Here is a 57671-nt window from a genome sequence, read left to right on the forward strand (position 1 = left end):
CCAAAAAAGATATTCGGTTGGAAATCTACTTTCGAGGTTTTTAAAGAAAAGTGTTCCAGTTGACTTGTAAATTCAAGCATCAAAAAAAGGCATTGAGAAATAAAATTCTCAATGCCTTTTCAATACTATTTATTATTTAGATCTTCAATAGAATTAATATTCTTCATATACTTAGGAACAGCTAAACCAACTTTAGCACCCTCCAAGTTTGGACCTAGATCCTCAAACTTACCTTTGTAGTCTTTATAGTAAAGACCTGAAGTCTTAGGTAACCAAGCTGAAACTTGTGCATCGGCTGCTTTTGTGGAAACTGATGCCCACATTGGTTGGATCTCCATGGCTTGAATAGTGACTTTATAACCTTGCTGACGTAGAACTTCAGCAACAACGTTAGTTGAAGCAATTTCGGAATCCCAGGCAACATAAGTCATTTTCATGGTGCCACCCTTGACCTTGGGAACACCTTTAGTCCATTCAGAAACCATTTTTGGATTAGCCTTGATCCATTGTTTGGCAGCTTTTTCTGGATCCATACCATTGTTAACATTTAACATAACAGATGACATTTGCTTTGGATTCCAGTGGAAACGATCCAATATCTCATATGCTTCAGGCTTATCAGATTTCAAACCTTTACGAACGATGGTATTGATATGTTCAGCTTTACCATAGACATTTTTAGGATCCTTCAAGAATTTGATTGGAAATTTAGTAAACATCCAATGTGGTTGCCAACCAGTAATTACGATTGGCCGTTTATCCTTAATAGCTTTGTCCAAAGTACTTGTCATAGCAGCAGTTGAACTAGTTTGTAATTGCCAATTGTGCTTAGACAAGTCATATTTTGTAATTGCAGTTTGCGTTGAAGCCATAATACCGGCACCAGCATCGATACCAGTAATAGTGTAGTTAACTTGTGGACCAAGCTTTTCTTTAATGTTATACGGTTTCAATTGCGAACTACATGCAGTGATCAAAGGAACTACCAGTAAAGCAATGAAGAAAAGGCCAATCAATCTGCGTTTTTTCATCGACTTCACCTATCCTTTCGTGTGCTCACGTGTTAGAGATTGTGTTAAACGGTCCAAAATGATTGCTAGGATAACAATTGCTAAACCTGCAGCAAATCCATTACCAGCATCATTACGTCCAACTGCGAAGTAAACTCGAGTTCCTAGACCCATGGCACCAATCATAGATGCAATAACAACCATTGAAAGTGAAAGCATCATACTTTGGTTAACACCGGCCATCAAACTATTCTTAGCAATAGGTAATTCAACTTTGAAAAGCTTTTGCCATTCAGTAGAACCAAATGAGTCGGCAGCTTCAATAAGTTCATCAGGAACATCCCTGATACCCATGTTAGTCATACGAACTGTTGGAGGCATCGCAAAAATAACAGAGGCAACGATACCTGGAACCATACCAATACCAAACAAAGCAACAGCAGGAATCAAATAGACGAAAGCTGGCATTGTCTGCATGAAATCAAGTATTGGTTTCAAAATAACTTCAGCAACATGACTCTTAGCCATCAATATACCAAGTGGAATACCGATAACTAAGGCAATCAGACTTGAAGTAAGTACCAAAGTCAGTGTTTGAGTCATATCACGCCAGAAATCCAAATTCCAGATCAGTAACAATCCTAAGAACTCAAAAATCAATAGACTCCAACGTTGATTTTTCCGATTAACATAGAACGTTAATCCGATAACGATAGCGATAAACAACCAAATAGGAAGTAAATCGAATATCCATTGAAATGCATTGTTGATTGCTCCAATGAAGTTAGTTACTCCATTAAAGAATCCAGTAAATTGAGTCAACCAATTAACGAAACTGTCGATCCAGTCTGCTAAAGGTAATTGTGGAAGATTATTCAACGTCCTTCACCTCATTTCCGGCAAGTGCGCCCAGAACGGCACCACGAACAATGATACCCAACAATTGCTTATCGTCATTTGTGACAGCAATTGGAATACCTGTTTGAGAAATGTCATCCATCAAGTCCGAAATAGGCTTGTCCTCGTGAGTTGTTGGAACACTCGTCTTGATAACAGAACGTAGATCACTACTGTTCTTTCTTATTAAATTGATAACGTCACTGGCATCCACGACACCGATCAACTTACGTCTATTGTCGATAACGTAAGCAGTAGAAACCTCGTTATTTCTCATACGTTTCAAGGTCAAACGTGGACCAGCTTTATCAATATTAATAGTAACTGGACGAATCATAACTTTTCCAGCAGTAAGAACTCTACTACGGTCAACATTTTCGATAAAGTTTTCAACATATCCATTAGCTGGATGCGTCAAAATATCTTCAGGTGTACCAGTTTGAACGACTTCACCATCACGCATGATCATAATACGATCACCGATCTTCAAAGCTTCATTCAAATCATGACTAATGAAGATGATTGTCTTATGCAGACGTTCTTGCAGATCAAGTAATTGATCTTGCATATCACTTCTATTTAATGGATCCAAGGCAGAAAAGGCTTCGTCCATTAGCAGAATTTGTGGGTCATTTGCTAAAGCACGTGCTAGTCCCACTCGTTGTTGCATACCACCGGATAATTGTGATGGATATTCGTCATCATAACCAGTGATACCAACTTGCTCTAAAGCAATACCCGCTTTTTGTTTACGTGTCTCTTTATCGACACCTTGTATCTCTAAACCGTATTCAGCATTTTCCATAACTGTACGGTTTGGTAGTAATCCAAAACTTTGGAAAACCATGCTCATTTTTTTACGTCTAACATCACGTAATTTCTTTTTGTCCATCTTCATGATGTTCTCGCCGTCGATCAATACTTCTCCATCTGTTGGATCAATCAAACGGTTTATCATACGGATCATAGTAGATTTTCCACTACCGGATAACCCCATGATGACGAAAATTTCACCATCATTAATTTCAAAGTTTGCCTGGTCAACACCAACTGTTGCTCCAGTCTCCTTCAATATCTCAGGCTTTGTCTTACCTTGCTTTAATAATTCTTTAGCACGGTTAACATGTCTCCCAAAAATTTTAGTTAAATTTTTAACTTCAACTTTAACAGCCATCGAACCCTCCGTTCTTGGAATAAAAAAATCTATTATTTATGCGCATAAATAATAGCCATCGCTCGTTTAGCTTAACAAAATTTTTGGTACCTAGTCAAATGAAGAAGGGGAATTTATGCCGATATTTCGGCATTTTGCCTTCACAAACGGCTTTAAAGTACCTTGTTGAGTGCTTTCAAAAAATCTTCAGAACTTCCATTAAAACAGTAGTCAGATTGTTTAAAAATTGGTGCATGCTTGTCAGTATTGACCGATACGATTGTATTGGCATTTTCGATACCTGCGGTAAATTGAACGGAACCTGAAACTCCCAGATTGATCAGTAAATCTGGGGCAACAGTTTCACCACTTTGTCCGATCTGCTGTGATTGGTCAAACTCATCCATATCAGTCAATGGACGTGTAACTCCGACAGTAGCATTGATTTTATTTGCTAGCTCGTTAGCGTTATTCAAATCCTGTTTGCCTCCACGACCTAGAGCAACGATTCTATCTGCAGTTGCCAAATTCTCGTCAGTTTTAGCAGGAAGGACATGAGTAGTAATTTGAATATTGGCATCTTTATCCCAATTCAAATCATTTATTTCAACGATTTTTGTAGTATCGTCGAATACCTTTTCTGCTTTGAAAATATTGGGACGAACTGTCGCCATTTGGGGTTTGAAATCTGGAATGACAATTTCACACATAATATTGTCACCATACGAAGGCTTTGTTTGAACTAATAGATCATCCTCAAATGAAAGATCTAGACAGTCTGCTGTCAATCCAGTTAACAGTTTAGCTTGCAATCTTGGAGCGACTGAACGGCCAAATGTTGTTGCAGCAAAGATGAAACTGATCGGTGTTCCGAATTTGTCGATCAAGCCACTTAATGCGCTGGCAACTGAGACATCATCAGCTTTGTCTAATTCATCATCTTTGACCGTTAATATTTTATCAGGTCCATATTGTTTGATTTCATTTTCAAAACTATCAGCTTGGCTTTCGAGTAGAACAACAGTGACCGGTATTTCACTGATGGATTTCATTTTTGTAATCAATTGGAAAGTCGCAGAATTTATCTTATTGATTGATTTCTCAGCAAAAATCCAGTTTTCTCTAATATCTGTCATTAGTCTTCCTCCGCTAATAAGTTTTCTTCATGTAAAATTCCGGCTAATTCTTCAGCTGCTTTTGTAGCATCTGTCGATAACATTTTTCCGGCACGTTCTTTAGGTTCTGGACTCATAATTCTTCTAACAACTGTAGGCGAACCACTTTGTCCCAGTCTATTTGAATCAACTGGCATATCTTTTGATGTCCATGTAGTCAAAGGCTTTTCAAAACTGTTCTTGATTTCAACGACATTAACATATTCTGGCTTTCCAGCATTACCAGTTGTCGTCAACATCAATGGTGTTTTAGCAATAATTTCTTGCTCGATATTATCGTCATAACGTTTGATTCTCAATTCATTATCAGATTTCGGTTGGATCTCATCAGCATACGTAACTTGTGAGATGCCCAACATTTCTGCAACTATTGGTCCCATTTGTCCAGTGTCAGCATCGACAGATTGTTGACCCATGATAACAAGATCAACACCGCCAATTTTTTTGATTGCTTCAGCCAATACGTATCCAGTAGCTAAAGTATCTGCACCACCAAAGGCTCTATCCGAAAGTAAAACAGCTTCGTCAGCTCCTAGTGAGAGTGCTTCTTGAAGTGAAACCGCAAAATCATTTGGTCCCATTGACATTGCGATAACAGTGCCACCAACAACATCTCTAATATCAAGAGCAGTTTGCAAGGCATTACGATCATATTTGTTGATCACACCACTAACACCACGTCGATCGATATTCTTTGTTTTTTCATTAATCTTTACATTAGTAGTTTCTGGAACTTGTTTTAAACCTACAACTATTTTCATAATGGCCTCCTATACTCGACTCTTAGCTTCAATTAAAGCAATTTCTGTTCTCATTTTTTCAACTGATCCTTCAGCAAGTTCCATCGCACGCGCATCCCTGATCAAGTGCTCAACTGGATATTCCAAACTGTATCCATATCCACCTAAAATTTGTAAGGCATCGTCACCAGATTTAACAGCAGCACGACTACCATGTGCTTTGGCCATGGCAGCTTCTTGTTCATAGTCTTGACCCGAATCCTTCATGATTGCTGCTTGTTGGTAAAGTAACTTAGTAGTTTCTTTAGCAATCGTCATATCAGCAACCTTTCTTTGAATAGTTTGTAATTCGATAATTGGTGTATCCATAGCTTTTCTTTGAGTAGCATATTCACTTACGATATCCAATTGATGTTCCATAATTCCAGTTAGGACAGCACCCATCAAAACACGAGCGTCATCATGAGCGCTATTACCGATCTCAGGACCCATCCCAACTTTACCAAGCAAATGATATTCGTCGACTTCGATGTTATCCATCAAGATTTCACCGATAGGACAACCAGTTAAGCCAAGGAATTTTTCTTGCTTACCAAATTCAAATCCGTCCATATCTTGGTCAACAACGAAAAATGAAAGTTCCGTTGGTGCTGTTTTAACCATGGCACAGTATATTTCTGCCAATCCACCATTAGTGATCATAATTTTGTCACCGTTGATGATCCAACTATCACCATGCTTTTCAGCGTGAGAATTGATTCCCATTGGATTTGATCCACCTGTTGGCTCCGTCATTGGAAAAGCAATGATACGGTCAGCTGATTGTGGAAGATATTTGGCCTTCAGTTTGTCGTTACCATACTTAACTATTTGCTCTACTGACTTGTAATGACCTTCGAGTGTTACTGCAATACTGGCATTTCCTTTGGCCAAAATATTAAGTACCTTAGCACTTGTGCGACCATCGAAACCTGCCCCACCATATTCTTCAGGAGTTACTAAACTGTAAAAACCAGCGTCGTGAACTTTCTCCAAAAGATTATTTACGTATGACCTAGTTTGATCGATTTCTGAATCGAAGGGAGCTACCTCATTTTCCGTAAATGATTTCACCATTCTTAATAAAATTTCTTCTCTTGTTTTTAATTGATCCATGTCTTCACCTACTCGTTACTTTCTTCACATTAATGGGTAAAAAAATATAGTTGTTACTGATATCGCTTTCATTGCTTATATTAAGGCATTCACAAAGTTTTGTAAATAACTATTTTATATAGAAAATATTCCTAAATTATATTTACTGGTGTGATAGGTGTTTGTTGATGAGAAAATTATAAAAATATTTTTGAATTTTCGTGAATATTTACAGATTGTGAAGAATTTTATTATTCCACTGGTGGGAATTGGTTACTTAATCATTGTTGGTGTTGGTTCACTTTCATATAGTTGAAACGAGTTACGAAGCACTTCTCTCTACATATAACGCAAAAAAAGCTGACACCCTGCTTCGCAGTGCATCAGCTTTTTCTGTGTTATAACCGAGAGCAACCCGTGCTTCTTCACTCTCTATTTAAACGTGTTTCTACGCTCTCTCTAAAAATCTGTATCGTTTGTCCATGTATCTGTCAGGAAGTAATTATCCATATGATATTGGGTTTGTGATGGATCGGCGTGTTTATCTTTATAGTATGGTTGCAATTTCTTATCTAAAATCAACCAACCTCTCCATCCCATATGTATAGTATCTTCAGCGATGTAGTTTTGGTTCTTAACATGTGTCAGGTCAACTATATTATTGAATCCTTGCGATGTTAATTGATATTTGATCTTCTTGTCAAAGTTGTATAAGGCACTCTTTGGCATACCTGTATATTTGATCCAATTTGGATTAACTGGTTGAATAACGAACATTACTTGTACATGATTTTGTTTGAACATGTATAGCAATGCTTCAAAATCAGCATATTCAGGGGAATGTAGATAATCGGCTTTGGTATGAGAATTTCTGTATTTAGAAATTCTGTGATTGAGTTCTTTCCTATAGAAGGAGTCACCGATTTGAAGATCATTCTCTCTAGAATGGTGTTTTGCCATTTTAACAGCTAGTTTGTCCAGATTCTTATAATTATAATCGTCTGGAAGTTTACTTGTGGCCTTGTCGATTCGACCTTGATGATTATTTAGAAAAGCTGATCCAAACAGATTATCTTGGCTTTGTAAACTCGATCTAGCAATATTCTTTACATAAAATTTTTCAAATGATGTAATTTTTTGTCCAGCAGCAATTCTTCTCAATGCATCATCTTCAATAGGACCTTTGCTAATTCCTAATTGCAAAATTCTCTTAGCAATATATTGATTCAGGTCTTTATTTCCATGATCGGAGTTTTCAATAAATCCAGTCATTTGAAGTGGTGAGAAATAGAATTTGAATGCATCATCTCTGGCACCCTTTTTGGTGAACCATTGAGGTGAAATGATGAAAACTGCTTTTTTATTCTTTAATTTTGTCATACCACTGACATTCATTGCTTGTGTCAATGAGGCGGTACCAGGGTTACCAAGAAGAAATGGTTGGTTCTTCCAATGATACTTTTGAGCCATGGAAGATGGATGGAAGGGATCCATTCTTGAAAGTTCTGAAGATCCAATAATTGGAATGTAATTCTCTTCTTCTGCAGTATTCTTGATATTCTCGCCTTTTAAAACACGTGCATCTAGGGATGTAGCGGCCTGATTGACCTTTTCTGGAGTAACTGTTTTGAAATTTATTGGTGTCCATAGAAGAATCAATAAGGCTGCTACTGCAACAATTACAGGTCCAAAAATCATCCACAGTTTTTTCTTCATAGTTTAGTTTTCCAGCTCTCCTACACGATCAGCAATTTTATTTACACTTGACCATTGACTACGATCAAACTCTGAAACTGGTACTTCTATATCAAACTTATCCTGTAATGTTACGAGTACTTCAACTGTTGCCATTGAATCTAGAATGCCATCAGCAAATAAATCTTCATCGGGATCAGCTCCCACATTATCCAAACCTGTTACATCTTTTAAAATATCGATAATTTCTGTTTTTACGTCCATAATTTTTCTCCTTAGCTAAACCATAGTGTATTTAAGAATCCTGAAAAGATTAAGAAACTGAAGCAAACAACATTGAATGTGATAAATATTGCCAAGCATTTTGTAAATTTGTTGCTTGGAATACTCTGACGATGTTTCTTCTTAAATCTCAACCATGCATCATTTGTTATCATTGCGGTTGCATGGAAAATACCATAAACGATGTAGAACCAAGTTTCACCGTGCCAGAATCCCATTATTAGGAATAATGCAACGTAGCCGATATTGGCCATCGTTATTCTACTTTTGATCAATTTCTTCTTCATCATGAAGAACATCAAACGCATATAGATAAAATCACGGAACCAGAATGATAAGGTCATGTGCCATCTGTTCCAGAAATCTTTTATGTTGACTGACTGGAACGGACGATTGAAGTTCATTGGAGTCTTAACTCCCATAAAATTAGAAATGGCTACCGCGAATAATGAATAGCCCGCGAAATCGAAGAATAGGTACATGCTATAAACATACATGTATGCTAGCAATGCCCAAGAAATTCCTAATGGTGCCTGATCACGATAGGACAAGGCTAGAAGTGAAACTTTTGGTAAGAGTAATGTTCCAAAAACGTAGCCGATGATGAACTTATATAAAAGTCCTAACATCAATTTGTTCGTCCCACTCTTGAGTAACTCGATATATTCATCTCTTGAAGGAACGTTTAGAACATCCTTTTGAAATCTTCTGAATCTATCAATAGGTCCAGATGTGATTGTTGGGAAGAATAGAAGGAATCTAAGAAATTCCCAAGGCTTGATCTCTTTGATCGCACCATCACGAATTTCCATGATCATCTCAACTGACTTGAAAGTCATGTAACTTATTCCCATGAAAGCAAACAAGGAAATTGTTGCATTGTTCATCAATGGGTCAATCTTGACGATAGCTAACGGTATGATTGCAAGTATTACCGCCCAGAAGAAGACCCAGAAATTATTTTTACCATTGGGACTCCGCTTGTACCTTAGATACCCCAATACAATAATCATTTCAACTAGAACATATGCGATAAGTGAGAATCCTTGGCTCATATTTCCACCAAAGAAGGTAATAACTAAAATTACAAGGGTAGCGAATGTTTCGTAAACTCTAAATCTTTTTCCGTAGAACAGACCGATCATGATCGGTAATAGAAATAATAGTAAATAAATGAAATATGTAGGACTAGTGTACGGTGTAATGTTATGCATTTATTTCGCCTATTAACGCCTTTCTATCAATTTTTCCATTCTTACTAATAGGCAATTGTTCTACGAATTTAAACACATTAGGAATCATGTAATCCATTGTATTTTTCTTCAGTTCACTCTTAATTTGTTGGTTTAATTCCTTGTTATCAGAATTCTTGAATTGATCTTCCAAAACAACATGAGCAATAATTTTGTTAACTTGTTTTTTATTGTTGTAAAGAGGAACTGTACAGGATTGTTTAACTTGAGAAAGGTTGGCTAATAACGAATCGACCTCTTCAAGCTCAATACGATATCCATGCATTTTAATTTGGAAATCCGTTCTGCCCTTGTAGAACAATAAGTCATTGTCTTCACTTACCATATCGCCGGTATGGTAAAACACCTTGCCGTCAATGGTTTCAAAAGCTTTTTTAGTTTGAACTGGATTGTTTAAATATCCTTTAGAAACATCAGGTCCACTGACGATAAGTTCGCCTTCTAATTGACCATCTTTATCTTCAACATTGTCTAATTTGTATTCCATATTGGACTTCAAATAACCAATCGGAAGACGGTCATATTTTTCTAGAATTTCAGGTGTTATCTGGATCGATGTTATCGCTACAGTGTTTTCAGTTGGGCCATATGTGTTATACAGTTCAGCATCTGGAAAACGTTGTAGTAATTTCTTGGCTGTTACGTGAGTCAACTCTTCGCCACAGAATATAAATTTCTTTAATTCAGGAAGTTTTTCCGCATTGAAATCTTTGAAGAACATGCACATTTCAAAGAACGAAGGTGTTGAGATCCATGTATTAGCAGTTGTATTCAAAACTGAAGTTTGAAGTTGTGCCAAATTCTTGGCTGTCTCTTTGTCTAGTACATTCAAAGTTGCTCCATTTGTTAGACCTGGGTAGATTGAAAATACTGATAGGTCAAATGAAAACGGTGCTTGAAGTAGGACCTTAGTTTCATTCGTATAATGATATTCATCATTGACCCAATCAACGAAATCCAACAGGTTATTAGTACTGATTTGAACACCTTTTGGAGTACCAGTAGTTCCGGAGGTAAAGATGATATAAAAGTTGTCGTCATCACCTACACTAAGATTATGGTCATAAATGTTACGGTCAGATTGAAGAACAGCTTGAATTTCAGATTTTGGAACGATTGGAGTTTCAATATTGAAACTATCTACATCACTCCAGTTCAATACTAATGAAGGTTTTGCAACTGAATTGATTTGGATAATTCTATCTGAATCTGATGCATCATCAACTGGAATGTAAGCATGTCCCGATTTGATTGCGCCTAAAAACATTACTAACATTTCAAATTGTTGACCACCGAATACGATGATCGGACTTTTCTCTGGCAAAAATTTTTCTTGAATGAAGCTGGCAACTCGGTCAGATTGATCATTCAATTGTTGATAAGTTTTTGTAATATCTCCATTTTTGTAACAGATTTTGTCGGGCATCTTTTGTGCTATTTGAGTGATTCTGTCAATAATAACGTTCATGACGTTTCCCTTCTTTCAACTAAAAGTCGTTGTAGATAAATTTGGCACTTCCGACACCGTTATACCCGTAGATGTATAGGAGAAGTAATAATATTGCGAAGTACGCCACCGATTTCAGAACAAATACTGTGATCGGATTTTTGAAGAAGTTAAAAAGTTTTATTTTCAAATCACTCACCTCGATACGTGAACATCTTTATTGGTATATCGCCTATGGTAGAACTACCTGACAGGATTTTTCATTGGATTTACTTACACTTAACTTACATTTTTGTAAGACGAGCGCTTTCAACAAAAGATTCATTATCCTTATATCTATAACTTATGCCTTATAGATATTCATAGTTTTACTTATAGGAAGCTGCTATTAATCTAACCATTAATGTGTGGTGGTGTCAAATTAGCCAATATATTTTTATGTATTATTGGTTTTTTAATACCTCCATATAAGCATTATAATAAATGGCAACCCCACCTGCGGGTGCCTTTTTCTTAAAAAATATTTTCCTTATTTGGTAAAATGGCTTGACGTCAAATATGGCCACAAAAAAAGAGTTAGCAAATTTGCCAACTCTTTTAAAAATTATTTTATAATGATTAATTCATTAGTCGAATTAGTCAATCTAACTGATTCACCTTTGTCATTAACATACATATCATCCTCAATACGCACGCCAGCTTTACCAGGTAAATAAATACCAGGCTCGACGGTAAACACAATATTGCTCTCTAACTGATCATTATTAGAACGACGAATTGTTGGATAATCGTGACAAACTAGGCCGAGACCATGTCCAGTTCCGTGATTGAAATACTCACCGTATCCAGAATCTTCAATATGACCACGAACGACGCGATCTAAATCTCCAAAAGTTTCTACCATCGGTGCAAACTTCATCCCTGCTTCTTCAGCGCTGAGAACAGCCTCGTATACTTTTTTCATTTCTGAATCAATGCTGCCCATAGCGACAGTTCTAGTTATATCTGAGAAATAGTTCTTGTAGACAAATCCAAAGTCTAAAGTAACGACATCTCCCTCATCGATTTTTTTATCCGTCGCATTTCCATGCGGATATGAAGAACGAATTCCTGAGGCTACAATTGTTTCAAAAGACAACGCTTGAGCACCAAGTTTTTTACCAAAATATTCAATCTCATTGGCAACTTCTTTTTCCGTCATACCGATTTTGATGAATTTAACAATATGGTCATAAACTTTATCAGTAATCTCTGCTGCCTTTTTGATTAATGCAATCTCTTCAGGAGATTTATGCATACGCAATTTTTTGACCAATAAATTGGCTGATTCAATCTTGATCCCTGTATCAACGATAGTCTGATAGTCTGCTGCCAATAAACTGTCAGACTCAATAGCAATACTCTTGTATGAATTTGAAATAAAATCAGCAAGAGGTGTTTGAACGATATTTACTATAGTAGAATTTGGCGATTCTACCTTAATTTGTTCAAAAAATCTTGCATCAGTTACTATATAAATATTTTTACTATCAATAACGACAAACCCGTCATCACCAGTAAAGTTTGCTAGATAATATTGATCCGCTTTATCGCTTACCAGTAAGGCATCTAAGTTGTTGTTTGTTAGGTATTCTCTGACTTTCTCTACTTGTTCCACTTTTTTCGTCCCCTATTGTATTGTTTGAGTTTTATTATAGGACAAATTATTTGAAAACAAAAAGGCAACTGGGGATTTATCCTCGTTGCCTTTTTGTTTTGGACCGGTTTAGTTCTGAATGTTTGAGTTCTAAATGCTTAAGTTCAAAACACTTGAGTTCAAAAACGCTTTGCTGTTTTATAGCCGAAACGCTAAAAGCAAAACTGCTCCCTATACATAGCTACGACAAGTGGCCTCGCCGACTTCGTCGTCAATTCCATTGTCTAGGCTATGACCGGGAGCAAACCGTTTTGCTTTTGGCTCTTTTCTGAAACGCCAACACAAAGGCAGAAGCCTATACATAGCTACGACATGCGGCCTCGTCGACTTCGTCGCCAATTCCATTGTCTAGGCTATGAACGGCTTCTAGCGCCTTTGCTTATGGCTCTTCTCTACCAACTTGCTTTTCTAACTCCTGGTATCTCTCCTGCATGTGCTAATTGTCGGAAGTTCAATCTGGACATTCCAAATTTGCGCATGTATGCATGAGGTCTTCCATCGATCTTGTCTCTGGAATGTAGTCTTGTTGGTGATGAATCTCTTGGTAGCTTGCTTAATGCGTCAAAATCTCCATCGGCTTTTAACTGATGTCTTAATTCTGCATATCTTGCTACTGTGTTTTGTAGTCTTTTTTCTCGTTCTATCTTTGCTTTACGTGCCATCTGGTACCTACCCTCTTCATTTTATTTGAATCTGGGAAGTCATAGATAGTAATAATTACTAAGTCAAAGATTAGATTAACAGGTAACTGATTATATAGCAACAATATTGTTTCGTACAAGCAAATTATTTTATTTTGTATCTCAAAATGGTTTTTAACTTGTCTCTATCAACCCTTCTTGCATCTGATAGATATATTTCTCGATGTATTTTTTCAGCTCTTTCTTTACCGTTTTGATTCACAAAACCATCCATTTTAGCAAAACTAGCTGGTTCATCATCATAATCACCGACGTGAAGAGTTTCTACGGCCTCGATTGGTTTAAAATTTTTAATTTCTATTTCATCAATCAATTCTGGATTCTTCTTTGCTTTTACATTAGCAATCGATGGCTCAATCAAATCATCGGGTACAAAATTAGGAATTTGTATCATGATATCGTAACTGAATTCATTTTTATCCAAATGATCCAGCTTCTGTCCTTCTTCAGTTAATGACCATACACCTTCTAATGGGAAAACTACATAGTCGTCAAACTCGACATCTTTGTCGGCAGAATATTTTCTGTAGGCAGCCTTTAACCCATAAGCCAATGGATAAAGTGTTTCAATTCTTTGCTTGAATTCAGGACCATTAGGATCACCTATCCCAGCTAATGAGATAAATTTCTGTTGTGGAACTTCAACTATTTGCGGTGTTTTCTTTGGTTGGTATAGAATTTTTTCTTGCTTACGCCATTCATATTTCATTAGTATCAATCCTCCAGATACTCCAAGTGATTTAATTTTATACTAGATCAGAAGCCAGTCAATCTGGAAAATATTAATTATAACGTCTTTAAATATATATTTGAGCATATAACACGTTATACGTGATAATAAGAATTATAATAAGTGAACAAACTTTGATTCTATAAGGGGAATAAATTTCAAATTAATTGATAAAACAGCCAATAAAATAATTGTACTGTTATTGTAATATTAAATTGTTAATATATATAACGTAATATTGCTACTATTTGTGATTATATATATAATATTCCAATGATGTTTGAATAACGTTGTAAAAAAATATATATTCGGAGCAATAACAACTATGGACTTAACTAAGAGACAAAAAAGAATCGTTGATTTAACCAGACAACAAAGCCCAATGACGAGCGAACAAATTTCGCAAAGTTTAAAAATTGGCGTGACCACGATTCGCTCTGATTTGAGATTGTTGACTGCTGTTGGAATTCTGAATTCACGTCCAAAAGTTGGATATGAATACGCTGGTCAGCAAGACCCTCAATTAGATTTTGCCAAATTATATGAAACTGAAATCTCACAAATCTTGAAGACTCCTGCCTTTGTCAAACCAAACACCAGTCTGCAAGAGTGCGTCAATATGCTTTTCTTAAAAGATGCCGGATCATTGTATGTTGTCGATGAGACTGATAATCTATTAGGTTTGATTTCTCGAAAAGATTTATTGGCGGTAACTGTGAACAACACCGATACAGACTCAATGGTCGCTAGCATGGTCATGACCCGCATGCCCAACCTCATAACCGTTACACCAGAAATGACAATTCTAGAAGTTGGAATGTTATTGTTGAAGCACGAAGTCGATTCTTTACCAGTCGTGGACAAAAAGAATCCACGTGAAGTTGTTGGAAAAATAACAAAAAACCGAATCTTCCAATATTTTGTTGAAATTGGAAACGAACAAAAATAAACCTCAGCCGATCGGCCAAGGTTTATTTTTTTACTCTATATCATTACTGTCTGTATTAGATCCACGTTGGAAAACTGCGATAACACTGTAAGCTATCTTTTCTCCAAGTAGTGTGATCATTGAACCTATTAAAATTATTACGATACCGATGATAGTTCTTGGCAAAATTGCTTCGCCCAAAATAAAGAAAGCTAAAATCGGTGCTAGTGCTGGTTTTACTAAGAAAATCAGTGAAGCCGGAACAACTCCAACTTCGTCCATCGATAAGAAGTACAAGCCAAACGCAGCACCAGTAACCAAAACTGAAATGTATAAAATCAAAGGTAGAGTTGACCAAGTTATTCCTTGGAAGAACGGAATATTAACAAATTCACTTGCAAATTTTTGGGGAATGAATGAAGCCAATCCTGTGTGACTTAATCCCATTAAAATACCAAGTTCTAAAGCTCCAAACAAGAACGATAAACATGTCATTGAAAGTCCGTTGATACCAATATGATGACTATGAACACGTGACATTACTCCATAAATACCAAAGATTATCGATGATAATAATCCTAATGTTATTCCGACTGGATTGCTCAAGTGAAATGGATCAATGATTACCAAAAGACCGATAAGTGTCAATGCTAAGGCCAATGTAGCTGTTCTGGAAAGCTTTTCATGTAAGAAAAAGAATCCGATGATCAGGCCAAATATTGGATTAGCACTCAACATGATGGCAACAACTGAAGCTTGCGTTAATTGGATGGATAATTGATAAAGCGACATACTCAAGACGACAATTACGAATCCAGTCGTCGCACAACGTAACAAGTCATATCGGTTAAGCAATATACTGTTTTTTCGGCAATATGCCCAAGTGAATGGTAATAATGCTAATCCACCTATCAAAAACCTAACAAAGTTAAGTTGAATAGGATTAAAAGTTCCGCCAGCTATTTTGAGTGCGATTTCCATGGAACTGAATAAAAATGTTGGTATTAAAATATAAAGTAATGATTTTACTTTCAAAACTAAATGACATCCCCAATGCGTTAGTTATACATAATAGTTTACTCCTTTTAAAAGTTTTCTTGGACATATATCAGAATCCAACCAATGAAAACGTTTTTACCTAGTTTCTCAATTTAACTTATATATATTTGATATAATCAGAATATCTTGTAACGCCATAGGGGGAAAATATGCGGTTACAATTACGTCTAACTTTACTACTGCTTTTACCGGGGATATTTTTACTTCTTACAATTACACACCCCGTCTCCGCTGATGATGGCATACCTGTGTCACCTAATACCGGCAAGTATGTCTATCAGGACAAAGAATATATTACTAATGCTCAATACGATACCATCGTCGCTGCTAATAAAAAAATCAGCAAGGGACATAATCCCCAAGTTGATTTCATAATTATTGTCGATCATTTGCCTGCAGATTATCAGCTATTTTCCAGTGATCAGGAGGAATTTGTAAAACATACTGATATCACAAAAAGTTCATATGCCTCTGATTTGAGTGAAATGTGGATACAACATACCGAGAAAAAACATATTGATGATAATTCTGGAAAATATCTTTATCTGGGTGAAAAATATAACTTTTTGATTCTCTCAATTAAAGATAAGAAGATTGGATATACCGGCGTCGCATCTGGTCACTTTACCGATCTGAAAATGGATCTGCTACTGCACAACTACAATAATGGAATACAATCTGACGACACCAATACGCAAGTTGCCACATTCATTAAATTTGTTGATAAATTTTCCACTGAACAAGTGCAAACGGTTAAGGCAGACAATATAGCAGATGCGGACTCGAAAAGTTGGCAAGATATAAAATCGACAATGGAAATGATTTCCGGATGGGTAATTTTTCTTTCCATCTTACTCCTCGCATTCCGCAAATACGGAGAATATGGTGATGATGATGGTGGGAATAATGGGAATTACGATGAAGGATTCTATGACGGGATGCTCTATGATCAGACAAGCAATCACGACAACAATATCTTTTAAAAAATATAGAAAAAACTAGCAAATTTTTACGTTTGCTAGTTTTTTGATTTCTAAGCTTCATGTTCTTTCTTGAAGAACATCATATAAGTAATGAATAATGCGACCAAAATTCCGACAGCAGTGGCAATATCATTTCTAACATTACCTGTTTGTGGATATCTGCCCTTTGAAGGAGTTCTCAATGATTTCTTGATAGTCTTTGAAGGCATTGCAGTTGCAGGATAGTTTGGTGAAAGAATTTCTGAAGTTCCTGGAATACTTGGTTTAACAGGTTCTGTTACACCAGGCTCTGTGATTCCAGGTTCTGTTGTACCAGGTTCTGTTGTACCAGGCTCTGTTGTACCAGGTTCAGTAACACCAGGCTCTGTTACACCAGGTTCAACTGGTGGCTCTGGTGTTGGATTGACAGGTGGTTCAGGTTCCGGTTCAACGACTTTTGCGACATCCTTTGCAGAAACTGCAGTATCTTTGCCAGCAGTCACAATAACTGTAATTGGAGTTGTATCAAGATCGTAGCCTTCTGGTGCTGTTTTTTCGATCAAAGTATAAGTTCCAGCAACTAAATCAGGAATAGTAATTTGACCATTTGCATCTGTTGTCAAATCATCTTTAACAATCTTACCTTCTGAATCCTTTAATGTGTATACAGCTCCAGCAAGAGTTGCATCATTTGACGAGTCGACTTTTGTCAAAGTAATACTACCTGGTTTTGCAGGCGCCAATGTATCTTTTCCGACAATGTCCGCCTTTCCTCCGGCTGTAATAACAACCGGAATAGGTGTTGGGTCAACTTCATAACCCTTTGGTGCACCAGTTTCAACCAATGTATAATTGCCGGGTTCAAGGTTTAAAGCTACAAATACACCCTTATCATCAGTCGTGAGATTATCCTTCACGAGTTTATTATTAGAATCAAATAAGCTATATACTGCACCTTGTAATACAGCCTTACTTGAAGAATCTTGTTTTGTAAAATGAAGAAAACCGGTATTATCTTCTTCAGCTTGTTCTTGATCTGAAGTAGTAACCGATAAAGCGGTTGTTTCACCTGGATTAATTGTAAATTCAACTGGTTCAGAATTTGCAACATAACCTTCAGGTGCACTTGTTTCAGCAAATGAATAATTACCTGCTGGTAATCCTGGAACTGTGATTTGACCATTAGTATCAGTCTTCAATCCAGTCTGTATTACATTGCCGGTTGCATCAAGCAAATCGTAAGTTGCACCAACAACTGCAGCGTCCTCGTTTTGAGCGTCAGTCTTAGTCAATGTAACTGAACCTAATAGGTTACCATTACCATTACCTGAACCAGTCCAAGTAATGTTGCCACCGACTTCCTTAATGATTTTATCGCCAACAAACATTTGAGCGTTATCACTCCATTTGTTTACTACGGTTGGATCACTACCAGTAACCTTGACGTTATAAGTCATATTTACAGCCTTATCAACGTCTCCAAAATCAAAGGTTATTTGAGAGCCATTAACAGTTATTTTAGGTGTCAAAACTCCGCCATCTGGAACAAATTGACCATTCTCATAATAACCAGTTGGAGCATAAGCTGTATAAGGAATATATTCTTGTCCAGGACTTAACATGTCGATTACTTTAACATTTTGCAAACTAGCCTGTTCAGGGTTAAAGGCAATATTCCAAGTCAATTGAGTTGGAAAATTATCATTGTCAGGATCACGTCCAGTTATCCATCCAACCTTGTTCAACGTCCAATCTGTTGGATTAGTTAGATCTGCACCATTTCCTGTACCTTTAACATTCAAAGTTAAAGTACCTTTACGGTTTATAACCGAAGCATCTGAATCAATAATCGATGTCATGGTACCGACATTCGAACCTGCTTTGATGTCAAAATATGCAACTACTTGGCCTGTTGCATTGTAAATAGGAATATGTCTATCTACCACTGGTGCTAGACCTTCTGGTAATTCAAATTCTGCAGTGTCACCAGCGTGAATGGTCGTTCCATCAGGAACTGACCAATTATATGACACAATGTAAAATTCCCATTTATTGAATGTACCATTTGGATTAACAACTTCATCGTTGTTGTCCATGACCATTGCATCTTCAACACCATTGCCGTGTATTGGGAACGTCGCGGCGCTAGCACTTTGCTAGTTGAATGTTGTCCACGTGAAGACGGCCAGTATTACGGCCACCATAGACAACACTATCGATGAAAGTCTGTATTTCATACAAACCATCCCCTAGTTTTTTATTGATTTATTCTCTAAATCGACTACATTATAAAACCATGTCATGACTGACATATTGGATTAGAGTTAACGAATATTTGATAAAATCCATAATTAAAAATATTACTAATTCTGGGAACATAAAAACGATTATCCAATCAGATATGAACGATTTTCATTGCAAAACGCAAAATAAAAAAGCCTGCCATGGGAGGTGGCGGGCCTAATTTTATTTAGTCTACAATTTGTGCTCGACATTCTTTCATTGAAAACTATTCTCGTCTTGGGAGGACGTCGATTCGTAGTTGGGAGGATCAAATTCGATTGGGAGGGGAATTTGATTGTGTTTGGTTTCAAAAATAGGGAGGTATTTTCGAAACCGTGTGTGTAAGAATAAATTCGCTACAAATCTGACTTTATCAGGTTAAAAACTTTCTTCGATGAGACTGTTGATAGCTTTTATAGTTTCCATAAGAGCAGAATTGGCAAAAACTGACCTTACAGATTTAACAAAATCAGAATTGGCAAAAACTGATTTCATTAATGTAACCAACTTAGAGTTTTCGGCAGGATCACAACTAAGTCAGTTTAGTCTATCCAAGTTATCGGCAGTTATGATGACGTCAATATTAGGGAGTAATACTTTCGCAATCATCACGCTAGGGATCGTGTCTCGATTAATAATTTTAAACTTGATTGTATAGAATAAATTTTTCTGAATGATTAGGATGTCTTTTAGATAATGGATGATTTCTTCTAATTCACTTGATGGAGAAATTTCCATTTGGGAATTATGTCCTTGGGTCACCACTTTTCTTTTTTTATGTCGAAATGATCTTTGCCACCGCACGCTCATTTGTTCACGTTCAATAGCGTAGACATATAGTACCAAGTGAGAGGACTTTGTAAAATCCATAATTATGTATCGTTCCTTACCCGATTTGAACGATTTTTAACAAAAATAAAACTGGAAAATATTCCTTGTGTAATTTTTATAAATAGTTATTTAACGATAGGATATTTTCTGACTGCGTAATAAGTGATACCTGCTAGGACAATAACTCCGAGAGAAATAAAGAAATGAACAGTCGTCAACAATGTACTCGATGCTCCAGAAACACTTTGATCAAAGAAAGATAAGACATTGATGTCGAGTGAATAACTCAGAATATATATCGTAGTCATATATATCAATTGCTGAGATATATTTCCAATACTAGAAAGTTGATATTTAATTAGAAATGCTCTCTCCCCATCCAAGTTTGGATGAGTATACAGTGAATCATTCAAAATCACATTGTCTGCTCCGATGAATAGTGCAGATAGTAACAAGCCTACAAAATAGGTCGGATTCCACAATGTGAAAATTATGCCAATTATCAAAATAGGATAACGAAATTTGCGTATTTTTTTCAAAAGTATTGGTCCAAGTTCAAATCCCACTAAATAGATAATAAAAATTATCATAGTCGAATTGAATTTGAATCGTATAGTGCTATCAAAAATGGAATATAACAGCAGAAAGTTCATCACTACCCCACGATTTATCGCAGCCAAGCTCAGTGGAAATATTTTTCGATGGATATCTAGCTGAAAATAAATCAATGTTGCTAGCACAATTACTGCTAAAAGACAGATAATCAGATCCATTGAATTCGACGTTGTAGTCAATCTTGAATAGCGGATGGAAAAAATCAAAATAACTAGAATAGCTAAAAATACTAAGCTCAACAACAACTTACTTGGATTCTGGATACTGATTTTATAGTCACTATTCTGATAAAAATCTATTTGATGGCGCATGTAAATCCCACCGAACCAAGAAAAGATAAATATCAATCCTAGAAAACCAAATGCGACATCCAATAATTGAGCTTTGTTAGAAAAATATCCTACTCCAACCAAAATGACCATCGCAACCAGAGCAGCAATCCAATGATTCTTAGTTATGTGGAAATCTTCATCCAATTTTCCACGAGATCTCATTGTTAAAAAATAGGGCCAGATCCAACTGGAAGAAAGTCCTAATAGTATTCCCCCGATGATCCCCATGACCGGATTTGCAGCAAAAAACATCGTGAATGAACCTACTATGCCGAAGATATTGGACAAATTAAGCATGGTGGATGCCGTCCAGTCAATGTAAACGGTCAAAAGCATCCCTATACATCGAAATGTATATAGCATTAGAAACGGCAGTGCAAAAATCGGATCTCCACTATTCTGTGTGTATAGCATCAAACAAAAGAAATACGGGATAACTACGCCGGCATTAGCCAGCAGATTCAAAACACCTACGGAAAAAGTTTCAAAAGTTTGTCGCATTATTTTGACCTCGCTATTTGATACCTTGATTATACACAGCAAAAAAGCGTATGTACTAACACATACGCTCTATTTGAAGACATTTAAAACTTTTTGGACACTGTGTTGAATGTTATCAGTCTGGGTAATCAAAGTAATAAACGCTGCACCGACTGCTCCATTATCCTGTAAGGATTGCAGGTTGTTCAGTGTGATACCACCGATTGCAACAATTGGAACATTGCTTACTTGGACCATATCCTGAAGGAGGGAAAGTCCCATTGGTGGCACGGCATCAGCTTTTGAGTTAGTCGAAAAGATTGGTCCAGCACCGATGTAATCGATAGCCGAGATTGAATTGGCAGTTTCAACCTGAGCGACTGTTTGGCAGGACAGTCCGATTATCATACCCGGATCAGCATCACGAATCACTTTCGTAATACGTTCATCTTTTTGGCCAACGTGGATCCCATCAGCATGTAATTCGTTTGCTAGTTCAACATCATCGTCAACAATGAATGGAATGTTGGCGGACCAACAAATATCAAGTAATCTCTTACCCATGTCGAGTCTCTGAGCTGAAGTTAAGATAGAACTACCCTTGTCACGATATTGGAATGTGGTAATACCGCTTTGAATAGCCGTTTCCAGCAACTGTGGAAAATCCTTATCACCGATGTCTTGAGTACCGCAGACAAAATAAGCTCTTAAAAATTTTGAATCAAATTTCATCATTAAGCTCTTCGGAAGTCTGATTATAAGCCCAATGATTGAGTGGACCGTGTCCATGACCCACTTGAATCGTATTCTTTATCGCTGCTTCCACAAATTTCTTCCCGAAGAGAATCGCCTCCTTTATTGTTGAACCCTTAGCAAGACTTGAGACAATGGCTGATGACAAGGTATCACCAGTACCATGTGTCCGTATCGTCTCAATTCGAGGACTATTCATCCAAAAATTTTCTCCAGATTCTAATAAAACTAAATCTCTTACTGTTTCTGTATCGCCGTGGCCACCTTTGACTATTACATTTTTAGCTCCTAATGCCTGAATCTTCTTGGCAGCGACTAGCATTGCACTCTGGCTTTCTATTTTCATATCTGCCAATCGTTCTGCCTCCGGCATATTTGGTGTAATTATTGTGGCAAGCTGGGACAATTTAGTACGTATCAAATCAATTCCTTCATCAGAAATCAGCTGTGCACCACCTTTTGCGACCATGACTGGATCGAGAACTAGTGGACCAAAGTCGTATTTCTGCAAGTTATCATAAACAAGTTGAACGTGTTCAGCATCTGCGAGCATCCCTGTCTTACAAGCTTTTATGTCGAAATCATCGTGTATAGATTGAAATTGCTCATTGATCATCTTTGGCGATAATGCTTGGAAATCTTGAACGCCCAAGGTATTTTGAGCTGTAACCGCCACAACTACTGCGGTAGAAAAGACTCCACACTCCTGCATCGTCTTCAGATCCGCCATTATCCCGGCACCACCACCACTATCCGTACCCGCAATAGTGAGTGCTTGTGGAAAACTATTTATCTCAGTCATCGTATTTCCCCCATTCTTCCACATCATCGACTGTGATTTGATACAACTTATCGATCAACTTGATGCCAAATTCAGATGGACCGATTTCTGGATAATCGTTCATAACTATTTCACCGGCGAGGCTGAAAACTAAACAACCTACTTTTGCAGCTTCATAGAAGTCACCTTCTGAAACTGCCGCAAATGCCGAAAGTATAGACGACAACATATCCCCAGTACCAACATGAGTTTTGAACATCGGCGTTCCATTGTAAACTTTGGCAATTTTGTCAGCTGTGGCAATGGTATCCGTTTCTCCTGTCACGACGACTACACAACTAAATTTTTTTGCACAGGCTTGAGCCATTTCCGAAACGTCCTGTGTCTGACCTTTATCCAGAGAGTCAATACCTTTGGAGGACCATGCAGCACCAACCAGACTGGCAACCTCACCAGCGTTCCCCCGTATAATAGTAGGTTTTGCTATTCTGAGCAGGTCTTCAACGACCTCTAATCGCTCGGGAACCGCGCCAATACCGACCGGATCAAGGACCAGTGGCTTGTTAAATTCAGTCGCAAGTTCCATTAAGTTGTTGCTGATACTGTTCTGCCGGTCATCGAGAGTTCCGATGTTGACACAAACCCCGCCAGTCATCTGAGTTAAAGTTTTCAGCTCAGTGTCGTAGTTAGTCATCAACGGGGATGCGCCAAGAGCCGCCAAGCCATTAGCAACATCACTTTGCGTGACCGAGTTAGCAATATTTAGGACCATCGGATTATCATTTCTAAGTTGTTGCAGCAGATCAATTTTCACAATACACGCCTCCAAATATAAAAAAACCACGATTCATAACGTAGGCGTCAGAATCGTGGCATAATAATGCACAGATTTTGCACTTTCCTACGCAAGTATTAACTTACAGGTTCAAAGGGATCGGATTACTCCGTCTCAGTTTCAGTCGAAACACCCCTAGTGCGAATTATTTTGTTGTTAGTTTGAGTTTAGCATATTGGATTGTGAATTGGTAGCGGTTTCTTATTTATCGGTATCCGGATCGATTAGAGAATTAAGAATATCCATAAAATTCTTGTCTGAATGGTTAGCCACTGCCATTCTGCCTGGTCTGAATCCTGTGGGGAATATTTTATAGTCATTTTCCCAGGTCTTAATTGTGGTACCTATTTCAGTATGCTCATCTTTCTTATCTGAATATCTCAAAAATGGCATCAATGGCATCATTTGAATAACAATTGGTTTGTCTGGATGTCCATTAACTCGAATACCATCCTTATATGATTTAAATTGTTTCAATTTGTCAGTCTTATACGTTTTCAAAACATTAACCGACGGACAATATTTGGTATCAAATACAATTATGCCCACAATTCTATCGTTTTTAAAAATATCCAAATGAATATCAGGCTTATTTTTCCTCTTTGTTGTGTAAATTTGAGTGCTTTCTGGAGCATCTGTATTTTCTTTTTCTGGAATTGATTCGTTGTACACTAACCTTATATCCACTTTTCGACTTTCACTATGCATCATAACGTAAGTTCCATCAGTTAAAACAGGTATTTCATCAGCAAGGGAACAGTTTCCAAAAATCCATCCATCTGTGGGTTCATAACCACTTTTAATTAATTCCTTCAATAATTTTACATATGCCCACATTTCGTACATTTCTGAAGTTCTTTTGAAACTGTAGCCATAATCCTTTGAAAGAGTTAATTGATATTTCTTTTTCGATAAATTGATGTAATAGGTATACAGATTCCTGTAATTAGGATCGGTTGATAAGGCTTTAGGAATTCGTCTTTGCTCTTCAGCTTTAATTTCTCTAAATCTAGCGTCTTGCAGTACTCTCTCAATATAAGATTTGAATTTAGACATTAAATCTTGCTTCTCAATTAAAGAATCTAACTCATCTTTCTGATTCGTTAATTTTTTCTGTTCATATGCAACACTTGGATCATCAGAAAAATGTGCGAGCCTTGGATCTGTTACTGCAGATTGGTATTCCTTGTCAAATAGATTATCACTTCCAAATAGTTGAACTTTATTGTCATAAATCCTAGAACAAAAGGAAATACCCTCTTCCAGAAAATCAATCAAATATTGCAAAATGTATTTTGCATATCGGTTCAGCTTTATATCATAATTCAGTTGATTCGAACTAGACACAATTTGATCATCCCTAGTCGGATTCGTCATCATCATTCGTATTGCTTGTCCATTGACCATCCCATTTGTTGAAGAACTTTGTAACCTGTTTTCTTTCTTGATTTCAAACTTCATGTTATTCATCAAAAATTTAACTGCCAATTGTAATTCTTTTTCTTGATGGATAAAGTCAAGAATTCTGGCCCACATTTGTATACTTTCATTGTTTGCAACATCATCAATCTTATAGATCAATCCGTCTTTCATCGAACCATCAATTGCTAATCCTCGGATCTTATCTTCCAAGTCGGTAACCATGGCTGATACATCATTATCAGTTACTAATCCATTTTTATAATTGACTTTCACCTTGGAAAAACGTGTTTCAGTCCCATGCTTAATTTTGAAATAGTAATCAGCTACAAATGGCTGGTTCATTCTGTATTTGCTGTCACTTTTTTCAAATATGGTTACTTTAACTCCATTCTTGTTGGAAATAACTTTGCAATCCCCATCCTCAGTTGTCTTAAGGTCTTTGGGATTGACCTCAGGATTAATGTATTTTGATAAATCATATAAGTCAAGTTCATCATTGGAATCGTCACTGTAAAACGTCAAATTCAATGGATGATCTTCCTCCACTACAAAATAACCATCTTTTGATAAATTTTGAACATCGTTTTCACTTTTAGCAAATTGATCAAATTCAATTTCTTTTGAATAATTGGATACAATTCTACATTGTGATGCCATATTCATCTACGTCCCTTCTCTTATCATCAATAGCAGATTTTGATTGGGTAAAATCATATTTTTCCGGTAAACTAGTTAAAATCGATTTTAAGTAAATCATTTTATCAATTGGTTTATCAATATTTGTTTTATTAGTTAAATCACTAAAATCAATTTTTGCATCCTCGTCTGAAAGCAAATTCCCCAATTGATCTCTTGACCCTTTGATCTTACTCAGTATTCTTTGCTTTATTAGACTGTCTAGGGCAACTTCTCTTGTAAATTCAGTATCATCTGGCAAATTGGAAAGATAATCATTCATTTGTTTAATAATTCTCCATCCAATACCAACATTTGGATCAGCTTGATTAATAGCCTTATGTATCAACCAAAGCATTTTCAATTCTTCATCGGTTAATAAACGTTCTTTATCATTGCCGGAATTCTTGAAGCTTTCAAAAGTATCAGTTGAAATAATTGAGTCAAAACCATCATCAACCACTTCTTGTTTTTGATTAATTTTACTGAAGTTTTGAACACGTAAATGTATCACATTAGATCTGTCCAGAACCTTATCTGATAGTTTGAACGTCGAATCATCGGTGTTGACAGTTCCAACAAATAATACATTTTTGCCTATTTTGATTTTTGACTTATATTCAGAATTATTTTCCATGCCAATAAGCCCATCACTGTATAATCTGATACTTCTTTCCCCATCTTCACGTTCAAGAACCGATAGAAATTGGGAGAAATATTGTTCAACCTTTGCCAAGTTCATTTCATCAAATAAAACAATATACATTTGGTCAGGATTCTTCTCTGCTTCAATTAATTTATCGACTAATCCACTATCACCTGGACGGAAACAATTATGCATCATATCGGCAAATCCTAACATGTCTGAATCATCAGTCCATGATGGTCTGACAGGTACAAAACAAAAATTGTCTTCAATTCCCATCGCTTTGGCATAGGCATTAACTAATTGTGACTTACCAGTACCACTAAGACCCGCAAGAACTACCATGCCTTGGCTTAACATGGATGTATGAAAATTAATTAAATCATTGTGATCATAGAAGAGATTTTCATTTTTTGTTACTTGTTCGAAATGTTTTAAAAAAGCTGATTCATATTCAATCATGTCGGTAAATTCCATACCTCTTGGTATAAAGGCAACGCCATTGCACAGATATGAATTTCGTTCTAATTCGTTTCTTGAAATATTTCTTTCTGAAACACCTTCACCAAAAGTAAAATGATAACCATCTTCATCAAATGTTTGATCCGTAATACCACTAAACATGATTAACGAATTGTTATCATCAAATATAAGTCTGGAAGGAATCTCTTTTAAATCTTGCGTCCAATTATTTAAAGCAAAACCGATATTTTCAAATTTAAGTCCATTTTCGAAATCAGTTATACTACCTTCAAAAATATCAGAACTAATTACTGGAACGGATTCAAAATCGTCTTTTGATGATATTTCTGACGGTTTATTTATTATAAATGGATCATCAGGGGATGGTCTGTCATTCCCCTCATTATCCGTATCAATATGAAACTTGGTAACAATGAGTTTATCATCAAAGTACGATTTTGCTTTGTCTTCCCGGACTTTTTCTAATTCATCAGGATTATCAGTAAAATTAAAACGATCATCCATCTCAATTAAAATCTTTTTTCCGTTAAATTGTTCCTCATTATAAATATCTGGTGTCGGAGAAATAGGTATAACTCTCAAATATAACTTCTTCTTATCTTTAGAAAACCATCCACTATTTCCGTCAGAAACTTTGCACAACAACTGATAGTCAGATTTTGTTTTAGTTTTAGTAGTATTTGTCATTAAACGTCCCCCACAATATAAATAATTTTATATTTTGATTATATACCTAAACTTTTTAAGAAAACAAAAAAATGACCACCAGAGAAGCGAGTTGTAACTAAAAAAAGATTTGATGAAGAAAAATACAACAAAAATCGTATTCATTTCAAAATACAAATAAATCTAATTAAATTTAAGTATTGATGGCAAGATTTTAAAAAAAAACGTAATATTATATAGTGCACAAAAAATAAGTGAGGTAAACACATGACTAGTTCTGTAAGTTCCAATGAAACAAAGAAACTTGATATTGATGCTTTTTTCTCTGGGGTTGGTGGAATTGAACTTGGTTTTGAACAAACCGGTGAGTTCAGAGTAGTTTATGCCAACGAATTCGACAAAAATGCTAGAACTACATATTCAGAAAATTTCCCTGAAATAAATCTCGACGGAAGAGATATCCACCAAGTAAATCCTAAAGACATACCATCAGCAGATGTTATAATGGGAGGATTTCCATGTCAGGCATTCAGCATAGCCGGATATAGAAAGGGCTTTGAAGATCAAAGAGGAGATTTATTTTTTGAATTATTGAAAATGATAAAATCAAAATCTCCTAAAATAGTATTTATCGAAAACGTAAAAAATTTGGTTACGCATGATCATGGAAATACCTTCAAAGTCATCAGAGAAGCTTTAGAAATGAATGGATATTTATTAAAATGGAAAGTTCTAAACGGAAAAGATTTTGGAAATATACCACAAAACCGGGAAAGAATTTATTTGATTGGATTCAAAAACAAAAAAGTATATGATTCATTTGAATTCCCATCTGCTATTCCATTAACTACAACAATTCATGAAATTATTGATTTTAAAAATGAAAAAGATGAAAGATATTACTATCGTGAAGGCAAACAGCCATTTTTTAATAAAATGAGACCCGAAATCAAAAGTCAAGATACTGTTTACCAATGGAGAAGACAATATGTCCGTGAAAATAAAGCTGGAGTTATTCCAACTTTAACTGCGAATATGGGAACCGGGGGACACAATGTACCTCTGATTTTAACTGATTCAAAAGAAATCAGAAAACTCACACCTAAAGAGACCTTCAATGCGCAGGGCTACCCAAAGTCTTTTAAGCTACCTAAGATTGCAAATGGTCAACTCTACAAGCAAGCTGGTAATTCAGTTGTAGTACCTGTGATACGAAGAATTGCATCACAAATTATTTCAGCATTAAAAAACGACACTACTGATACCATTCCAAACTTTTCTCCTATTACTATTAAAAGATATGCATTAATACTCTCAAATATCAGTGGAAGATTCGAGGGATCTAGTTTTGTAGAAAGATCATCGGATTCATATGATGATCTTTATAACTATGCAAAAAAATCAAGCATTCAATTATTAACAGATGAGGAATATTTAAAACTGGTACAAAAAAACCGTAGCATGAAGTTTTATATGATTGAAGAATCATAATTTAATTTCCTTAAATGTTTGAATAATCATGTTATAGTACGAAAAAAAGGAGCTGAATACTATGGCAAGTGTATGGTCTAACTATCCATTTGAACAACAAAATGAATACAAGTCTTATATAAGAATGTACGGTGCCTTATCTTCAATGTTTAATCAAAAATCTTCAATTACTGGCGCACCATACTTGGATTCAAAGTTTCAAGAAACTGTTTATGCAAAGAGTTTCAAGGCTGATGCCGTTGATATTGGAAATACGCCACATGATATGACATCCACATTTGGATCAAGGAAAGTTGGGATTGGCATAAAAACGTGGCTAAATAGTAGTCCTTCATATCAAAAGGTAATGCAACTAAAGGCAAATAAACCCGAAATTGAAAAGCTAAACAATGTAAATACCCAAATTGAACTCGCAAGAAAAATTTCTTCAATTAAAAACAAGAGATTGCACGCCGACTATATACGATTAGGCTTGGATGAGGATGAAAATATTTATCATTATGTTACAAGAGATAAAGGAAAACTAACTATTCAAGAAACAACTTACCCTTTAGTGAACTTAAATAAATTAACCCCAACAAATTACTCAGCTAAATCATTTGAGTTTACTGACGGGATTAAACAATATAAATATACTTTTGGAGATAGCCAAATTTGGATGAAGTTTGGAGAAAATGACGATAAATCCATTATTGATGAAGTATCAGTTGATATTATGGACGATCCGTTTGATTTTCTTAAAGATTCTTTCCAAAATATTCAAAACTATAAAAATTATATGACCTCAACCGATGCTATTTATTTGCCACTTTATTCTTTCAAATATCACAGAGTGGAATTAAAAAGTGGACTAAATGCTTGGAATGCAAAGCCCAAGAGCAAATATTCTAATACTCCCAGACCTGAAGCGGAAGTATATATTCCCATTCCAAAAATATTTGCAAAAAAGTATCCCTATTGGTTCAACCCCCAAGTCGATTTGAGAAATCACAAAGAATATAAAAGGATCTCGAAAACAAATAATTACGAATTTAACCTTCATTTCCCTAATGGCACCATCTTTCCAGCTTTGGTCGGTCAAGATGGATTCAAAGCACTACAAACAAATCCTCAAAATGCCTTAGGAAAATGGTTACTTTATAATATTCTGGGTCTAAAAAAAGGTGAACTCGTTACTATGGACATACTAAATACAATTGGCTTCGACAGTGTCAAACTTTGGCATAAAGATAAAAAGAATTTTAAAGATCTTTGGATAGATTTTGCTCCAACAGGATCATTTGAAAGATTCATTAGAAACCAAAGTCAAGATTCTAACACAGAGTATGAGTAACCATTTATCGAAGTACTCACACATGAATTTTAGTAGTTTAATACTCTATTTTCTAACCATTAAAAAATTACATTAAAACAAATTTCCTCCTTGACAATTCATTCGGTACCGAAGTATACTCCTAAGTGAAATATATTTCGGTACCGAATGTTTTTTAATATAAAATGAAAAGAGGAATTTACTATGAGCAAATTTACAGATGATTTAATGAAAAAATTCCATTTTGTTGGCAAAGCCAGCAATGCTTTTATGCACCAAAACAAACAACGTCTAACTGGTCAACAACGTGTTCTTGCTATCTTACGACTTGAGGACAACTTATCTCAAAGTTATCTTCAAGAAGTGCTTGATCTCCGTCCTAGTTCTTTGGCTGAACTATTGAAAAAGCTCGAAGACAACGGTGATATTACTCGTAAGGAAGATGAATCTGACAAACGGATCAAACGTGTTATCTTAACTGATCAAGGTCGTGAGAAAGCTGACGAAAATGCTTCCTTTAAGGCTGAGGATATCAGTGCTGATTTCTTTTCTGGCCTTTCTGAGTCAGAACAACAAGAATTTGAAAGTCTTTTAGACAAGATTTCTAATGGTTGGGATGACGACTTTAAGAAGCAAGCTGACAGTTTTGTTGATCCAATGGATCGTTTTGCATCTATGCAAAAAATGCGTGACGAAATGATGAAGAAATACGGTGACAATTTTGAAAATATGTCGCCTGAAGACATTAAACATATGCGTCATGACATGAGACATAACATGAAAGAAATGGGTGGTCACGGCATGGGTATGCATGGTTGTGGCGGTCCAGGAATGGGACGTCGTATGCGTGATGGAATGCATATGGGACACCGTTCTGACTTCTGGTATGCAAATAGATTTTAACTAAAAAGGACAATCCTGGGATTGTCCTTTTTCCATATCTAAATTCTGGTCAAATCTAACTTACTATTGATTGCATACATAATCATCCCACCGATACTCATCGACAATAATTCTCCAATACCAATCGTTAACCAACCAAACCAGAATGGCATCTTGAATGCGATAAACAATTCACCGGCAACTGTAAACATTGAGAATGCGAATACTACTGCAGTTATGATGAATTTTACTCGTAAATCCTTCGTAAATTTGGTTATCCACAATACGAAAAATAGCACTAACAATGTTGCTATAGTTCCGATTGGCACATCTAATGCCCAAGTTGGTGACATAAAATTGGCCAAAAAAACACCAAGCGTGACTCCCCAAACGTACTTCTTGTTGAACAGAACTAAGTAATTAAACATTTCTGACATCCTAACTTGAATTGCCCCGAAACTTAGCGGTTGCAAGACGAATGTCACTGCCACATACATGGCTGCAATTACTGCTGTACTAACGATTGTTTGAACGGTCGAACTTGATGTTCTTGTAAAGTTTTTCATTATTTGCTCCTTTATACCCATCGGTATTAATAACTACGACCAAAGGAAGAAGTGCCGCAGTGGTGAATTTTTCACCTTTTATTTTGTTTTATTTGGCAGTCCAGCCGCCGTCGATTGGCACCACACTACCATGAATATAATCTGATCTCTCACTTGATAAAAACAGTGATAACTCCGCAACTTCATCTGGAGTTGCCCATCGTTTGGCAGGGGTCTCATCTGCCACCCACTTTGCCATTTTACCGTCTCCAGCAAAATCTGCGGCATTCATTGGTGTATCAATTGCTCCAGGAGCAATACAGTTTGCACGTATACCTTGGCCTGCATAATCAATGTCGAGTTGCTTGGTCATGCCGATAACGGCGTGCTTGGCTGCAGTATAAGCGACTCCACCGCCACCAGCAACCAATCCAGCGATTGATGCCATATTGACGAATACTCCGTGTTTTTGTTCCAACATGATTGGTAAAACAGTTTTTATCATCAAAAATTGACTGGTCAAATCTGTCTGAATTGTGTCATTCCACTGGTCGACAGAAGTATCTATTACATTCCGATAATCATCCAACACGCCTGCTGTATTGCAAACTACGTCAATTTTACCAGATACTTTCTGGATCAATTCTCGTAATTTATCAAAAGTGGGAATGTCGGAAACATTCCCGATTAGAGTGTATAGATTACTATTCTGCAAGGGAATCTCATTCTTATCAAGAGCTACCACAGTTGCATTATTTTCCAAAAATAATTTAGCCTGAGATAGTCCAATTCCTGATGCTGCACCTGTCACAATAACCGTTTGGCCGGAAAAATCTTCAGCCATTATTCGACCAATTCCCAGTCATCTGCCAAAATATCGCAATCAGTTGGTGACCACATGCTGTATGCTTCATCCTCAGTTTTAATAAGGAAGTAAGGGTTCAAAACATCCCCTTCAAACTTGCTTTCTTGTTGCAAGATAATGAATAATTCAGTACCTTCCCAGCCGGTTCTAACTACCTTTTCACCATTTTTAATGTGAGGTAATATTTTTTCAAAAGTCATAATTTGTCCTCCGTGGATCGTATTTTAAAAGCTTAACATGATATGTATTTTATTTCATCAACAAACCGGCTCGATGCGCATAATGTTTATACAATCCCGCATAACGACTATTGTAATCATCTTTCCATGGTTTATCGCGGCCACAGAAATGCAACACGACTGTATTTTCAATCACCCAATCGAGATTCCATTTGCCTTTTCCCAACGCGGTGTACAAGCTGCTCATTCTGGCATCATAATTGTAAATTTCATCAGGAATTTTAGTAATATAATGGCCATACAATCCGTTCAAAACATCTTGATCCGGCAAGAATAAATTCAGCTTATTTTTCTTAATATAGTCAAAAATATCAGTAGCTTTAACTGTCTTACGAATTGAATCCAAATTCATCAACAGGACCCCAGAATTATAGTAACTTTCTGCCTCATAATTACCCAGTCTAATTTTATTCATAGCATCAGTAACGTCGTTTTCGAAAGCAGCATGGCTGGCAGCGGCATATAAATTATCGCCAATATCCAAATTATATAAATCTACCAAACTATTAATAATCAATATATCAACGTCCATGTATAAGATACGATGAACATCCTCAGGCAAATATTCATGAGCCAATAAACGATAGTAAATTGTTTCTGGATAACGATCTGTGGTTGGAGCATCCTCAAATATTTTGGGATCTACTAATACAGCATGGTAGTCCATATCCATTCTCTGACAGAATTCAATGATTTCATCAGTAGCCTTCAATTTATCCTTTTGAATCACGTAAACAGAAAAATGCTCGTTCGGAGTGTTCATCTTAATTGAATATAAGCACGTCAATAATTGTGTAGTCACATTGTCGTCTATTGCGAATAATAAATTCATATAGCCCCTCCACCATTTAATTGATGATAATTATATCATTGCTAATTGCAACAAAAAAACAGGCTCTCACCTGTTTAAGAATTATCTTTCATATATTGAATTAAAACATCACTATCTTTTACAAATTCATGTGTTGAAACTTGGTAATAACCTACAAAATCAGTATCTCCATTTGCATCTTGTATTTGATCTGGATTCTCAAGTCGAGTCAACCAGCCTGTATTGGCAGCTAACGATCTCGTTGCAACTACGTTATGACTGTCATCATACAACTTAGTTGGTCCCTTTGTTAAAACAACCTTGTAATTATAACGCTTATCCTCTGCAGGATTGGTTGCTACCCAAATATTCATTTTATCTATATTTGTAAAATACTGTAATCTGATCCATCTATTAGTTGAAACCTGAACGAATCTTTCAGTCATACCCCAACCTATTTTTTTAGCATATATTCTATCGAAGAATTGCCATTTTCCTGGTCCCATATTTTCACCAGTATAAACCATCTTGCCATCTTTGAGTTCGAATTCATCAGTAACAAAATAATCTGCATTAGTCATATCGACGACACCGCTAGATTCTTTGGCTGTGTATCGTGAACCATCTTCAACATTATAAGATGGCACAACATGTGTATATTTGTAATCTTCTGTGACCCATTCATTTGGTGAAACTCTGAAGAAATTGTTTACTGGATCCTCAGAATATACTTGATAGGTCATCCCTTTTGCTAAAGTTCTTCCCGTCTCAGTAAAAGTCCCATCATCACTTCTTGAATAAACGGGTGTGTTATCACTCATCTTGATCATGCCGTCGTAATCCTTGACTTTAGCATTAACGGTCGTATTGTTGAAAGTCATCGCAACAATAACTAGTGACAACGTAAATATAATTGCACTTAAAATTTTTTTCATAAACTTTCCCCCACTAATCAGTATATATGATAACTGAAGTTTTCATTGTTAAATTTAAGTTGCAAATATAATGATATAATTCAAGGGATATTAAGTTAATCAATACTGAATAACAAAAAGTACCGTTTTATTATGATCTCTAATTCTTCTGAAGAAACACTGTCTTTCACATCACTGGATTCAATATTCCTAGCTTTTAAGTCTAAAGTTTTTGTTTGATCGAGAAGGACTTTTCCAAAAACTTTCTTAGTAGATTCTAATTTATAATACATCGGAAAATCTCTTTTAGTTGAACTTATTGGTGCAACTATTGAAATATTACTTTTTTCGGCTACAAGATCATTAGTTAAAACAATTCCTGGCCTACTGTTTTTCTGCTCATGTCCCACGCTGGGATTAAAGTTCACAAATACAATATCTCCTTGTTTTACCAATCTAGTTCATCCCCCTTTGATGAACCCCAATCCAGTTCAGTTTCACGAATCCCATCGTCTTCCCAACCATCAAACAATTCATGAATATTTTTTGGCTCTTTAACTATTGGTTTCAAAACTATTTCATTATTATTAATTGAAATTTCCATTCTATCATTCTCCTGTAAATTAAGTTGCTTTATTATGCTTGCAGGAATCCTTATAGCTGAAGAGTTTCCCCATTTTGATATACTTGTAGTTAAGCGTTTCATGTTATTCGCCTCATCTTCTAATCGTACGCTAAGTATATACAATGTATCTACGATATTCAACTGAATCCACTTTGATTTGCAAGTATAATAAATTACGCAAAAATTACTAAATTCATCAAAAAGGAAACCAATATGATCAAACCTATCAACAAAGACAGAATGTCTTTAGCTCAAATTTCAAAGCCTGCAACACCAGATGACTCTCAAGTCGTCATCGACCTTCTAGACACATTAAATGATCACAAAGAGGATTGCGTTGGTATGGCGGCAAACATGATCGGCGTCCACAAACAAATAATTGCGGTAACTGTTGGTGTAGTCAATGTGCCAATGATAAATCCTAAAATAACGAGTAAGGCAAACAGCTACTCTGTTAAAGAAGGCTGTTTATCTCTTTCTGGCGAACGCGAAACCACTAGGTACAAGAACATTGAAGTAACATTTCTTGACCAAAACTTTAAGCAACATACTCAGAAATTCAATGGTTTCATTGCGGAAATCATTCAACATGAAATTGATCACTTTGACGGCATATTAATTTAATTATTTGGAGGCATCATTATGGATGCAAAAGTTCAAGCATATCTTTCATTTGAAAATTCTAAGGAAGCTATCAAATATTACCAAGATGTTTTCGGTGCTACCGATGTGTACCGAATGAGTCCAACGGACGGACAAGCTAAGATGTTCGGACTCGATAAAAAATCTGATCTAAATAATTACACAATGTACGGTGGCTTTAAGATTCTTGGAATTGAATTTAGTTTTTCTGATTCTTTTGGAAATCCAATCAATCAAAATGGACCTGTATCTGTGATGTTGGATGTTAATAGTGAAGATCCTAAAGCTATATCGGCAATCGATGATCTGTACGCTCAATTGGCCAACTCCAAACAAATTGAAATCAATATGCCATTCGAGTCTCAATTCTGGGGAAATAGAATGGGAACTGTCACTGATAAATACGGTATCGTATGGATGCTAAGTTGTTCCCCCTGGTCACAAAAATAAATTTAAGCGTCAGATAATCCATTAATTATCTGACGCTTTTTTGCAATCATATTTGACTTAAATAAATGTATTAATTAACTATTCATAATGATAAGATTAATTCGTAAAAATAATGTGGAGATGATTTTATGAAATCACAACTATATCCTTATCTCGCTTTCGAAAACGCTAAGGAAGCTCTCGACTACTACAAAAAGGTTTTTGGTGCCACTGATATTTATCGTTTAAGCCCAAATGCTGAACAGGCCAAGACCTTCCATCTTCCTGCAGAAGCCGATTTAGACAATCTGACTATGCATGCCGGGTTCACTGTTTTGGGTGTGAAAATTGAATGTGCCGACGCCTTCACTGGTGATCCTAAGCCTTCTGCACAAATTTCATTGATGATTGACATCGATAGCGAAGATGAAGAAGCAAATTCTGCTGCTGAAGACTTCTATCAACGTATTCAAGATTCCGAAGAGGTTGAAATTACTATGCCTTATGAAGCACAATTCTGGGGTGGAAAAATGGGTTCATTCACTGATAAATACGGCATCTCATGGATGTTACATTCATCTCCATGGTCACAAGCAGTTGACCATCCTGAAGAACATAAATAAACAAAAAGTCATTCCAATTAAGGAATGACTTTTATTTGTATGGATTGGCTTTTAACGTTTGAGTATAAAAATTAATTTCGTGGAAAACTTCTTTTAGTCGTGAAGCAAAGTGATCACTGTTCTCTACGTCATTGACCATTTCACCATCATCGGTAAAGTTAGGATCAGCGTTCCAAAGTAGTGCAGCACTAGGTAATACGATCATGCTCAGCATTTGCAAGATGGGAACGATTGATGCTGCAGCAACGATTCCACCATCACTAAAGTGTGAATAAGCAACAACTTGAACTGGTTTTCTAGCAACTTCACCGCCGACATAATCAAGCGCATTCTTCAATGCTCCAGAAATTGCACGGTCATATTCTGGTGTCATAATTACGAAACCATCTTGTTCAGATAAAGTATCGAGCCATTTTTCTTCATTTGAAGACAAGTTTTGGATTTTATCCTCTAATGGTGTCTCCGGATGATCGTAAAGTGGAAGTGGATAATCACGCAGATTTATCCATGTATATTCAATATCACTCGAATCTTTCATAGTGTCCTTAAGATATTTGAAAATTTTCCCACCAAGTGATTCTTCTCTTGCTGTTCCTAAAATTACGCCAATTTTTGCTGTCAAATCGTTACCTCCATTATGTATATTCCAAAATTATATAGATAAATATAATTATTTTATATATAAAGAGTAATGCTAATACTTTAGCTAGTCAATTTATCTGTTTGCTTAAAAATTAATTTGATTCGCTTTTTTAGAATTGACTTTTCCTAGCAGGTAGATAGCAATCATTCCAACGGTTATTCCAACAACCGCTGTGATAACAAGGATCCACCAGCTCAATTGATCAACTTTTAATGCAAAGAAAGAGCGATTCCAAGGTCCCCAAACTGGAATCCAAGAACCCATTAAGTGTAACTTCAAGAATGCGACTGCTATTAATGGCCCACTGACGATAGACGCAATGATTCCACTAAATCTCTGCTTTCCGACTAAATATACAGAAATCAAATTTGGTAGGTACTCAATTATATTTACTAATAATAAGAGCACGGTAAAGTGATAATTCCATCCCATAGCCTGCCTCATATGATCACAATCGTGTAACGAAATAATCAACAACATAAATAAATTAGAAATCAATAATATGTACGCATTCCTTCGAGAAAACGCCTTTTTATCTAAAAAGCTAGTTTTATTAATGTTGCGCATTGCTAAAATCCCCAATAGTACGAAAGCAATTCCAATCAATCCATGTACGACTGTTCCAAATGGGCTTTTATCCAACCACATTAAATATGCAGCAAATACTTCTGTGGCAAAAAGTAGAACGATCAATAACCATGAAAAGAATCTGGCTACTCCATTTCTCATATTATCCCCTTTTCTTAGTCAACTTTTAGTTGAAATGATACTTATATTTTAACTAAATGGTAGCACTTTCAATAATGTATAATAGCAATTATTAAATCAACTAAAGAAATTTAAACTATAATATTGGCAGATTAATCTATTTTTGAGGTACCACATATGAATACTCTTACCAAACACTTTATTAAAGAAACACGTCGTCAAAATATCATCCAGCAACGAGAAATCAACAATCTTATTCACGCCAAAAGTTCTTTATGGATAAACGTATCTATCTACGTCCTTATTACTGTAATTGAATATTGGCTATCAATGATTGGTCATTCTCAGGCTCTCCGTGCGGATGCTTTCAACAATCTATCCGGTGTCATTTCAACCGTTATATTAATAATCGGTCTAGCTGAAGCAACTAACACCGATGATGATGATTTCATTGGAAAGCCCATCGCAAAGAAAGATCGAAACAACGAAGCACTTCAACTTTCAAGATTTAGATTAGAAACAATTTTCACTTTGATCACAAGCTTTGTCATTGTCCTGATTGCGCTGCAAATAATAGTTCAAAGCGGAATTGGCTTGTTTCACTTGAAGGACAAAGTCAGTCCTAACCTGCTTTCTGCATTAGGTGCATTCATTGCCACCATATTAATGTTGGTTGTTTGGTTCCTAAATCATCACAATGGAAAGAAGTTGCACAGTACATCCCTACTAGCGGCCGCCCGAGACAGCTTAGGAGATGTAGTCACAAGTTTGGGAACAATGATTACAGTGCTTATATCACATTTCTTGAACTTACCTTGGTTAGATGGAACTGTCAGTATCGCCATCGGCTTATTCATACTCTGGTCAGGTATCAAGATTTTCCAAGAATGTGCTCTGAATTTAGCTGATTACGTTGATCCAGAATTCGAAAATGAAATGAAGAAATCTGTCTCGGAATTCAAAATGGTACATAAAGTCCTGGATCTACGCAGCCACTATAGCGGGAACATCCTTGTCGTTGACATATTTATCATGGTTGCCCCTGATAAAACTGCACTTGAATTGTATAAACTCAATAAACATATTGAGAACAAATTACGGAATAATTTTAACGTTTACGACACGACCATAACAGTGATTCCAGACCCCAAAGATATCAAATAACGCCTTACTTCTAACTTGAAGTAAGGCGTTTTGTTATTTAGGAATTATTTCGTTTTCCCAATCAAATCCATCTAGAATTCCATCGAAGAAAATACGTCCTAATATATTGGATTCATAAGGTTCATTCAAGGTTATCGGACTATCAGAATGCAATATACTACTGATTCGTGAAGTAACCTCATCGAAAAGTTGTTCTGCACTCATTCTGATTTTCAAAAGTTCTTTATCGGAAGAAACTACTTCAATTGAGGCAAAAATTTGATTAGGAGTACTATCTTCCAACCATTCAAAAATAATTGGGGTCAAAGGATTTGAATTTTCATTAATGACAGAATCAAATGATTCACCAAAGTTATCATAAAAATCTTGAAAAACCTGGTCGTGTGCGACCTTTTGATAGACCCAGATAAACTCCTCGTTATCGATGATGACACTACTATCAGGATATTTTGCCTTCAACATCATTTGTTGCTCTGACAAATTTTCATCATAAATATTGAGTTTCCACTTTAGGAGTTCGTGATTGAACAGCATCTTACCTGTGGTAGGATCAATACTCAAAACAGATTCATCAGTTTGCGAAGATATATCAATCAAATTTGCATTATATAAATCAGAAACAATACCGTAATCTAAATATTGTGTCCGTTCAGCAAATGGGCCAATTCCATCGTAAGATTTGGCATTCAGAGCTTGTAAAAACATGGCAATAGAAGTTTTAGTAATTAGTGGTAGATTATTGTATTCCATTGGAACCTTGATTTCATCGGTTATTGACTCTCTCTTGTCTCTGAATTCCTCGAAAAGTGGCATGGCGGTTCTCCTGTCCTTTTCTTTTTATTTTACAGGAAGTTAGACTTAACTTTAACTAAAATTTGAAAAAATATTATTTTTCTTCATCCGTTACAGCATCAACTGGATCAACAATACTATCCACAACCGTCTCTATCGCATTGACCAACGGACTTGTGGCACTGATTCCAGTGGTCGCAAACTTATCATCCCACCACTTAATTCGTATTTTCTGGATTGTATCTACTACTTTGTCGCCTTCATCAGTCAGACTAAGTATCTTGGCTTTCCCAACGCCCTTATTTTTTGCAAGGTAACCCAATTTTTCCATCTTATTGATCTCGCGTGTTGCCAAACCTTTATCTACTACTAGATATCGTGCTACTTGGTTCTGGCTGGTCTCTGGAAAATCACCTACTGTCAACAAAATACAGGCTGCAGTTGGATTCAATTCCAATGCGTCGAATTGTTCTTTTGTGTCCCGATAATATTGTCTATGTAATATTGAAATATCCTGTGCCAAATAACCGATATTTTTCATAATTTATCTCCAAATTTTACGTGTTGACAAATCAACACTAACGATTTATCTTTGTATAATAGCATTTCAATTACAAGTTCACAAGGAGACAATTTCTATGACAACTAAAAAAAGTGGTGCTGAGGCACTATTTCAATCTATGATGAACCAAGGTATCAAGTATGTTTTCGGACTACCTGGTGCAAAGGTCGACAAGCTTTTCGATTTGATGGAATACAGTAACGATCCTAAGGCTCCAAAACTTATCATTACTCGTCACGAGCAAAACGCCGCTTTCATCGCTTCTGGTATCGGTCGTATCACTGGTAAACCTGGTGTAGTTGCAACTACTTCTGGACCTGGTGTTTCTAACTTAGCAACTGGCCTTATCACAGCAACTTCTGAAGGTGATCCTGTTGTTGCCCTTGGTGGACAAGTTCCCCGTAACGACGTTGCAAGATTGACTCATCAAAGTATTCCTTCAAAGGAACTTTTGAGTTCAGCAACTAAGGACAGTGTTGAAGTTCAGGACGCTAACAATATCTCTGAAACTTTCGCAAACGCCTATCAAACAGCAATGGCTCCTAAGTCTGGTGCAACTTTTATCTCACTTCCAAAAGATGTTTTGGATGATGAAGTTACTACTGACCCTATCAACACACTTGCTCCAATTGAACAAGGTGGAGCTGATAATGAAACTATAAATAAAATTATCGAAAAAATTAAGAACGCGAAGTTACCTGTTATTTTAGCTGGTATGCGTTCATCAAGCAGTGAAGTTACAGCTGCTATCCAAAACCTTCTACACAAGTTTTCTATTCCTGTTGTAGAGACTTTCCAAGGTGCTGGTGTCATTTCTCGTGACCTAGAGAAAAACTATTACGGCCGTGTTGGTTTATTCAGAAATCAAATCGGTGATACTTTGCTTAAGGAAAGTGATCTTGTCATCGCTATCGGATATGATCCCGTTGAATACGAAGCTAGAATTTGGAACGTTGATCGTACTGGCGAAGTTATCAACCTTGATAGTATTGCACCTGAAATTTCAAATGAATATCAACCTGATTTAGTTGTTCAAGCTGACATTGCGAAGACATTGAACAGCTTGAGTGAAACACTTCCAGAATTATCATTATCTGATGACTTGAAGAAACATCTTCATGAAACTCAAGAAAGCTTTCTTTCTAAAGATGCTATTCCTGAAAGTAAGTCTGGTGAAGGTCTCCATCCGCTTGAAATCATTCATGAACTTCAAGAACAAGTTAACGACGATACTACTGTTGCTGTTGACGTTGGTAGCCACTACATCTGGATGGCACGCCATTTCAGAAGTTACAAACCTCGTCACCTACTATTCAGTAACGGTATGCAAACACTTGGTGTAGCGCTTCCTTGGGCTATTGCTGCTGCTTTGGAACGCCCTGAACAACCTGTTGTTTCTGTTGCTGGTGATGGTGGATTCCTATTCTCTGGCCAAGAGCTAGAAACTGCTGTACGCTTGAACTTGAACATTGTTCAACTAGTTTGGAACGATGGATATTACGACATGGTTAAGTTCCAAGAAGAAGCAAAATATGGTCGTAATGCTGGTGTTGGCATTGGTTCTGTTGACTTTGCGAAATACGCTGAAAGCTTTGGTGCTGCTGGATTCCGTGCTGAATCAGCCGACGAACTTCGTGACGCATTGAAAAAAGCTTTCGCAACTAAAGGACCTTCAGTTATCGACATCCCTGTTGACTACAGTGACAACATCAAACTAGCCTCAACATTGCTCGAAGACGTATTGAACTAATTAGGAAGGAATTTATTAATGACTAACTCAAATGTACTTTTTCAACATGGAACTTTAGCTTTACTAGTCCCTGGATTGCTTGATGGAACAATTACAATGAAGGAATTGTTACAACATGGCGATACTGGAATCGGAACTGGCGAGGGCTTAGATGGAGAATTAATGATTCTCGATGGCGTACCCTACCAAACTGATGGAACTGGAAAAGTTAATATCGTAAGTGACGACTTCACATTGCCATTCGCAAACAGTCACTTTGCCAAATATGAAAAACTGATGTCAGTCGAAAATATTTCTCGTCCTGACTTACAATCAACTATCATCAACAAAGTAAAAAGTGCAAATACATTTTACTCATTACGCATCCACGGAACTTTCAAGAATATGAAAGCTCGTGCCGTAAGAAAATCCACAAAGCCATATCAAACCTTGGCACAAACTGCTGAAAATCAAAACATCTTTGATAGTGAATTAATTGATGGAACTCTACTTAGCTACTATTCACCAGAAGTTTTCGATGGTGCTGCAGTTGCTGGATTCCACAGTCACTTCTTGGCAGATGATCACCAATTTGGTGGTCACATCTTAAGTTTTGAATCAGTGACTGGCGATGTTAAATTCCAAAGATTCGATAGTTTGGAACAGCATTTACCAACTGATAACAAAGAATTCATGGAACATGATTTTACAAAAGATGACATTATCAATGATATTCATAGTGCCGAAAAATAAATAATAAAGGTCAGCTAATTAAATAGCTGACCTTTTTATTTTGAAATAATTTACGAATCACCCGTTTACGTTCCAATCGTGGAATTCTGGGTGTTCTTTTGGATCATAATTTCCATGTGAATCAGTTTCAATGGTTTCGACTGGCAAGTTATCGATTAATTCGTCTATTTGGCTCTGAGTATAAAAATGAGTGATATCTTCGATTTTATCTTCATCTTTCATTTTGAACGCCTCCAGATTATAAGTCTGCTAGTCTTTTCATGAGTGTTTCGTGTTTTTTATACAATTTATTGGCGACTGCTAATGTATCAGGTTTATCATCAAGTCGTTCTTTCCCTACATCTAATCCCCAATCAAATTCTCTTTGACCTTCGGGCATTTTATTATTTTGATCATTTCCATATTTTTCCATTAATCTAGATGAAGGCATACTTTTGTTTATTGTATTAAATATTTCCACATATTTTTCTTTGCTAATGATGACTGCATTGTTATCGCTGTTTTTGGGATCCTTAATAAAAATAGGCTTTCCAGATTTATCAACATCTGATAGCACTTTACGAAAATGTTTTTTTGCTTGTTTAGCTGTATAAGATTGTTTCATAATTTTTCTCCTAACCGTTTTTCATCCAGTCATTAAATTCTGGGCTCTTTTTTGGATCATAATTCCCGTCTTTATCGAATTTGACTACTTCGCTTGGTTCATCCTTTACTAAATTGTACCAATCTAAATTTGTCATTTTTTTACTTTTATCATTTTCCATGATTGATGATCTCCACTTTTTGTTTAGTATCCGAAAATCTTGAATGTAAGGCAAATGATTGTTTTTACTTTGAAATAATCGACAATTTAATTTCTAAACCTAAACCATGGGCATACCTGTTAAGAGTGACAAGTGATGGAACTGAATCTAATCTCTCTATTTTTGCGAGCTGTGGCTGTTTCATACCAATTGTTTCTGCGAAATCCTTTTGCGAGATACCCCGCTTTAATCTTTCAGCTTGTAATTGTGACAATGTATCAATAACAGTCATTTCATCATCTGAAATACTATCTTTAAATTCACTCCATGTATTCATGCGATTATTGATTAACTTCCTCTTTTCGAAATTAACTCATTTGCTATATGAACTATAACTGCTTTACCTACTAATAACAATTGTGTTGAATTATTTTTCATCAATTATCTCAAACCCATAACCGCGGATATGTTCCTTCAACATTTCCAAATATGACTTGGCGATTGGACTTAGTTCCAATTGTCGATGTTTGATCCATCCCAATGTCATTGAATCATCAACATCCAATGGTATTGCTACGATTTTATCATCATTCAACTCACTACTGATGATTCCTGAACTTATGGTGTAACCGTTCAATCCGACCATTAGGTTAAATATCGTCGCACGGTCACTTACCTTGATATTCTTTTTCCTATCTAAAGTACTCAATATTTCTTCAGCAAAGTAAAAAGAATTATTATCTCCTTGTTCGTACGACAAATATGGATAGTCTACCAAATCCTCTAAATTGACTCGTTTCTTTTTCGTAAGTGGATTCTGTCGACCTACGAAAACGTGTGGAAGAGCTTTAAAAAGTGGTGTAAAGACTAAGTCTTTTTCCTTAAAAAGTTTATTCATTACTTGTTGGTTAAAGTTATTCAAATAAAGAATTCCCAATTCACTTTTGAAACTGGTAATATCGCTCAAGATATTCTCAGTTTCAGTTTCTCTCAACGTAAATTGGTACTCGTCAGCATTGACAGTTTTGATAAGTTGCACAAATGCATGAACCACGAAGGCGTAGTGTTGGGCTGAAACTGAGAAAGCCTGTTTACGAACGATTTGCTTCTCATACCTTCCTTGCAACAATTGAACTTGATCTAGAACTTGTCTGGCATAAATCATGAATTCGCGGCCATCAGTCGTCAAAGAAACACCTAATTTACTACGAACTAATATTGTAATTCCCATTTCTTGTTCGAGTTCTTTAATTGCATTCGATAACGATGGTTGTGTTAAATATAATTGTTTAGCAGCTTCATTGATTGATCCTGTTCTAACGATTGTCTCTAAATATTCTAATTGTTGAATTCTCATATCTGACTTCCCAGTTTTTTAATTTAGTATAGCTTAGGTTATAGTTAAAAACTATAACAATCGACAGTTTTTATCAGTTATTCAAATTAAATTCCTGATGTTATCTTATTAACCAATAACACAAGGGAGAATACTTTATATGACTACATCAATAATTGGCTTTCCACGAATCGGTGAGAATCGTGAACTTAAATACGCAACGGAAAAATATTGGCGAAAGGAAATTTCTGAAGACGAGTTACAAGAGACGGCTCGATCACTTCGTCTGTCACATTGGGAATTGATCAAAGATGCTGGTATCGATGAGGTTCCAAGCAATGACTTCTCATTTTTCGACACTACTCTAGACGCCGCTTTCCTATTCAATATCGTTCCAGAATCTGTCAAACAACTTAATTTATCCCAATTGGATCGTTATTTTGCTTTAGCTCGTGGCTATCAAGGTGACGAAGGTGATGTAAAGGCTCTCCCTATGAAGAAGTGGTTTAACACGAATTATCACTATTTGGTCCCTCAATTTTCTGATAAAACTGAAATCAAATTAACTGATAATAAAATTTTCGATGAATTTCAAGAAGCTAAAGATGCTGGAATTCAAACACGACCAGTTATCGTTGGTCCATTCACACTTTTGAGTTTGAGCGAATATCACGACGTAAAAGCTGGAGACTTTGTCGATGATTTGGTCGATGCTTACCAAACAATTTTTGAAAAACTATCTGATCAAGGTGCTCACTGGATCCAACTAGATGAGCCTGAATTGGTCAAGGATGTTACTGGTGACAGTAAAAAATTATTCGACGAAATTTATTCAAAACTACTTTCAAACAAATTTGGATTGAAAGTTTTGTTGCAAACATACTTTGGCGATGTGCGTGATGTATACAATGATTTGACCGAACTTCCAGTGGACGGAATCGGACTCGACTTTATTGAAGGTCGCAAAACGGCAGAGTTAGTCCGTTCAGGTTTCCCTGACGATAAAATCCTATTTGCTGGAGTCGTAAATGGTAAAAATATCTGGCGAAACCATTATGAAGATACGATAAACTTGGTTCATGGCTTGGGGGTTAAGAATGTTGTTCTATCAACGTCATGTTCCCTACTGCATGTTCCATTTACAATCGAAAATGAAGAATTCCCAGAAGAAATCAAACAACACTTTGCTTTCGCTAAAGAGAAATTGACTGAGCTAGTTGAATTACAATCGATTCTCGAGGGACAGGGCAACAATGCTGAAACAAACAACAAGAAGCTTTTTGAAACAGCTCGTGTGACTCCGAATGCTAAAGTTGCTGAAACTATCAAAAATTTGAACGAAGAATCCTTTGTCCGTCATCCTGCTCTTGCAGAACGTGCAAAAATTCAAAAAGGAGAATTCAAACTTCCACTGCTACCTACAACAACTATTGGATCATTTCCACAAACTCGAGAAGTTAAACGCACTCGTGCAAAGTTCCGTCGTAATGAAATTACGCAAGAAGAATACGATAAATTCATTGCTGGACATATTGATGAATGGCTTAAATGGCAAGAAGATATTGGTCTAGATGTGCTCGTTCATGGTGAATTCGAGCGCAATGACATGGTAGAATATTTTGGTCAAAATTTGGATGGATACTTATTTAGTAAGAACGGCTGGGTTCAATCATATGGTACTCGTGGTGTTAAACCACCAATCATTTGGGGAGATGTTGCAAGAACTCGCCCAATTACTGTGAAGTGGTCCAAATATGCCCAAAGTAAAACTGACAAAATCGTTAAAGGTATGTTGACTGGTCCAGTTACAATTCTTAACTGGTCATTCCCACGTGAAGATATTTCCATTAAGGAATCTACTTTACAGATAGCCTTGGCAATTCAAGAAGAAGTTCTAGATCTCGAAGCAAACGGCATCAGAATCATTCAAATTGATGAAGCGGCATTAAGAGAAAAACTACCTTTACGCAAGACTGATTGGTTCTCAGAATATCTTGATTGGGCAATTCCAGCCTTTCGACTAGTCCACAGTAAGGTAAAGCCTGAAACACAAATTCACACTCATATGTGCTACAGTGAATTTACAGATATCATCCCCGCAATCGAACAAATGGATGCCGACGTTATTTCATTTGAAGCATCTCGTTCAAAACTGGAAATACTAGACGAATTACAGAAACAGAATTTCAAACTACAAGTTGGTCCTGGTGTCTATGACATTCATTCGCCAAGGATCCCTTCTGTAGATGAAATCAAAAATACGATCCATGCAATACTTTCAAAAGTACCTAAGGAAAAGGTTTGGATAAACCCAGATTGCGGACTAAAAACTCGTGGAATTACCGAAGCAAAAGCCAGTGTTGAAAACTTAACAACTGCTGCTAAGGAAGTTCGAGAGGAGCTTTAATTATGGCGGATACTACAAAAAAGCCAACTCTATCATTTGAGGTTTTTCCTCCAAATTCAGAAGTTGGCGTTGAGAAATTAACTAATACTTTAAATCAATTGAAAGATTTGCGACCAGAATTCATCAGTGTGACCTGTAGTAATCACAAAGCAGATTATGAAAAAACGACTATTGATCTTGCTAAATATGTCCATAATGAATTAAAATTACCAACAATGGTCCACATGCCTGCTGCGTATGTTAATAAAGAACAAGTTAGCAGAATTCTAGATCAATTGGATGAATTAGATATCCATCAAGTGCTCGCATTACGTGGCGACATCATCGATGGCTTTGTCCCTGAAAAAGATTTCAAATATGCCAGTGATTTAACAAGATTTATCAAGCAACAGAAGCCTAATTTTGAAGTTAGTGGCGCTTGCTATCCAGAAGTACATCCGGAATCTGCAAACCGCATCGCTGACATCAAACATCTTAAGGAAAAAGTAGATGCTGGGTGTGATCAATTGATAACACAACTTTTCTACGATAACGAACAGTTTTATCGTTTCCAAGAAGAATGTGCCATTGCGGACATCAATGTACCTATTCTAGCTGGAATCATGCCCATTATTAACCGCAAACAAGCATTGCATGTTTTGGAAAATTGCTCGGCTCATCTACCTAAGAAATTTCTAGCAATTTTAGATAAATATAAAGACAATCCTGTTGCCCTAAAAGATGCAGGAATTGCTTATGCTATCGATCAAATTGTTGATTTAGCAACGAATGACGTTGATGGTGTTCACATCTATACAATGAATAGTGCATCGACGGCAAAACATATTTACGATAATACTTCAGCATTCTTTCAATTTGATACAATTAAATAAATACGAAAATACTTCTCCGGAAGTATTTTTTTATGCGGAAATATTTTTAGTTTAAGCTAAACATGTTACGCTATATGTAGAAAAGCAAATCATGAGGTGAGAGCAATGACAAGATCATACGAATACAATCTAGATAGAAAGCGTTATGACGTTCAAAGTTCTAAAACACAGAATAATCATGCAAGAATGCAAGTTGCCGGAGCAATCAGATCATTACGTTCAAACCTTGGTATGAGTCAGGAAGAATTCGCCAGCATGCTGGGTAGATCACGAGATACAATCGTTTCAGCAGAAAACGGTAGTGAAAGTATTCCTGTCGGCTTACTCGGTGAAATTGCATATTATACAAATAAGAAACTAATCGTAGAATTTAAATAGTTATTTAGTCTTATCTTTCGAGATAGGACTATTTTTTTGCGTAATTTCAATAGATACTAAGGTTGAAAGGTGATAGCAGATATGCTGTCTTTGGGTGAAAAATATTAAATTTGAATACTTTGATTTTGAACAGTTTGAAATATTTTTAAACACATTTACTGTGAAGGATTCTGCCAAACTAATGGAAACGATTTCAAAAATTGAAAAAAATGGATTTGTGATTTCTATGAAACAAAAATTAATAAAACAAATTGATTCAAACTTGTTTGAAATTAGATCAAATCGAGGAAGTTATAAAAAACAAATTATCTACTTTCATCGAATCGGTAACGAATATATTATAGTCAAAAGTTTTTCAAAAAAATTCCTGATGCTCTCACAAAGAAGAGTGGGTTTTGCAGCCGAAATAGAAAAAATTTTAGGAGATAAATAATTTGTCAAAAACACAAGATTACATTTCTAACCGTTGTGCTAAAGATATTGAATTTGCCACCGAAATACGGAAAGAATCATTGCGTTTAGAAATGGGATTAGCATTATTGAAACATCGTGAGAACATTGGATTATCGCAACAAAAATTCGCACTACTTGTTGGTAAACCGTGTTCGATCATTGCCAAAATAGAAAGTGGTGCAATGAATACCTCTATTAGTCTACTTAACGAAATTGCACTAGCTTCACATAGTAATTTTGATATCAAATTTAGTCGAAACAGGCAATAATCAACTAAACACAAAAAGGAATCCTCAAAATGAGGATTCCTTTATTTTTACTCTGAGACTTTTGAACTAAGTGCTTCGACAATTGTATCTTCAAAACTTTCAGGCTTAGTTGTTGGTGCATAACGGTGGATCAATTGACCATCGCGACCAATCAAAAATTTGGTAAAGTTCCATTTGATACGACCATGTCCACAGTTTCCTTCAAATATGTGAACAATGGATCTTCATCATCACCATTAACAGCAATTTTCTTTGTCATAGGGAATGTTACACCATAATGAACTTGGCAATAATCACTGGTTGCTTCATCAGAATCTAGTTCTTGTTTGAACTGATTTGATGGCAAACCTAATACTTCCAATCCTTGTTCATGATACTTCTTATAAAGTGCTTCGATACCTTCAAGCTGTGGTGCCAATCCACACTTACTTGCGGTATTTACAATCAAGACTACCTTACCTTTATAATCATTGAAATCAATTTTTTCGCCGTTCATTTCAGTTTCAGAAAAATCATAAATTCCTGCCATAATACTACCCTCTCTAGTTCAAGATTCCTCTTTGATGAAGTTCATTATAATACTTATATTTTAAAAGACTACTAAAAGTACTCCACAAGGAATGTGAAATCAACCAATTCTGTCAAATATTAAAAGCCTTGTTTCTTTAACCCTATTTTTCCTGTCCAAAGTCCAATAACAGAAAATAATAAAATCATAACAAAGTAAACGAGTAATTCTGAAACTGTGAAATTTTGGAATGAACGGATTCTCATACCTGCAGTTACTAAAGCATATGGATAATAAATTAACAATTTGTCATTGATCAATAATATAACAAAACTCAGAATACTCATACCAGTGGCTATTATCACTGGTGTTACAAAATTCTGTAATTTTATTGATATCGACAATTGAATTGCAATTATTGGCAATGTACCTAACCATCCAAGCACACCCCAAAGAATAAATACCAAAATGTTCGTATTAATTGGTAAATCAGAAAAAAACGCTGTCAGATAATAGAAGACAATAAATATTAATTGACTGATTCCCGTTAGTATTGAAACGAAAATAAATTTATTTATTACTAACCTATTTGAAGAAACAGGTAATATAGCTAAACGTTGCCAGTTCTTTCGATTATTCTCAATATTGCAAATGACAGACACTATTATTGAAATCAATATTGGGAAAAATATCTGTGAATAAAATTGTCCCGTTTCACCCCAAAGTGCATCCCACTGTGTTCCAAAAGAATCAAAAACTTTTTGATTTGCAAAATAGAGCGTTGCTCCTAAACAAAAACTAACTACGTCAAATATAAGGATGATATAAAATAAATGGATCCTTTTGATCTTTAAAAATTCTGAACCAATGAGTGTAGTCATGATAGTATCTCCCAACTATTATTCATTTGGCGACGAATGAAAACAATCAGGGCAGAACTTATTAAACATATTGTTAACATTAATAGTGGCCAATTGTCAATTACTGTAATTTTCCCCTTTAAAAGTTTATAAGGGTTCAAAAACGATATGTATTGCCATGGAATAAACAAAGTTATCCATTTTGGTAAAAAGCCTGATGTTACGAGACTAATAAATGACCCCGCAAGACCAATCGAGATTGGAATTGATTGATTTTTCATCTTAAATGATAGTAATAGATGTATTGAAGTGATGACCGAACTAGCTATTACAATATCTAATAAGAAGTAAATCAATTCAATAATATTAAATCTGTGGTTCATTATAAGGGACATCGAAACGCAGAGAACTAGTTCGACTATCGCCGCAATAATAATTGTGATGATGATTACAAGCCACTTAGAAAAAAATAGTTGCCATTGTGATTCATTACTTAGCATTAAGGACTTGATCATATTATTATCTTTTTCGGCTGACACTAGTCTTGAAGACATTAGTGCAATAAGAAATGGAATTATTAAATTATTTGCGGTTATCATGTTAAATAAAATAAAGCTTCCTGTTGAATCAGGATTTTTACCAAATTGTATTTGGGTGGAAAATAATGACCATAAAATTGCAACACTGAATAGTAACAAAACATATATCCAAAATTTACGTCTTCGATTCTTCTTTGATTCTGAAATAAGATATTTCATCGTTATTTTCCCCCAGTCAAATCAAGAAAAATGTCTTCAAGTGATTTGTTCTTTTTATACATGGAGTATAACTTGCCATCATTCGTAATAACTTTTTTGCAATGTTAGCTATTTCATCTGGATTTTGTAAACTAAATGATACCGTTCTGTTATCAATCGAAGTTATTGAACTATATGGATCATCATTCAAAATATTTCGAGTTAGGTCAACATTATTAGTTGTAATAAGGTAATTATTTTGTGCCATCAAACTATTAAGCGTCCCCTGGTACAATAATTTCCCATCTTTAATGATGCCCAGCGTTTTTGATATTTGTTCCATTTCTGAAAGGATATGACTTGAAACCAAGAGTGTCATACCATATTGTTTCGGAAGTGATTTAAGGAGCTCACGAATCTCGTGCATTCCCTCTGGATCCAATCCATTTGTTGGTTCATCAAGAATCAAGAATTTAGGAAATTTTATTATTGCCATTGCGATTCCTAATCTTTGCTTCATTCCTAGTGAGTAATTCTCAACTTTTTTGTCTTTTTCCTTAGTTAAATCAACAATATTGAGAGATTTTTCAATATTTAATTTAAGTATATCAGTAAGGTTCTGTATTATTTCTAAATTTTCAGTTCCAGTCAAATTTGGATAAAACTATGGTTCCTCAATTAACGCACCGATGTTGGACAATATATATTTCCTGTTACTGAAAAGATTCTTCCCAAATATATTTATTTCACCTTCATCTGCTTTCATCAGGCCCAAAATGATTTTCATAGTTGTAGACTTACCTGCACCATTTTTACCTAGAAAGCCATATATATCTCCTTCAGCAATTGACATGGAAATATCTTGTAATACTTCTTGGTCACCAAATTTTTTCTTGATATTTTTTGTTTCTAAAAGTAGTTTCGACATAAGATTTCCCTCATTTTATTGATATATGAAATATCAATTATTTTGATAAATTACTAGAATACTCAATTTCAAATTTTTCTCCGCTCGATCATCAAAAAAAGCCAACAAAAAAACCGTCTAATCACTAATCGTGACAGACGGATAATATTGAGGAAAAGTTCCGGCTAATGAGGTTAATTTAAGCCGCACTACAGCCGTAATAATACTAATTTACAGTAAAGTTATTTCCCTTTGCTAGATAATTGATTTTTTCTTCATATTCATCTTCACCATCAACAGCTTTGACGGCTGCAACAACCTTTTCGTCATCCTTGAGACGGCCGAATAGATAGTTTAGTGAGTAGTTTTTATCCAACAAGTTATACGATCTGAGTACTAGGTCTTTGGCATAGTCATCAGTATCGATTTCCTTATTGTTATTAATATCCGTGTACAGTTTCGACAAAATTTCTTTAGCTTCTGTGTTATCGTTCATTTTCATAAATATACACCTGCTTTTTATTTTTATCTTCTTATACTGCTTAAGAATATTCTAGCATAATCAGGTAAATATAACGAACTACACTATTCCAATAATGTCGTTAAATCAGGCGTGTAAGCGGATAAATTAATTTTTCAATTAATTTTCATTGTTAGTATCTACCCAACGATAATTCAAGTAGATACTGATTACTGCTTCTACAGCTGCAATTACAAGGAAGATCAAAGTATTGATCCAAATACCGAGATAATTAGCATTATAACCAGGTCCGGTAAAGAATTGCATTGAGTTTGAAAATTGATCTGTGAAGAATCCCACGACTCTAAATACCAATCCAATAACCAATACATACAAAATGAATGTTAACAAGTTTTTACCAGTACGTGGCAAGAAATTACTTGCCGCTTTAGAAAGTAAGTGAATCAAATTAATGGTTGTCCAAGTCAATATAGCTATAGCCAATAATACGAAGATCATTGCAGCAAATCCTTTAAATATATCTGCAGTGTTGATCTTACTGAAATTAACTTCAGTGCTCATATTACTTAACAAATGATTCAATTCATTCCAATTTGTAAAAATAGCAATCGCAAACAAAATTCCTTGAACTAATCCTACATAAACAAAGTTAACGAATGATGAAAGCAAGTTAGTGAGATAGAATTTTGTGTCACTAACTGGTATCAATCTATAAGTGCTGCTGGTATATTTTTTCTCAGATAAAACTGTCAGTCTGATAAATTCGAAGGACATAAAGATAAATGCTGCACCAGCTAAAATTCCTGTAGAAAGTTGCAAATCAATCGATGCTCCATGGAAGACACTAAGTCCTAAAATAACAATCACGTACAATAATTCGATCAATATAATGAAATTTGAATTCCTAAACTTTTCGCCAGATAATGCTTTGAATAAACTTCCAAAACTAGTCATTGTTATTGCCCCCTTCGTCATACAAACTTTCGTAAAAGTTTTCAACACTCATACCTTTATTCTCTCGAATTTCGTCGGTCTGCTTTTGACATGCAATCGTTTCATTCTTGATAACGATGATTTCATCCAAAATCGGTGCTATCTCTGAAACATAGTGATCACTGACCAAAATTGTCGCATGTTCAGGTTTCCATTGAATGATACTGTTGATAATTTTCTTACGACTCATACTATCGATGCCACTAAATGGTTCATCCAATAGATACAATTCGACTTGACGAGACAGTGTCAAAGCAATGATCAACTTTTCTTTATTACCTTTTGATAAAGCCGAAACCTTCATGGTTTTATCCAAATTAAGGAATTTCATCAAATCATCACAACGTTTATCATCAAAATCGTCATAGACGGTCCTATAGAAATCGACGATTTTACCAATTTTCATACCAGCAGGAAATCCATTCAGATGATCCGTAAAACTAACATGTGCTTTTCGATCTTTGGCTTGGAAAGTACCGCTAACTTCGATTGCGCCTGTTCCGTGTGCATTACCAGTGATCAAACGCATCAATGTAGTCTTACCAGCACCATTCTCGCCTAATAGACCAATGATTTTGCCACTTTCAACTTTCAAATTAACGTCATTTAAAATTTTTACTAAGTTATGGCTGTAATTTAGATTTTCAATTTTCATAACATTACTCATTTTCGACACCCCTATTCTTCATAAACTTGCGCAACTCTTCAAGAATCTCATTATCAGAAAGTTGTAAATCGTGCAATTCTTGATATGCAATGGTCAATTGTTCTTTCACTAATTTGTCCTTTAGTTGCTTTATTTTATCAACATCAATCGTTACAAAATTACCCTTACCTCGCTGAGGTTCAATGATCTGTTCATTGATCATCTCAGTTAAAGCACGTTGAACAGTGTTGACATTGGCTGTCACATCCACCGCCAATTGTCTGACTGCTGGCAATTTTTCTCCTGGATCAAGCTCCCCAGTTACGATTTGATGATACAGGTAATTCTTAATTTGATAGTAAATTGGAATCTTGTCATCAAATTCCATCTCTCTCACCTACCTAGTGTATTAGCTTACTAGTACACTATAGAACTATAACTAAGTAAATGCAAGAAAATTCGATCTTCTTTGCGGAATTTGTTGTTATTGGTATCAGTACCGACTATACTTTGTTCACTATATGAGAAGGTGAAAAATATGAGTATAAAAATTCGTAAAATTGGTAATTTAAATTTTCTCACCGTTCCAGAATCAATAATGCCATTAGCTCAAGAATATTATGTCTTTCAAGGTGGAGACGGAGTGATTGTATAAACACCTGCTGAGGAAAATCCTTTTACTTCGGATAAATTTATCAAACAGCATGACTTTTCCCAAACAGAGGAATTTAGTGGTCCCATGGTTGGAAAAGAAATAATAAACGATCAATAGACTAATAAGAGAAGCAAATAATAACCAAAAAAACAGCACGCCAACTAATTAGTTGACGTGCTGTTCTGATTTCCCTATAAAACATCTTTATTCATAAATTGCTTCTAATGTATTGATATCATTCTCATTCAAAGCAGTCATGCCTTCATCCATCGGATACATGACAGATTGCTTATCTTGACTGTGGCCTAATCCAAGCGCATGTCCCAACTCATGAGTTGCAACGGATTGCGAAATCGAATCATCTTGATAAGTAAGATTGATACTAGCTTTTCCATGATTATAACTACTCATGGCAGTCCGGTAGATGTGTGGTCCACCTTTTCCGAGTTCTTTAGTCTTGGTGTATTCATCCGGCTCAGTACTGTAATATATTGAAAAAGTTACTGAATTATCGCTTGATTTTCCAGTACCCGCGATCAATTTCACGATACCTGTTTGATTATAGGTATACACAGCTTCAAGAAAAACTTGTTTAACTGATTCAGGAATTCCCTCCTCAAAATGATAATGGTATGTGTTAGGTAATGGTACTCCCTTAACGATTGATTCTATTGGAGTTGTTGAATTAATAGATGATTGTTGCTCTTCTTTTTGCTTGCTTAATTTCTGTTGATTGTTTACCGCTGTGACATCCCCAGCAATGGAATTAGGAAAAACTTTGGATACTTTTTCAGATATTGCCGTTTCAATTGCACCAAATTTTCCAGTGGATTGGTTGCCATTGGGCATCCATTTAGTAAATGTTACCAGTTCAATTATTGCTAGGACAATAACCACACCTAGAAATAACCTTCTTAAATATCGCATTCGGTTCTCACTCTCTAATTTAAATATTCAATATATTGATTATACCCATTTTTCTTGAAAAATATAATTATTTAGCATGACTAATCTTTTCGACAAAATTGATAGAGCAAATAATAAAATCATGATAGAAAAAAATTTCTCAAAAATGAGAAATCCTTTTTCTACAGATCATGGAAAATCTTCTGCATATTAGTCTCAATATGATTTATTTCATCAGAATAACCTTGCAACTCTGCAGAATATTTAGCCACTTTATCCTCATCAACATCAGTCTTGTAACGCAATTTGTGTTCCAAACTTCCCCACATATCCATTCCAACTGTCCTGATCTGGATTTCCACTGGAGTGACTTGGACGCTATCTGATTGGAATACTGGTACTGAAACTACAAGGTGTAAACTACGATAGCCACTTGGCTTAGGGTTCTTAATGTAGTCTTTTCGTTTGATCAACTTAACATCGGTTTGCGCCAACAAATTCTTTTCAACTGTATAGACATCATCCAAGTAATTTGTAATGACACGCAATCCACCAACGTCAAAAATATTACCTGGCACACTATCGATTGTCGGCTCTAAGCCTTTTCGTTCAAGTTTCCCGATTAAACTTCCGACATCTTTCATTCTGACCTCGATATGATGAATGGGATTATGATTGTGTCTAACTTGGTAATCTGAATCCAAGTTCTCAAGCTTAGTTCCGAATTCACCAACTGCTGCACGACAAAGTTGATAATAACTGACAAATTTACTTATCTCTTCACCGTCACGTCTATCGTCCGTTAATTGTGACATTTGACGCTTAATATCATTCACATTAATTAAGTTTTCTCGCTCTAGAATCATTACAAATCCTCAATTCTGAATAAAATAAAAGGATGTATCACGACGTGATCATCCTTACTTCAATTCTCCGTTTCGATACATTCATCGTACAACACAAAACACGGAAAAATTATGAAGATTATTTATTGTTTTATTGAACTTTACTTAGCTGCTTTTAATTCAGCAATGTTTATCTTCTTCATTTTCATCATTGCTTGAATTTGATAAGGTGTCTGAGTCAACTCGCCCATATTTTCAGGAACGATTTGCCAAGACATACCA

The 57671-nt window shown here is 35.8% G+C and carries 63 protein-coding genes, 2 pseudogenes and 1 riboswitch (1 of these 66 running past the window's edge); of the genes and pseudogenes, 16 read left to right on the forward strand and 49 right to left on the reverse strand.

Going from position 1 to position 57671, the window contains the following annotated elements:
• Nucleotides 1–125: 125 nt before the first annotated feature.
• The 14 genes from EKM63_RS08375 to EKM63_RS08440 all read right to left on the reverse strand — a co-directional run bounded on the left by EKM63_RS08375 (nt 126) and on the right by EKM63_RS08440 (nt 13892).
• Entirely contained in the window at nt 126–1031 is a 906-nt protein-coding gene (locus EKM63_RS08375; protein ID WP_125705626.1) for a glycine betaine ABC transporter substrate-binding protein, read from the reverse strand.
• Between the two features lie 9 nt (nt 1032–1040).
• A complete protein-coding gene (locus EKM63_RS08380; RefSeq protein ID WP_125705628.1) occupies nt 1041–1889 on the reverse strand; it encodes an ABC transporter permease in 849 nt (282 codons plus the stop codon).
• The gene (locus tag EKM63_RS08385) at nt 1882–3081 is read right to left on the reverse strand and encodes a quaternary amine ABC transporter ATP-binding protein (protein ID WP_125705630.1); all 1200 of its coding nucleotides are present in this window, start codon (nt 3079–3081) and stop codon (nt 1882–1884) included. Before EKM63_RS08385 ends, EKM63_RS08380 begins: the two co-directional genes overlap by 8 nt.
• A gap of 152 nt (nt 3082–3233) precedes the next feature.
• Complete coding sequence (locus tag EKM63_RS08390) at nt 3234–4196, reverse strand: electron transfer flavoprotein subunit alpha/FixB family protein (RefSeq protein WP_125705632.1); 963 nt, start codon at nt 4194–4196, stop codon at nt 3234–3236.
• Entirely contained in the window at nt 4196–4996 is an 801-nt protein-coding gene (locus EKM63_RS08395) for an electron transfer flavoprotein subunit beta/FixA family protein (protein WP_125705634.1), read from the reverse strand. The genes EKM63_RS08390 and EKM63_RS08395 overlap by 1 nt, the downstream gene beginning before the upstream one ends.
• A 9-nt stretch (nt 4997–5005) precedes the next feature.
• Nucleotides 5006–6130 (reverse strand): acyl-CoA dehydrogenase family protein, encoded by a 1125-nt coding sequence (locus EKM63_RS08400; protein WP_125705636.1) that lies wholly within the window; start codon nt 6128–6130, stop codon nt 5006–5008.
• A 438-nt stretch (nt 6131–6568) separates the two neighbouring features.
• Nucleotides 6569–7825: a D-alanyl-lipoteichoic acid biosynthesis protein DltD gene (dltD, locus tag EKM63_RS08405; protein WP_125705638.1), complete on the reverse strand. Its 1257-nt coding sequence runs from the start codon at nt 7823–7825 to the stop codon at nt 6569–6571.
• Nucleotides 7826–7828: 3 nt separating this feature from the next.
• Nucleotides 7829–8068, reverse strand: coding sequence for a D-alanine--poly(phosphoribitol) ligase subunit DltC (gene dltC, locus EKM63_RS08410; protein ID WP_125705640.1), 240 nt, complete (start codon nt 8066–8068; stop codon nt 7829–7831).
• 11 nt (nt 8069–8079) lie between these two features.
• Entirely contained in the window at nt 8080–9300 is a 1221-nt protein-coding gene (gene dltB / locus EKM63_RS08415; protein WP_125705642.1) for a D-alanyl-lipoteichoic acid biosynthesis protein DltB, read from the reverse strand.
• The gene (gene dltA, locus EKM63_RS08420) at nt 9293–10807 is read right to left on the reverse strand and encodes a D-alanine--poly(phosphoribitol) ligase subunit DltA (protein WP_125705644.1); all 1515 of its coding nucleotides are present in this window, start codon (nt 10805–10807) and stop codon (nt 9293–9295) included. The genes dltB and dltA overlap by 8 nt, the downstream gene beginning before the upstream one ends.
• A gap of 19 nt (nt 10808–10826) precedes the next feature.
• Nucleotides 10827–10985, reverse strand: a complete 159-nt coding sequence (locus EKM63_RS08425) for a teichoic acid D-Ala incorporation-associated protein DltX (protein WP_125705646.1) — start codon at nt 10983–10985, stop codon at nt 10827–10829.
• Nucleotides 10986–11390: 405 nt separating this feature from the next.
• Nucleotides 11391–12443 carry a M24 family metallopeptidase gene (locus EKM63_RS08430; protein WP_125705648.1) on the reverse strand — a complete coding sequence of 351 codons (1053 nt, stop codon included), beginning with the start codon at nt 12441–12443 and terminating at the stop codon, nt 11391–11393.
• Between the two features lie 431 nt (nt 12444–12874).
• Complete coding sequence (gene rpsN, locus EKM63_RS08435; protein ID WP_125705650.1) at nt 12875–13144, reverse strand: 30S ribosomal protein S14; 270 nt, start codon at nt 13142–13144, stop codon at nt 12875–12877.
• Between the two features lie 124 nt (nt 13145–13268).
• Nucleotides 13269–13892 carry a GyrI-like domain-containing protein gene (locus EKM63_RS08440; protein WP_125705652.1) on the reverse strand — a complete coding sequence of 208 codons (624 nt, stop codon included), beginning with the start codon at nt 13890–13892 and terminating at the stop codon, nt 13269–13271.
• 346 nt (nt 13893–14238) lie between these two features.
• Between EKM63_RS08440 and EKM63_RS08445 the strand changes: the two genes are divergently transcribed.
• Nucleotides 14239–14862: a CBS domain-containing protein gene (locus EKM63_RS08445; protein ID WP_125705654.1), complete on the forward strand. Its 624-nt coding sequence runs from the start codon at nt 14239–14241 to the stop codon at nt 14860–14862.
• A 30-nt stretch (nt 14863–14892) separates the two neighbouring features.
• Here the strand turns inward: EKM63_RS08445 and EKM63_RS08450 are convergent, their stop codons facing one another.
• The gene (locus EKM63_RS08450) at nt 14893–15876 is read right to left on the reverse strand and encodes a DMT family transporter (RefSeq protein WP_164504933.1); all 984 of its coding nucleotides are present in this window, start codon (nt 15874–15876) and stop codon (nt 14893–14895) included.
• Between the two features lie 173 nt (nt 15877–16049).
• Here EKM63_RS08450 and EKM63_RS08455 point away from each other — a divergent pair, with 173 nt between their 5' ends.
• Nucleotides 16050–16883 (forward strand): hypothetical protein, encoded by an 834-nt coding sequence (locus EKM63_RS08455; protein WP_125705656.1) that lies wholly within the window; start codon nt 16050–16052, stop codon nt 16881–16883.
• A gap of 50 nt (nt 16884–16933) precedes the next feature.
• Here EKM63_RS08455 and EKM63_RS08460 read toward each other — a convergent pair whose 3' ends face one another.
• The 7 genes from EKM63_RS08460 to EKM63_RS08490 all read right to left on the reverse strand — a co-directional run bounded on the left by EKM63_RS08460 (nt 16934) and on the right by EKM63_RS08490 (nt 27685).
• Nucleotides 16934–18958 (reverse strand): SpaA isopeptide-forming pilin-related protein, encoded by a 2025-nt coding sequence (locus tag EKM63_RS08460; protein WP_164504934.1) that lies wholly within the window; start codon nt 18956–18958, stop codon nt 16934–16936.
• 1143 nt (nt 18959–20101) lie between these two features.
• Nucleotides 20102–21424, reverse strand: a complete 1323-nt coding sequence (locus tag EKM63_RS08465; RefSeq protein WP_125705660.1) for a hypothetical protein — start codon at nt 21422–21424, stop codon at nt 20102–20104.
• A gap of 69 nt (nt 21425–21493) precedes the next feature.
• The gene (gene thiE, locus EKM63_RS08470; RefSeq protein ID WP_318530635.1) at nt 21494–22138 is read right to left on the reverse strand and encodes a thiamine phosphate synthase; all 645 of its coding nucleotides are present in this window, start codon (nt 22136–22138) and stop codon (nt 21494–21496) included.
• Nucleotides 22125–22958 (reverse strand): bifunctional hydroxymethylpyrimidine kinase/phosphomethylpyrimidine kinase, encoded by an 834-nt coding sequence (gene thiD / locus EKM63_RS08475; protein WP_125705661.1) that lies wholly within the window; start codon nt 22956–22958, stop codon nt 22125–22127. The genes thiE and thiD overlap by 14 nt, the downstream gene beginning before the upstream one ends.
• Nucleotides 22951–23781 carry a hydroxyethylthiazole kinase gene (thiM, locus tag EKM63_RS08480; protein ID WP_318530636.1) on the reverse strand — a complete coding sequence of 277 codons (831 nt, stop codon included), beginning with the start codon at nt 23779–23781 and terminating at the stop codon, nt 22951–22953. Before thiM ends, thiD begins: the two co-directional genes overlap by 8 nt.
• A 37-nt stretch (nt 23782–23818) precedes the next feature.
• A riboswitch (TPP riboswitch) is annotated at nt 23819–23919 on the reverse strand.
• Nucleotides 23920–23973: 54 nt separating this feature from the next.
• Nucleotides 23974–25851, reverse strand: coding sequence for a nuclease domain-containing protein (locus EKM63_RS08485; protein ID WP_164504935.1), 1878 nt, complete (start codon nt 25849–25851; stop codon nt 23974–23976).
• Nucleotides 25835–27685, reverse strand: coding sequence for an McrB family protein (locus EKM63_RS08490; RefSeq protein ID WP_125705667.1), 1851 nt, complete (start codon nt 27683–27685; stop codon nt 25835–25837). Before EKM63_RS08490 ends, EKM63_RS08485 begins: the two co-directional genes overlap by 17 nt.
• Before the next feature lie 246 nt (nt 27686–27931).
• On the opposite strand from EKM63_RS08490, the gene dcm reads away from it, so the two are divergent.
• The 3 genes from dcm to EKM63_RS08505 all read left to right on the forward strand — a co-directional run bounded on the left by dcm (nt 27932) and on the right by EKM63_RS08505 (nt 31370).
• A complete protein-coding gene (dcm, locus tag EKM63_RS08495) occupies nt 27932–29155 on the forward strand; it encodes a DNA cytosine methyltransferase (RefSeq protein ID WP_125705669.1) in 1224 nt (407 codons plus the stop codon).
• 145 nt (nt 29156–29300) lie between these two features.
• Entirely contained in the window at nt 29301–30488 is a 1188-nt protein-coding gene (locus tag EKM63_RS08500; RefSeq protein WP_225418282.1) for a phospholipase D-like domain-containing protein, read from the forward strand.
• Nucleotides 30489–30671: 183 nt separating this feature from the next.
• A complete protein-coding gene (locus tag EKM63_RS08505) occupies nt 30672–31370 on the forward strand; it encodes a MarR family winged helix-turn-helix transcriptional regulator (RefSeq protein ID WP_125705673.1) in 699 nt (232 codons plus the stop codon).
• Between the two features lie 38 nt (nt 31371–31408).
• Here the strand turns inward: EKM63_RS08505 and EKM63_RS08510 are convergent, their stop codons facing one another.
• The 7 genes from EKM63_RS08510 to EKM63_RS08540 all read right to left on the reverse strand — a co-directional run bounded on the left by EKM63_RS08510 (nt 31409) and on the right by EKM63_RS08540 (nt 35429).
• On the reverse strand, nt 31409–31915 hold the full coding sequence (locus tag EKM63_RS08510; RefSeq protein ID WP_125705675.1) for a QueT transporter family protein: 507 nt from the start codon (nt 31913–31915) through the stop codon (nt 31409–31411).
• An 88-nt stretch (nt 31916–32003) separates the two neighbouring features.
• On the reverse strand, nt 32004–32738 hold the full coding sequence (locus EKM63_RS08515; RefSeq protein ID WP_153494285.1) for a 3-oxoacyl-ACP reductase: 735 nt from the start codon (nt 32736–32738) through the stop codon (nt 32004–32006).
• A complete protein-coding gene (locus tag EKM63_RS08520) occupies nt 32738–32959 on the reverse strand; it encodes a DUF2829 domain-containing protein (protein ID WP_125705679.1) in 222 nt (73 codons plus the stop codon). The genes EKM63_RS08515 and EKM63_RS08520 overlap by 1 nt, the downstream gene beginning before the upstream one ends.
• A gap of 49 nt (nt 32960–33008) precedes the next feature.
• On the reverse strand, nt 33009–33830 hold the full coding sequence (locus EKM63_RS08525; RefSeq protein WP_125705681.1) for a glycosyltransferase family 8 protein: 822 nt from the start codon (nt 33828–33830) through the stop codon (nt 33009–33011).
• 74 nt (nt 33831–33904) lie between these two features.
• Nucleotides 33905–34744 (reverse strand): hypothetical protein, encoded by an 840-nt coding sequence (locus tag EKM63_RS08530; protein WP_125705683.1) that lies wholly within the window; start codon nt 34742–34744, stop codon nt 33905–33907.
• Between the two features lie 95 nt (nt 34745–34839).
• Complete coding sequence (locus EKM63_RS08535; protein WP_125705685.1) at nt 34840–35178, reverse strand: type II toxin-antitoxin system PemK/MazF family toxin; 339 nt, start codon at nt 35176–35178, stop codon at nt 34840–34842.
• On the reverse strand, nt 35172–35429 hold the full coding sequence (locus EKM63_RS08540) for an AbrB/MazE/SpoVT family DNA-binding domain-containing protein (protein WP_125705687.1): 258 nt from the start codon (nt 35427–35429) through the stop codon (nt 35172–35174). Before EKM63_RS08540 ends, EKM63_RS08535 begins: the two co-directional genes overlap by 7 nt.
• A 132-nt stretch (nt 35430–35561) precedes the next feature.
• Between EKM63_RS08540 and EKM63_RS08545 the strand changes: the two genes are divergently transcribed.
• The 3 genes from EKM63_RS08545 (at nt 35562) to EKM63_RS08555 (ending at nt 37042) form a co-directional block, all read left to right on the forward strand.
• Nucleotides 35562–35972, forward strand: coding sequence for a peptide deformylase (locus EKM63_RS08545; RefSeq protein ID WP_125705689.1), 411 nt, complete (start codon nt 35562–35564; stop codon nt 35970–35972).
• A gap of 18 nt (nt 35973–35990) precedes the next feature.
• Complete coding sequence (locus tag EKM63_RS08550) at nt 35991–36440, forward strand: VOC family protein (RefSeq protein WP_125705691.1); 450 nt, start codon at nt 35991–35993, stop codon at nt 36438–36440.
• Nucleotides 36441–36568: 128 nt separating this feature from the next.
• Nucleotides 36569–37042 (forward strand): VOC family protein, encoded by a 474-nt coding sequence (locus EKM63_RS08555; protein ID WP_125705692.1) that lies wholly within the window; start codon nt 36569–36571, stop codon nt 37040–37042.
• Between the two features lie 31 nt (nt 37043–37073).
• On the opposite strand, the gene EKM63_RS08560 is transcribed toward EKM63_RS08555, so the two are convergent.
• A complete protein-coding gene (locus tag EKM63_RS08560) occupies nt 37074–37664 on the reverse strand; it encodes an NADPH-dependent FMN reductase (RefSeq protein WP_125705694.1) in 591 nt (196 codons plus the stop codon).
• Between the two features lie 105 nt (nt 37665–37769).
• Complete coding sequence (locus EKM63_RS11490) at nt 37770–38414, reverse strand: hypothetical protein (RefSeq protein WP_225418283.1); 645 nt, start codon at nt 38412–38414, stop codon at nt 37770–37772.
• A gap of 156 nt (nt 38415–38570) precedes the next feature.
• On the opposite strand from EKM63_RS11490, the gene EKM63_RS08570 reads away from it, so the two are divergent.
• Nucleotides 38571–39557: a cation diffusion facilitator family transporter gene (locus EKM63_RS08570; protein ID WP_125705696.1), complete on the forward strand. Its 987-nt coding sequence runs from the start codon at nt 38571–38573 to the stop codon at nt 39555–39557.
• 33 nt (nt 39558–39590) lie between these two features.
• Here the strand turns inward: EKM63_RS08570 and EKM63_RS08575 are convergent, their stop codons facing one another.
• Together EKM63_RS08575 and EKM63_RS08580 are read right to left on the reverse strand one after the other, a co-directional pair.
• Entirely contained in the window at nt 39591–40370 is a 780-nt protein-coding gene (locus EKM63_RS08575) for a hypothetical protein (protein WP_125705698.1), read from the reverse strand.
• Between the two features lie 73 nt (nt 40371–40443).
• On the reverse strand, nt 40444–40890 hold the full coding sequence (locus EKM63_RS08580) for a MarR family winged helix-turn-helix transcriptional regulator (protein ID WP_125705700.1): 447 nt from the start codon (nt 40888–40890) through the stop codon (nt 40444–40446).
• 97 nt (nt 40891–40987) lie between these two features.
• Between EKM63_RS08580 and alsS the strand changes: the two genes are divergently transcribed.
• Both alsS and budA read left to right on the forward strand, forming a co-directional pair.
• Nucleotides 40988–42661 (forward strand): acetolactate synthase AlsS, encoded by a 1674-nt coding sequence (gene alsS, locus EKM63_RS08585; RefSeq protein ID WP_125705701.1) that lies wholly within the window; start codon nt 40988–40990, stop codon nt 42659–42661.
• A gap of 18 nt (nt 42662–42679) precedes the next feature.
• Nucleotides 42680–43393, forward strand: coding sequence for an acetolactate decarboxylase (gene budA / locus EKM63_RS08590; protein ID WP_125705703.1), 714 nt, complete (start codon nt 42680–42682; stop codon nt 43391–43393).
• Nucleotides 43394–43450: 57 nt separating this feature from the next.
• On the opposite strand, the gene EKM63_RS11345 is transcribed toward budA, so the two are convergent.
• The 5 genes from EKM63_RS11345 to EKM63_RS08610 all read right to left on the reverse strand — a co-directional run bounded on the left by EKM63_RS11345 (nt 43451) and on the right by EKM63_RS08610 (nt 45493).
• Nucleotides 43451–43615 (reverse strand): hypothetical protein, encoded by a 165-nt coding sequence (locus EKM63_RS11345; protein ID WP_164504936.1) that lies wholly within the window; start codon nt 43613–43615, stop codon nt 43451–43453.
• Between the two features lie 16 nt (nt 43616–43631).
• Nucleotides 43632–43997 carry a hypothetical protein gene (locus EKM63_RS08595; protein WP_125705705.1) on the reverse strand — a complete coding sequence of 122 codons (366 nt, stop codon included), beginning with the start codon at nt 43995–43997 and terminating at the stop codon, nt 43632–43634.
• A gap of 10 nt (nt 43998–44007) precedes the next feature.
• Nucleotides 44008–44157 carry an AbrB family transcriptional regulator gene (locus EKM63_RS08600; RefSeq protein ID WP_125705706.1) on the reverse strand — a complete coding sequence of 50 codons (150 nt, stop codon included), beginning with the start codon at nt 44155–44157 and terminating at the stop codon, nt 44008–44010.
• Nucleotides 44158–44221: 64 nt separating this feature from the next.
• The gene (locus EKM63_RS08605) at nt 44222–44473 is read right to left on the reverse strand and encodes a helix-turn-helix domain-containing protein (RefSeq protein WP_125705708.1); all 252 of its coding nucleotides are present in this window, start codon (nt 44471–44473) and stop codon (nt 44222–44224) included.
• Nucleotides 44474–44563: 90 nt separating this feature from the next.
• The gene (locus EKM63_RS08610) at nt 44564–45493 is read right to left on the reverse strand and encodes a LysR family transcriptional regulator (RefSeq protein ID WP_125705710.1); all 930 of its coding nucleotides are present in this window, start codon (nt 45491–45493) and stop codon (nt 44564–44566) included.
• Between the two features lie 139 nt (nt 45494–45632).
• Here EKM63_RS08610 and metE point away from each other — a divergent pair, with 139 nt between their 5' ends.
• From metE to EKM63_RS08635, 5 genes are all read left to right on the forward strand, one after another.
• On the forward strand, nt 45633–47879 hold the full coding sequence (gene metE / locus EKM63_RS08615; RefSeq protein ID WP_125705712.1) for a 5-methyltetrahydropteroyltriglutamate--homocysteine S-methyltransferase: 2247 nt from the start codon (nt 45633–45635) through the stop codon (nt 47877–47879).
• Nucleotides 47880–47881: 2 nt separating this feature from the next.
• The gene (metF, locus tag EKM63_RS08620; protein WP_125705714.1) at nt 47882–48751 is read left to right on the forward strand and encodes a methylenetetrahydrofolate reductase [NAD(P)H]; all 870 of its coding nucleotides are present in this window, start codon (nt 47882–47884) and stop codon (nt 48749–48751) included.
• Nucleotides 48752–48856: 105 nt separating this feature from the next.
• Nucleotides 48857–49129, forward strand: a complete 273-nt coding sequence (locus tag EKM63_RS08625; RefSeq protein ID WP_125705716.1) for a helix-turn-helix domain-containing protein — start codon at nt 48857–48859, stop codon at nt 49127–49129.
• A gap of 94 nt (nt 49130–49223) precedes the next feature.
• Nucleotides 49224–49562, forward strand: a complete 339-nt coding sequence (locus tag EKM63_RS08630) for a type II toxin-antitoxin system RelE/ParE family toxin (RefSeq protein WP_125705718.1) — start codon at nt 49224–49226, stop codon at nt 49560–49562.
• A gap of 1 nt (nt 49563) precedes the next feature.
• Nucleotides 49564–49851 (forward strand): helix-turn-helix domain-containing protein, encoded by a 288-nt coding sequence (locus EKM63_RS08635; protein ID WP_125705720.1) that lies wholly within the window; start codon nt 49564–49566, stop codon nt 49849–49851.
• A 47-nt stretch (nt 49852–49898) separates the two neighbouring features.
• Here the strand turns inward: EKM63_RS08635 and EKM63_RS08640 are convergent.
• From EKM63_RS08640 to EKM63_RS08695, 11 genes and pseudogenes are all read right to left on the reverse strand, one after another.
• Nucleotides 49899–50380: pseudogene (locus EKM63_RS08640) on the reverse strand (glutathione peroxidase).
• Nucleotides 50381–50499: 119 nt separating this feature from the next.
• Entirely contained in the window at nt 50500–51240 is a 741-nt protein-coding gene (locus EKM63_RS08645) for an ABC transporter permease (RefSeq protein WP_125705722.1), read from the reverse strand.
• Nucleotides 51237–51977: an ABC transporter permease gene (locus EKM63_RS08650; protein WP_125705724.1), complete on the reverse strand. Its 741-nt coding sequence runs from the start codon at nt 51975–51977 to the stop codon at nt 51237–51239. Before EKM63_RS08650 ends, EKM63_RS08645 begins: the two co-directional genes overlap by 4 nt.
• A 2-nt stretch (nt 51978–51979) precedes the next feature.
• Nucleotides 51980–52884: pseudogene (locus EKM63_RS11600) on the reverse strand (ABC transporter ATP-binding protein).
• A gap of 205 nt (nt 52885–53089) precedes the next feature.
• Entirely contained in the window at nt 53090–53365 is a 276-nt protein-coding gene (locus tag EKM63_RS08660; RefSeq protein WP_125705726.1) for a hypothetical protein, read from the reverse strand.
• Nucleotides 53366–53503: 138 nt separating this feature from the next.
• Nucleotides 53504–54298, reverse strand: coding sequence for a hypothetical protein (locus EKM63_RS08665; RefSeq protein ID WP_125705728.1), 795 nt, complete (start codon nt 54296–54298; stop codon nt 53504–53506).
• Nucleotides 54291–55004 carry an ATP-binding cassette domain-containing protein gene (locus EKM63_RS08670; RefSeq protein WP_125705730.1) on the reverse strand — a complete coding sequence of 238 codons (714 nt, stop codon included), beginning with the start codon at nt 55002–55004 and terminating at the stop codon, nt 54291–54293. Before EKM63_RS08670 ends, EKM63_RS08665 begins: the two co-directional genes overlap by 8 nt.
• A complete protein-coding gene (locus EKM63_RS08675; RefSeq protein WP_125705732.1) occupies nt 54997–55371 on the reverse strand; it encodes a GntR family transcriptional regulator in 375 nt (124 codons plus the stop codon). Before EKM63_RS08675 ends, EKM63_RS08670 begins: the two co-directional genes overlap by 8 nt.
• Nucleotides 55372–55842: 471 nt before the next feature.
• Nucleotides 55843–56565 (reverse strand): matrixin family metalloprotease, encoded by a 723-nt coding sequence (locus EKM63_RS08685; protein WP_125705734.1) that lies wholly within the window; start codon nt 56563–56565, stop codon nt 55843–55845.
• A 161-nt stretch (nt 56566–56726) separates the two neighbouring features.
• Nucleotides 56727–57410 carry a GTP pyrophosphokinase gene (locus EKM63_RS08690; RefSeq protein ID WP_125705735.1) on the reverse strand — a complete coding sequence of 228 codons (684 nt, stop codon included), beginning with the start codon at nt 57408–57410 and terminating at the stop codon, nt 56727–56729.
• 140 nt (nt 57411–57550) lie between these two features.
• A protein-coding gene (locus EKM63_RS08695; protein WP_125705737.1) for a VOC family protein crosses the window boundary here: on the reverse strand, nt 57551–57671 show its final stretch. 344 nt of this gene lie beyond the right edge of the window; 121 of the gene's 465 nt are visible here — the last part of the coding sequence; the start codon falls outside the window, past its right edge; the stop codon is at nt 57551–57553.

It is taken from the genome of Companilactobacillus mishanensis, from assembly GCF_003946505.1.
Lineage (GTDB): Bacteria > Bacillota > Bacilli > Lactobacillales > Lactobacillaceae > Companilactobacillus > Companilactobacillus mishanensis.

What these genes read in the sequence shown, in the direction of transcription:
- EKM63_RS08375 (WP_125705626.1), bottom strand. Translation starts at nt 1,031, where the DNA reads ATGAAAAAACGCAGATTGATTGGCCTTTTCTTCATTGCTTTACTGGTA.
- EKM63_RS08385 (WP_125705630.1), bottom strand. Translation starts at nt 3,081, where the DNA reads ATGGCTGTTAAAGTTGAAGTTAAAAATTTAACTAAAATTTTTGGGAGA.
- EKM63_RS08390 (WP_125705632.1), bottom strand. Translation starts at nt 4,196, where the DNA reads ATGACAGATATTAGAGAAAACTGGATTTTTGCTGAGAAATCAATCAAT.
- EKM63_RS08395 (WP_125705634.1), bottom strand. Translation starts at nt 4,996, where the DNA reads ATGAAAATAGTTGTAGGTTTAAAACAAGTTCCAGAAACTACTAATGTA.
- EKM63_RS08400 (WP_125705636.1), bottom strand. Translation starts at nt 6,130, where the DNA reads ATGGATCAATTAAAAACAAGAGAAGAAATTTTATTAAGAATGGTGAAA.
- dltD (WP_125705638.1), bottom strand. Translation starts at nt 7,825, where the DNA reads ATGAAGAAAAAACTGTGGATGATTTTTGGACCTGTAATTGTTGCAGTA.
- dltC (WP_125705640.1), bottom strand. Translation starts at nt 8,068, where the DNA reads ATGGACGTAAAAACAGAAATTATCGATATTTTAAAAGATGTAACAGGT.
- dltB (WP_125705642.1), bottom strand. Translation starts at nt 9,300, where the DNA reads ATGCATAACATTACACCGTACACTAGTCCTACATATTTCATTTATTTA.
- dltA (WP_125705644.1), bottom strand. Translation starts at nt 10,807, where the DNA reads ATGAACGTTATTATTGACAGAATCACTCAAATAGCACAAAAGATGCCC.
- rpsN (WP_125705650.1), bottom strand. Translation starts at nt 13,144, where the DNA reads ATGGCACGTAAAGCAAAGATAGAACGAGAAAAAAGACTACAAAACACA.
- EKM63_RS08440 (WP_125705652.1), bottom strand. Translation starts at nt 13,892, where the DNA reads ATGAAATATGAATGGCGTAAGCAAGAAAAAATTCTATACCAACCAAAG.
- EKM63_RS08445 (WP_125705654.1), top strand. Translation starts at nt 14,239, where the DNA reads ATGGACTTAACTAAGAGACAAAAAAGAATCGTTGATTTAACCAGACAA.
- EKM63_RS08455 (WP_125705656.1), top strand. Translation starts at nt 16,050, where the DNA reads ATGCGGTTACAATTACGTCTAACTTTACTACTGCTTTTACCGGGGATA.
- EKM63_RS08460 (WP_164504934.1), bottom strand. Translation starts at nt 18,958, where the DNA reads ATGGACAACAACGATGAAGTTGTTAATCCAAATGGTACATTCAATAAA.
- EKM63_RS08465 (WP_125705660.1), bottom strand. Translation starts at nt 21,424, where the DNA reads ATGCGACAAACTTTTGAAACTTTTTCCGTAGGTGTTTTGAATCTGCTG.
- thiE (WP_318530635.1), bottom strand. Translation starts at nt 22,138, where the DNA reads ATGATGAAATTTGATTCAAAATTTTTAAGAGCTTATTTTGTCTGCGGT.
- thiD (WP_125705661.1), bottom strand. Translation starts at nt 22,958, where the DNA reads ATGACTGAGATAAATAGTTTTCCACAAGCACTCACTATTGCGGGTACG.
- EKM63_RS08485 (WP_164504935.1), bottom strand. Translation starts at nt 25,851, where the DNA reads ATGGCATCACAATGTAGAATTGTATCCAATTATTCAAAAGAAATTGAA.
- EKM63_RS08490 (WP_125705667.1), bottom strand. Translation starts at nt 27,685, where the DNA reads ATGACAAATACTACTAAAACTAAAACAAAATCTGACTATCAGTTGTTG.
- dcm (WP_125705669.1), top strand. Translation starts at nt 27,932, where the DNA reads ATGACTAGTTCTGTAAGTTCCAATGAAACAAAGAAACTTGATATTGAT.
- EKM63_RS08500 (WP_225418282.1), top strand. Translation starts at nt 29,301, where the DNA reads ATGTTTAATCAAAAATCTTCAATTACTGGCGCACCATACTTGGATTCA.
- EKM63_RS08505 (WP_125705673.1), top strand. Translation starts at nt 30,672, where the DNA reads ATGAGCAAATTTACAGATGATTTAATGAAAAAATTCCATTTTGTTGGC.
- EKM63_RS08510 (WP_125705675.1), bottom strand. Translation starts at nt 31,915, where the DNA reads ATGAAAAACTTTACAAGAACATCAAGTTCGACCGTTCAAACAATCGTT.
- EKM63_RS08515 (WP_153494285.1), bottom strand. Translation starts at nt 32,738, where the DNA reads ATGGCTGAAGATTTTTCCGGCCAAACGGTTATTGTGACAGGTGCAGCA.
- EKM63_RS08520 (WP_125705679.1), bottom strand. Translation starts at nt 32,959, where the DNA reads ATGACTTTTGAAAAAATATTACCTCACATTAAAAATGGTGAAAAGGTA.
- EKM63_RS08525 (WP_125705681.1), bottom strand. Translation starts at nt 33,830, where the DNA reads ATGAATTTATTATTCGCAATAGACGACAATGTGACTACACAATTATTG.
- EKM63_RS08530 (WP_125705683.1), bottom strand. Translation starts at nt 34,744, where the DNA reads ATGAAAAAAATTTTAAGTGCAATTATATTTACGTTGTCACTAGTTATT.
- EKM63_RS08540 (WP_125705687.1), bottom strand. Translation starts at nt 35,429, where the DNA reads ATGAAACGCTTAACTACAAGTATATCAAAATGGGGAAACTCTTCAGCT.
- EKM63_RS08545 (WP_125705689.1), top strand. Translation starts at nt 35,562, where the DNA reads ATGATCAAACCTATCAACAAAGACAGAATGTCTTTAGCTCAAATTTCA.
- EKM63_RS08550 (WP_125705691.1), top strand. Translation starts at nt 35,991, where the DNA reads ATGGATGCAAAAGTTCAAGCATATCTTTCATTTGAAAATTCTAAGGAA.
- EKM63_RS08555 (WP_125705692.1), top strand. Translation starts at nt 36,569, where the DNA reads ATGAAATCACAACTATATCCTTATCTCGCTTTCGAAAACGCTAAGGAA.
- EKM63_RS11490 (WP_225418283.1), bottom strand. Translation starts at nt 38,414, where the DNA reads ATGAGAAATGGAGTAGCCAGATTCTTTTCATGGTTATTGATCGTTCTA.
- EKM63_RS08570 (WP_125705696.1), top strand. Translation starts at nt 38,571, where the DNA reads ATGAATACTCTTACCAAACACTTTATTAAAGAAACACGTCGTCAAAAT.
- EKM63_RS08575 (WP_125705698.1), bottom strand. Translation starts at nt 40,370, where the DNA reads ATGCCACTTTTCGAGGAATTCAGAGACAAGAGAGAGTCAATAACCGAT.
- EKM63_RS08580 (WP_125705700.1), bottom strand. Translation starts at nt 40,890, where the DNA reads ATGAAAAATATCGGTTATTTGGCACAGGATATTTCAATATTACATAGA.
- alsS (WP_125705701.1), top strand. Translation starts at nt 40,988, where the DNA reads ATGACAACTAAAAAAAGTGGTGCTGAGGCACTATTTCAATCTATGATG.
- budA (WP_125705703.1), top strand. Translation starts at nt 42,680, where the DNA reads ATGACTAACTCAAATGTACTTTTTCAACATGGAACTTTAGCTTTACTA.
- EKM63_RS11345 (WP_164504936.1), bottom strand. Translation starts at nt 43,615, where the DNA reads ATGAAAGATGAAGATAAAATCGAAGATATCACTCATTTTTATACTCAG.
- EKM63_RS08595 (WP_125705705.1), bottom strand. Translation starts at nt 43,997, where the DNA reads ATGAAACAATCTTATACAGCTAAACAAGCAAAAAAACATTTTCGTAAA.
- EKM63_RS08600 (WP_125705706.1), bottom strand. Translation starts at nt 44,157, where the DNA reads ATGGAAAATGATAAAAGTAAAAAAATGACAAATTTAGATTGGTACAAT.
- EKM63_RS08605 (WP_125705708.1), bottom strand. Translation starts at nt 44,473, where the DNA reads ATGAATACATGGAGTGAATTTAAAGATAGTATTTCAGATGATGAAATG.
- EKM63_RS08610 (WP_125705710.1), bottom strand. Translation starts at nt 45,493, where the DNA reads ATGAGAATTCAACAATTAGAATATTTAGAGACAATCGTTAGAACAGGA.
- metE (WP_125705712.1), top strand. Translation starts at nt 45,633, where the DNA reads ATGACTACATCAATAATTGGCTTTCCACGAATCGGTGAGAATCGTGAA.
- metF (WP_125705714.1), top strand. Translation starts at nt 47,882, where the DNA reads ATGGCGGATACTACAAAAAAGCCAACTCTATCATTTGAGGTTTTTCCT.
- EKM63_RS08625 (WP_125705716.1), top strand. Translation starts at nt 48,857, where the DNA reads ATGACAAGATCATACGAATACAATCTAGATAGAAAGCGTTATGACGTT.
- EKM63_RS08645 (WP_125705722.1), bottom strand. Translation starts at nt 51,240, where the DNA reads ATGACTACACTCATTGGTTCAGAATTTTTAAAGATCAAAAGGATCCAT.
- EKM63_RS08650 (WP_125705724.1), bottom strand. Translation starts at nt 51,977, where the DNA reads ATGAAATATCTTATTTCAGAATCAAAGAAGAATCGAAGACGTAAATTT.
- EKM63_RS08660 (WP_125705726.1), bottom strand. Translation starts at nt 53,365, where the DNA reads ATGAAAATGAACGATAACACAGAAGCTAAAGAAATTTTGTCGAAACTG.
- EKM63_RS08665 (WP_125705728.1), bottom strand. Translation starts at nt 54,298, where the DNA reads ATGACTAGTTTTGGAAGTTTATTCAAAGCATTATCTGGCGAAAAGTTT.
- EKM63_RS08670 (WP_125705730.1), bottom strand. Translation starts at nt 55,004, where the DNA reads ATGAGTAATGTTATGAAAATTGAAAATCTAAATTACAGCCATAACTTA.
- EKM63_RS08675 (WP_125705732.1), bottom strand. Translation starts at nt 55,371, where the DNA reads ATGGAATTTGATGACAAGATTCCAATTTACTATCAAATTAAGAATTAC.
- EKM63_RS08685 (WP_125705734.1), bottom strand. Translation starts at nt 56,565, where the DNA reads ATGCGATATTTAAGAAGGTTATTTCTAGGTGTGGTTATTGTCCTAGCA.
- EKM63_RS08690 (WP_125705735.1), bottom strand. Translation starts at nt 57,410, where the DNA reads ATGATTCTAGAGCGAGAAAACTTAATTAATGTGAATGATATTAAGCGT.